Consider the following 56,497-nt stretch of genomic DNA (forward strand, 5'->3'; position numbering starts at 1 on the left):
GTCCGGCCATGCTGATGCGTGAGATGGTGGCCGCAGGCTACCTGGGCCGCAAGACTGGCCGGGGCGTGTACGTCTACAGCAAGTAATTCAGGCGGCACTTGTTGCGCTTGACTCGTCGCTCCGTGCCGGGGCGACGCTGGTCGTACTTGCTCAGGGGCCGCCTCGTGTGGCCCCTGTCATTTCCCGGGTTGGCGCCCCCTTCGCCGAATCCCGCTTACACGCCGTTATAAATCGAAACACTCCGCCGCATCCGGTAACAGGAATGCCGGGTACAGTGCACCCATTCCATTTACGACACAAAAGAAGCCCAATGCTGCCTCCGGTTCTTGTTGCCGCCTTGCTGGCGGGCGCGATGTCGCTGCTTGCCGCCCGTTCCGCCATGGCCCATGTCGATGTCGGCGTCCATATCGGCACGCCCGCGCCGGTCTATGTCGCCCCCGCCCCTGTCTACGTGGCACCGCCGCCGCCGGTCGTCTATGCGCCGCGCTATCACGGCTGGCATGGTGACCGCTACTGGGACGGCCGCCGCTGGTATGGGCGGCATGAGTGGCATGGGCACCGCCATCATCGCCATGGGCACGGCCATCGCCATGGGCACGGCCACGGCCACGGCCACGGGCACGGCCATCATGGCCATCGCCACTGAGCGGCCGCAGGGGTGAGGTGCCGCCGCTCAGCGCAGCAGCACCAGCCGCGGCACCGCGTCGGCGCCGCTCCAAACCACCGCGTTCTGGCCGTATTTCCCGCCCAGCAGGCGCGCATCGTCCAGCGACAGGCCCGGCACCAGGAAGCTCGGCTCGGCCGGCCAGCCGTTGGAAGGGTGCTCGCCGGCGGCAGCAATCGAACGCAATCCCATCTCCGCCACGTCCTGGGCCAGCTCCTGCTGGCGCGCAGCGTTGGCGTTGTCGCCGCAACGCTGGCTGAACGGATTGGCGGCGGTAATGAAAGCGCTGCACGTTACGCCAAGCGCCTGGTGCAGCGCCGCCAGCGGCGCGCTGGCCTGGTCGACCCGCAGGATCATCGGCGCATCGCCCAGCACGCGATAGTGCGTTTCGCGATAGGCCCGCAGCGTGGCCGCGTCGATGACGGTGGCCACCGCTACTCTCCGTACTGCCGCAATCCGTCGAGGTCCAGCACCTCGATCACGCCGTAGTCCACCCGCACCAGCTTCTGCTGCTCCAGCACCTTCAACGCCTGGTTGGCGCGCTGGCGCGAGATGCCGGCAAGCAGGCCGATTTCTTCCTGCGAGATCTCCAGCGTCTTGCCGATCCCCGGGTACAGGTGCTCATTGAACAGCGACGACACCGCGCGCGCCACGCGCGAATCGATGTCGAGCGAGCGTTCATATTCCACCGCCGCGATGAACTGCCCCAGGCGCTCGTTGAGCTGCGTCAGCAGGAAGCGCGTGAACGGCAGGCTGGTCTCCAGCAGCCACTGAAAAGTCTCGAGCGGCAGGAAAGCGATGGTCGAGCGGCGCAGCGCCATCACGTCGTACTTGCGGATCTCCGACTTGAGCACCGCGCCTTCGCCGAACCAGCCGCCGGTGGGCACGCCGGTAAAGGTCACCGACTTGCCCGAGGGCGAGACCGTGGTGATCTTGACGATGCCCTCCAGCACGCCCATCCAGTGTTCGGCCTTGTCGCCCTTGTGGCAGACGTAATCGCCCTGGCTGTATTCACGCACGCACATCGCGCGGCGCACGCGTTCACGTTGCGCGGGGCTCAGGTCTGCTGCCCACACGCAGCGGTCGACAAAATCGTTCAGCATGGCCTGAAAAAGCTCCCGTAGGGATTAACCCGGAATTGTCACCGGCGTGACAACCCCGGTGGTTGGCATGGGCTATCGTACGATCACAACGGAACCGCGGGTGCCAGAAAGGGCACGCCGGGAAGGCGGAAGACGCTTCCCCCGGCCCCTCCAGACAAGGCACAGACGGGCTTGATGCGATGCGGCAGATGCCGCCGGGCAAAGCAAGCCAAGTATAACGACCGGACCGGCGCTTGACACCGGGCGTGGACCCCCACGCCGGAGGGACAGGAGACAGCGATGCAGGAATCGTCGGCGACGACCTTCCCGCGATGGCTGCTGGCGCACGCCCAGCAGCGGCCGGATCATCCGGCCTATCGCGAAAAGGATCTCGGCATCTGGCAGACATACAGCTGGGCCCAGGCGGCACAGCAGGTGAGGGCGCTGGCATGTGGTCTGGCCGCGCTCGGTTTCAGGCGCGGCATGAACCTGGCGGTGGTGGGCGACAACCGCCCCCGCCTGTACTGGGCCATGACCGCGGCGCAGGCGCTGGGCGGCGTGCCGGTGCCGCTGTACCAGGACGCCATCGCCAACGAGATGGTCTACGTGCTCAACGATGCGGAGATCGACTTCGCCATCGTCGAGGACCAGGAGCAGGTCGACAAGCTGCTGGAAGTCGAAGCGCAGCTGGCCGAGTCCGGCCGCACCGTGCGCCATGTCATCTATGAAGACCCACGCGGCCTGCGCGACTACGAGCATCCCTCGCTGATGTCGTACGAGCGGCTGCAGGAACTGGGGCGCGAATACGACCAGGCGCATCCGGGCTTCTATGACGAAGCGATTGCCGCCGGCCAGCCCGGCGACACCGCGATCATCCTCTACACCTCCGGCACCACCGGCAAGCCCAAGGGCGTGTGCCATTCGCATGCGGGGCTGATCGGCTCGGCGCGCAATGGCTGCGCGTTCGACCGCCTGACCGAAAAGGACGACGTGCTGTCGTACCTGCCGATGGCATGGGTGGGCGACAACCTGTTCTCCTATGCGCAGGCGATGGTGGCGGGCTTCACGGTGAATTGCCCGGAATCGCGCGAGACCGTGACGACCGACCTGCGCGAGATCGGCCCCACCTATTACTTCGCACCGCCGCGCATCTATGAAGGCCTGCTGACGCAGGTGATGATCCGCATGGAAGATGCGGGCTGGATCAAGCGCAAGCTGTTCCACTGGGCGATGGACGTGGCGCGCCGCTGCGGCGCGGATATCCTCGACGGGCGCCCGGTGCCTGTCATGGAGCGCGCGCGCTATGCACTGGGCGAAGCGCTGGTCTATGGCCCGCTGCGCAACGTGCTCGGCATGAGCCGCATCCGCGTGGGCTATACCGCCGGCGAGGCGATCGGGCCGGACCTGTTCCGCTTCTACCGCTCCATCGGCGTGAACCTGAAGCAGTTCTACGGCCAGACCGAGACCTGCGCCTACGTGTGCCTGCAGCCTGACGGCCAGGTCAAGTTCGATTCCGTGGGACCGGCCGCGCCGGGCATGGAAATCCGCATCGCCGACAACGGCGAGGTGCTGGTGCGTGGGGTGGGCCTGCTCAAGTCCTACTACAAGCGCGACGACGCCACGCGCGAGGCCATCAACGACGAGGGCTACTTCATGACCGGCGATGCCGGCGTGATCGATGCCGACGGCCACCTGAAGATCATCGACCGCGCCAAGGACGTGGGCAAGCTCGCCGACGGCTCGATGTTCGCGCCCAAGTACATCGAGAACAAGCTCAAGTTCTTTCCGTACATCAAGGAAGCGGTGGCCTTCGGCAATGGCCGCGACCAGGTCTGCGCCTTCATCAACATCGACTTCGAGGCAGTGGGCAACTGGGCCGAACGCCGCCATCTGCCATATGCGGGCTATGTCGACCTGGCCGCGCAGCCCGACGTGATCGAGATGATCGGCGAATGCGTGAACCAGGTGAACGCGGATCTCGCCAACGATCCCATGCTGGCGGGCTCGCAGGTCGCGCGCTTCCTGATCCTGCACAAGGAACTGGACCCCGATGACGACGAGCTGACGCGCACGCGCAAGGTGCGCCGCGGCTATATCGCCGAAAAGTACGGCGTGCTGGTGGATGCGCTCTACGCGGGCAAGTCCGAGCAGTTCATCGAGACGCGCGTCAAGTTCGAAGACGGGCGAGAGGGCAGCGTGTCGGCCACGCTGAAGCTGGTCGACGCCAAGCGGCTGCCGGTGGCAGCGCGCGCGGCATAGCTGAACAAGGCGGAGGCAGCAACATGACGCAAGTGGCATGGCAAGGCGCCGGCAAGCGCGAATGGACCGGCACGGCGCGCACCGATGCAAGCGCGGCGGGCGGCAGTGGCGCCATTGCGCCGGCGGGTCCGCTGTCGCCGGCGGGGCTGGCGGACGGCAGCGGCGCGCAACCCGGCACGCACCACGCGCAGCGCGCGGGCGAGCAGGCCCGCACCGGCGGCGAGGTGATCCTGGACCTGCAGCATATCTCGCTGTCGTTCGGCGGCGTGAAGGCGCTGACCGATATCTCGTTCGACGTCTGCGAGCACGAGATCCGCGCCATCATCGGCCCCAACGGCGCGGGCAAGAGTTCGATGCTGAACGTGATCAACGGCGTGTACCACCCGCAGCAGGGACGCATCGTGTTCCGCGGCGAGGAGCGCAAGCAGATGCACCCGACCGCCGCCGCGCGGCAGGGCATCGCGCGCACGTTCCAGAACATCGCGCTGTTCAAGGGCATGACGGTGCTCGACAACATCATGACCGGGCGCAACACGCAGTTCCGCACCGGGCTGTTCGCGCATGCGCTGTGGTGGGGGCCGGCACGCAACGAAGAGATGCGCCACCGCCAGAAGGTGGAGGAAGTGATCGATTTCCTGGAAATCCAGTCGATCCGCAAGACGCCGGTGGGACGCCTGCCGTATGGCCTGCAGAAGCGCGTGGAGCTGGCGCGCGCGCTGGCCGCCGAGCCTTCGATGCTGCTGCTCGATGAACCGATGGCCGGCATGAACGTGGAAGAGAAGCAGGACATGTGCCGCTTCATCCTCGATGTGAACCGGCAGTTCGGTACCACCATCGTGCTGATCGAGCACGACATGGGCGTGGTGATGGATATCTCGGACCGCGTGGTGGTGCTGGACTACGGCAAGAAGATCGGGGATGGGACGCCCGAGGAGGTCAAGGGCAATCCGGACGTGATCAAGGCGTATTTGGGAACATCGCACTGATTGTTTGCTTCTCTCTCCCGCGCGCGGGAGAGGGGAGCGCCACCAGAGCGTGAGCAATGCTGTTAGGCAAGCAAGCAAAGGCAAACCATGACGTTCTTCATTGAAATCCTGCTCGGCGGCCTGCTGTCCGGCCTGATGTACTCGCTGGTGGCGCTGGGCTTCGTGCTGATCTACAAGGCCTCGGGCGTGTTCAACTTCGCCCAGGGCGCGATGGTCTACTTTGCCGCGCTGGCCGTGGTGGGGCTGATGGACAAGGGCATGCCGATGTGGGCGGCGGTGATCGGTGCCTTCGTGGTGATGATCCTGGTCGGCATGAGCACCGAGCGCTTCGTGCTGCGCAAGCTGGTCAACCAGCCGCCGATCACGCTGTTCATGGCAACCATCGGGCTGTCGTTCTTCCTGGAAGGGCTGGGGCCGCTGCTGTTCGGCAACGAGGTGCGCCCGATCAACCTGGGCATCGTCGACGAGCCGATCGAATCGATCCTGACCAATTTCAACATCGTCATCTCCAAGTTTGACCTTGCCGCCGCCGCCATCGCCGGCGCCCTGGTGGGATCGCTCGCGCTGTTCTTCCAGTACACCAAGGTCGGCCGCGCGCTGCGCGCGGTGGCGGATGACCATCAGGCCGCGCTGTCGCTGGGCATCCCGCTGCAGAACATCTGGGCGATCGTGTGGGGCGTGGCGGGCTTTGTCGCGCTGGTGGCCGGCATGCTGTGGGGCTCGCGCAATGGCGTGCAGTTCGCGCTGACGCTGACCGCGCTGAAGGCGCTGCCGGTGCTGATCCTGGGCGGCTTCACTTCGGTGCCTGGCGCCATCGTCGGCGGGCTGATCATCGGCGCGTCGGAGAAGCTGGCCGAGATCTACATCCCGCCGGTGTTCCAGTCGGTGTTCGGCGGCAATTTCGGCGGCATCGAAGGGTGGTTCCCGTACGTGTTTGCCCTGCTCTTCCTGCTGGTGCGGCCCGAGGGGCTGTTCGGCGAGAAACATATTGATCGCGTCTGACCGACTTCGCACAGGAGACTTGCCATGTTTTATCGTGAAGCCGGCCAGTTCAAGACCAGCTACGTTGCCGACAGCCAGATCTTCCCGATCCGCCAGGACCGCATCGGCTTTGCCGTGCTGATGGCCGTGGCGTTCGTGGCGATCCCGTTCGTCGGATCGGAGTACTGGTTCTCGGCCATCCTGATCCCGTTCCTGATCTTCTCGCTGGCGGCACTGGGCCTCAATATCCTGACCGGCTATGCCGGGCAGCTGTCGCTCGGCACCGCGGCCTTCATGGCGGTGGGGGCCTACGCGGCCTACAACTTCCAGTTGCGCATCGAAGGCATCCCGGTGCTGCTGTCGTTCCTGCTGGCCGGGCTGTCGGCGGCGCTGGTGGGCGTGGCGTTCGGCCTGCCGTCGCTGCGCATCAAGGGGTTCTACCTGGCGGTGGCCACGCTGGCGGCGCAGTTCTTCGTGGTGTGGGCGCTGACCAAGTTCCCCTGGTTCTCCAACAACAGCTCGTCAGGCGTGATCACGGCGCAGCGGCTGGACCTGTTCGGCATTGCCATCGATACGCCGGTGAAGAAGTACCTGTTCGTGCTGGCCATCGTCACGGTGCTCGCCCTGATCGCCAAGAACCTGGTGCGCTCGGCGACGGGCCGCGCCTGGATGTCGGTGCGCGACATGGACGTGGCGGCCGAGGTGATCGGCATCCCGCTGATGCGCACCAAGCTGATGGCGTTCGCGGTCAGCTCGTTCTACTGCGGCGTGGCCGGCGCGCTGTATGCGTTCTGCTACCTGGGCTCGGTGGAGCCGGACGGCTTCTCGCTGGACCTGTCGTTCCGCGTGCTGTTCATGATCATCATCGGCGGCGTGGGCAGCATCCTGGGCTCGTTCCTGGGCGCGGCGTTCATCCTGCTGCTGCCGATCTTCCTGGACAACGTGCTGCCGCCGCTGGCGTCGCTGCTGCACCTTCCCTTTACCAACGCCACTGTGTCGCACATCCAGCTGATGGTGTTCGGCGGGCTGATCATCTTCTTCCTGATCGTTGAGCCGCACGGGCTGGCCCGCCTGTGGCAGATCGCCAAGGAGAAGCTGAGGTTGTGGCCATTCCCGCACTGACGGAGCGGGATCCTATTGTCTGAACGCAGGTCCTGAGTGAAGTACTGAAGCCTACACATAACGAAACGCCCCACCGAGGGCGAAGGAGACTGTCATGACCAACCTGATCCGTAACGTGCAACGCGCCGCCCTGGTGGTCAGCGCCGCGGCTGCACTGCTGGCGCCGGCGGTGCCGGCACTGGCGCAAAGCAACGAGCAGTTCGTCGCGCTGCCGAGCTATCGCGTGGGGCCATATGGCGCCAACGGGCAGTCGTGGTATGGCGGCTTCATCGACTACCTCAACTACGTCAACCTGAAGGACGGCGGCGTCAACGGCGTCAAGCTGAGCTGGGAAGAGTGCGAGACCGAGTACAACAACGCCAAGGGCGTGGAGTGCTATGAGCGCCTGAAGTCCAAGAACGCCACCACCAAGGGCACGGCGTACCACGCCATGTCCACCGGCATTTCCTATGCGCTGGTCGACAAGACCGCCGCCGACAAGGTGCCGCTGGTGATGATGGGCTATGGCCGCACCGACGCGGTGGATGGTTCGGTGTTCCCGTATGCGTTCCCGCTGGTGACCACGTACCAGATGCAGGTCTCGGCCATCGTCAAATACCTGGCCAGCAAGAGCGGCGGCTCGCTGGCCGGCAAGAAGATCGTCTACCTGTACCACGATTCGGCCTATGGCAAGGAGCCGATCGTGGCGCTGCAGGCCGAGGCGCGGCTCGGCAAGTTTAACCTCGTCGAGATCCCGGTGGCGCACCCTGGCAACGAGCAGGGCGCGCAGTGGCTGAAGATCCGTCAGGAGAATCCCGACTACGTGATCTTCTGGGGCTGGGGCGTGATGAACCAGACCGCGCTGAAGGCCGCGCAGAAGGTGGGTTTCTCGCGCGAGAAGATGATCGGCTCCTGGTGGGCGGGCTCCGAGGAAGACACGGTGCCGGCCGGTGATGCCTCCAAGGGCTACATGAGCGCGACCTGGAACGTCGCGGGCAAGAGCGTGCCGCTGATCTCCGACATCGAGAAGGTCGTGTACGGCGCCGGCAAGGGCAACATGCAGGACAAGAACAAGATTGGCTCGGTGCTGTACAACCGCGGCGTTTCCGCGGCGGTGGTGACGGTGGAAGCCGTGCGCGTGGCGCAAGCCAAGTTCGGCAAGGGCAAGCCCATGACCGGCGAGCAGATGCGCTGGGCCTTCGAGAACCTGAACCTGACCAACGCGCGCCTGCAGCAGCTGGGTGCCACCGGCCTGCTGCCCGAGATCAAGACCAGCTGCGAGAACCACGAGGGCTCGGGCAAGGTGAAGATCCAGCAGTGGGACGGCAGCAAGTGGGTGGTGGTGTCGGACTGGATTGAAGGCAACAAGGGCCTGATCCACCCGCTGTTCAAGGCCACGGCGGCGCAGTATGCGAAGGAGAAGGGGATTACGCCGGGGTGCTCGAAGTCTTGATGGCCCGCACCCCCGCCCGGTGGGCCCCCCACTCCCGCTGGCGGGGGGGGGGGGGGGGGTGGGGCCGGGCGCTGGCAGCAGGACGAACGTCAGCACTTCGTCGACGCGCCCACCCTCACCCCAACTCTCTCCCAGAGGGAGAGGGAGAACCCAGTCGGGACAGTGAAAGCTCAACGCAATACCGTCACACCATACCCGCACCATGAGCCTCCTATCCATCAACAACATCGAAGTCATCTACGATCACGTGATCCTGGTGCTCAAGGGCGTTTCGCTCGAAGTGCCGGAGGGCAAGATCGTGGCGTTGCTGGGCGCCAACGGCGCGGGCAAGACCACCACGCTGAAGGCGATCTCCAACCTGCTGCACGCCGAGCGCGGCGACGTGACCAAGGGCACCATCGAGTATCGCGGCGATCGTGTCGACCAGCTCACGCCCAACGACCTCGTGCGCCGCGGCGTGATCCAGGTGATGGAAGGGCGCCACTGCTTCGCGCACCTGACCATCGAGGAAAACCTGCTCACCGGCGCCTATACGCGCGGGCTGTCGCGCTCGCAGACGCGCGATGAGCTGGAGAAGATCTACAACTACTTCCCGCGCCTGAAGACGCGCCGCAAGTCGCAGGCGGGATACACGTCGGGCGGCGAGCAGCAGATGTGCGCGATCGGCCGGGCCATGATGGCCAAGCCCGCAATGATCCTGCTCGACGAACCTTCGATGGGCCTGGCGCCGCAGATCGTCGAGGAAATCTTCGAGATCGTGCGCGACCTGAATTCGCGCGAGAAGGTCAGCTTCCTGCTGGCCGAGCAGAACACCATGGTGGCGCTGCGCTATGCCGACTACGGCTACATCCTGGAAAACGGCCGCGTGGTGATGGACGGCGACGCCGAGTCGCTGCGCACCAACGAGGATGTGAAGGAGTTCTACCTGGGCGTGGCCGCCAACGACGCGGATGGCGGCGCGCGCAAGTCCTTCCGCGACGTGAAAAGCTATCGCCGCCGCAAGCGCTGGCTGGCCTGAGAAGGGCGCATAGACCGGCTGCGCGGGCCGTATCGAGCCCTGCGATGCTCGCCGTACCGCGGGTCTGCGGTTGCGGCTGCGCTTCTCGGACACGTCCGACCATGAATGCAAACATTTGCCACTCACGGCAGCACTGATCATGCCTGAATACTTCGATTCGCTCGAAACCCGCGCGCCGGCAGTCCGCGAGCAGGCGCTTCTCGCCGCCCTGGCACGCCAGGTGGCCCACGCGCGCGACAACGCGCCGTACTTCACCGAGCTGTTGCGCGACGTGGATCCGCGCTCGCTGACGTCGCGCGAGGCGCTGGCGGCGTTGCCGGTGACGCGCAAGTCCGAGCTGACCGCACGCCAGCGCGCGCTGCCACCGCTGGGCGGCCTCAATGCGACGCCGCTGAGCAGGCTGCGCCATGTATTCCAGTCACCGGGCCCGATCCACGAGCCCGACGGCCACGACGCCAACTGGTGGCGCACGGCCCGCGCCATGCACGCCGCGGGCTTCCGTGCCGGCGACCTGGTCTACAACACCTTTTCGTACCACTTCACGCCGGCAGGCATGATGATGGAGACCGGCGCGCACAAGCTGGGCTGCTGCGTGTTCCCGGCGGGGGTCGGCCAGACCGAGTCGCAGGTGCAGGCGCTGGCCAGCCTGCAGCCGGCGGCCTACGCGGGCACGCCTTCGTTCCTGAAGCTGCTGCTGGAACGCGGCGACGAGATGGGCATGCCATGCACCAGCCTCACGAAGGCGCTGGTCTCTGGCGAGGCGCTGCCGCCGTCATTGCGTGCGTGGTTCCAGCAACGCGGTGTGCGCGTGCAGCAGATGTACGGCAGCGCGGATCTCGGCCTGATCGCCTACGAGACCGAGGGCGGCGACGGCTGGGTGGTGGACGAGGGCGTGCTGGTGGAGATCGTCGAGCCGGGCGGCACGCGGCCGATGCCCGAAGGCGAGACCGGCGAGGTGGTGGTGACGGTGCTGGGCAACGGCGACTATCCGCTGATCCGCTTCGGCACCGGCGACCTGTCGGCGGTGGTGGCGGAGTCCTCGCAGCGGCCGAGCCCGTGCGGGCGCACCAATATCCGGCTCAAGGGCTGGCTGGGACGCGCGGACCAGGCGACCAAGGTCAAAGGCATGTTCGTGCATCCGGGGCAGGTGGCGGACGTACTGCGCCGCCATCCGGAAATCCGCGCGGCGCGGCTGGTGGTGACCGGCGATCCCGGCGCGGACGTGATGACGCTGCGCTGCGAGGCAACGCGCGAGGATGCCGACTTGCAGCGCGCGGTGGCCGAGTCGCTGCGCGAGGTGATGCGATTGCGCGGGGAGGTGGCATTCGTGGCAGCGGGGTCGTTGCCGCAGGATGGGAAGGTGATCGAGGATGCGCGGCGGTATGAGTGAGTGAGCTGGGGCCGGGGGCAGGGCTTCGTGGATACGCCGGCCCTCACCCCCGGCCCCTCTCTCTCTCTCCCGCGCGCGGGAGAGGGGAGCAAACCGTCGGTGTATGAGGGCTTTCGAGCTAGCCATCGCCCGCGGCATTCGCTCCCCTCTCCCGCTTGCGGGAGAGGGGTGGGGGTGAGGGCCGGCGCATCAACGAAGTGCCGCGCGCAAATCCACCGCGCAGCCTTACCCCTCCGGCCCTTCCACCGGCCGCGTCGGCAACCGGACCATCCACACACTCATCCCCACCGCACAAGCCAGCAGCGCCGCCGAAGCAACCGGTCGCGCCCGCAGCAGCCAAGCCGTGGTGCCCATCGACAGCCACATCATCGACAGGGCCAGGCACTTGGCCCGGAACGGAATGCTCCGATACCGCTGCCAGTCGCTGACCAGCGGCCCGAAGCGCGGATGCCCCATCAGCCAGCCATGGAAGCGCCGGGAACCGCGCGCGAAGCACGCCGCGGCCAGCAGCACGAACGGCGTGGTCGGCAGCACCGGCAGGAAGATCCCGATCACGCCCAGCAGCAGGCAGAGCCCGCCCAGCGCCACCCAGACGGCGCGCAGCACGCGCTGGCGGTGGCTCAGCACGGACTCAGGATCGGGCGGAAGGTCGGGGTTGGAGGGCTGCAATGGTCGAACAAAGGGCCGCTAAGCGGCCCCGGCGATGGATCGGTCAGCGCGCAATCCCAAGCCGCGCCTTGGCCGCATCGTACTCCGCTTTCATGCGCGCGACGATCTCGCCGGCGCTCGGGATGTCGTGGATCTGGCCCACGCCCTGGCCGGCGCCCCAGATGTCCTTCCACGCCTTGGCCTTGGAGCTCCCGCTGGAGAAGTCCATCTTGGTCTTGTCGGCCACCGGCAGGTTGTCCGGGTCCAGGCCCGCGTTGCTGATGCTCTCGCGGATGTAGTTGCCGTGCACGCCGGTGAACAGGTTGGTGTAGACAATATCCGCGGCCGCCGAGCTGGTGATCGACTGCTTGTACGTTTCGGCAGCGTGCGCCTCCTGCGAGGCGATGAAGCGCGTGCCCACGTAGGCGAAGTCGGCGCCCATGGCCTGCGCCGCCAGCACCGCCTCGCCGGTGGCGATCGAGCCCGACAGCGCGATCGGGCCGTCGAAGACCTTGCGCACCTCGCCCACCAGCGCGAACGGCGACAGCATGCCGGCATGGCCGCCGGCGCCGGCCGCGACCAGGATCAGGCCGTCGACGCCGGCCTCGATCGCCTTTTCGGCATGGCGCAGGCTGATCACGTCGTGCAGCACGATGCCGCCGTAGCCGTGCACCGCGTCGATCAGCTCCTTGGGCGGCGCGCGCAGCGAGGTGATGAAGACCGGCACCTTGTGCTCGACGCAGACCTTGATGTCGTGCTCGAGCCGCGCGTTCGAGCCATGCACGATCTGGTTGACCGCGACCGGTCCCACCGGCGCGCCGGGGTTGGCAGCCTTGAACGCGGCCAGTTCGTCCTCGATTTGCGTCAGCCACTCGTTGAGCAACTCCGCCGGGCGCGCATTGAGCGCGGGGAACGAACCGACGATGCCGGCCTTGCACTGCGCCAGCACCAGTTCGGGATAGCTGACGATGAACATGGGCGAGGCAATCACGGGCAGGGCCAGGTTCTGCAGGACCTGGGGCAGGTGCTTGGCGGCGGGCATGGTGTCTCCTGAACCACGGGCGGGCACGTGGAACATGCCCTAAATGAACGGTCGTTCGATTATAGGGAGTTTCCGGGGTGCGTCGCTAGAAGCCCAAGTCTATGCCGATCCTGCGCGCCATGGCAGGCTGGTCAGTGCGCGGGCGGCGCCAGTTCGCGGTGTGGTGCAGGCACCACTGCATGGCAGTCAGATTTCAGTGCTAGAGCATGACTCTCCTTGGGGTTGCCGGTCGTGCCCTTCTGCCCAGGCAAACGCCGACGTGGTGCTTGCCTGGCTATTGCCGATATATTTCCCGTTCCTCAGGCTGCGGGGAACAGGCAGTGCCTGCCCCCCGCTCTTCAGGCGGCGATCAGTCCGGGGCGCGCTCGGGGACCGGTAGCTGTACCCATTCCTTATAGAAGGCCTCGATGTCCGGCTCGAAGTCGTGGATTACCGGGTACCAGGGGGTGGGCGCCTCGACATCGTGCATGGTGCCGCATGCCGGGCAGTAGTACTCGCGATATACCTGCCACTGGGTGTCAGGGGCCATGAGCCTTGGGTAGACCTCGGTCATTGCCTCTTCGGTGTCGCGCACATAGATCGAGGCATGCAGTTTCCAGTTCTCGCGATAGTCGCAGAACTCGTGGCCGCAATCGCACTTGACCATCCATTTCCCGGTGCCGGCCGATTGCACAATGTGCATGTGCGGGCCGAGCGGAAGCACGATACGGTCCGGGAAGCTCACCTTGGCCTGCAGTGCGGCCAGGTACTGCTCGAACCGGCTGTCATCCTTGGGCATCGAGAGCATGCGGAAGGTGGTTTCCCAGTCCAGGGACCCCTCGACGAGGTGGGCAACCTGTTCATTGGTGTAGGCAGACATTGTTCAGCTCCTTGATTCGATGATTACTCTTCGACCTGGACGACGGTGGTGACGTCGGGCAGCAGGGAGAGATCCATGCGGTGCTTGGCGCCGTAGGACGGCACGCCCAGTTCTTCCTCCAGCAGCTGCCACTCGGCGGGGAGGTTCCAGAATGCCTTGAACTCCCGCGTGAACTTCTCCGACAGGGCGAAGCTGGTGGCGAACATGTGCTGGACCTGGACGGACGCGTGCTTGTTGAGGATGCGTTCGCGTTCCTCCTTCATCCATTCGCGGGTTGGCAGGGACCGGGCCAGGCGTTCCTTGCGGATCTCGGCACGGCGGGCCTGGGTCTTGCCTGCATCCACCGTGAACACGCCCCTGGCGTCCTGGGTGAAGACCGCGCCATAGACTTTCTGCGCATATTCCGGCAGCAGGAATTTCTGGTTGAGGTCCTCCTCGATGGCTTTCGGATCCCGGTCGATCGGGTCACCAAAGCCCGGGCCGCCACGCAGGTAGTTGAGGTACAGGTCGTGGTTGGCGTAGCAGTCCTCGGTAGTGATGCACTGCTTGTCACGCTTGACCACGGCGGTGGCGTCGATGTGGCGCTCGTAGTCCGGCTTGCCCGGATCGATGTCGCCGCCCAGAGGCAAGGAATCGCCGATGGCGATGCGCTTGTCCAGCCCCGTCTTGTGCGCCTCAAAGCGATAGCCGGTGGCTGAGGGATAGCCGCCCATCATGCCCCAGTCGCTGTTCATGAACCCGTTGCCCATGAAGAACATGGTCCAGTCCTGGGCGTTCCACACCATCCGCAGCGTCTCGAAGCCGCAGCCGCCACGGTACTTGCCATACCCGCCGGAGTTGGCCTTGACGTTACGGCCAAGGTAGAGCAGCGGCTCGGCCATCTCCCAGATCTCGATGTCGCCCATATCGCCTTCCGGGTTCCAGATGGCGGCGGCATGGTTGAGACCGTCCTTGACGGCGCAGGCGCCCGTGCCGCAGGAACTGGCCTCGAAGCTGTTGACCGCGTGGATCTCGCCATCCTGGTTGATGCCGCCGCCTTGCAGCCAGTTGGAGGTGTTGGCGTTACCGGCGTTCACCTCTTCCAGATAGCCGCGGCTGAAATAAGACTGGGAAAGACCGCGCCACAGGGCGGCCCAGCCGGAGACCAGGAAGTGCCAGGCATAGGCATGGCCGGTGCGGCGGTCATCCGGATTGCACCAGGTACCCTTTGGCAGGCGGAACTCGGTGGCGAAGTAGGCCCCGTCGTTGATGCGCTGTGTGGGCACCAGGGTCTGGCACATCATCACCCAGATTCCGGAAGTAAATGCCACCTGATGGGCGTTGAAGGTGTGCCAGCCCCAGCGGCTCGCGCCCTCGAAGTCCAGGCGCCACTTGCCGTCCGGCCTGATGGTCATCTCCACCGGCGAGTGCATGATGGAGTCGAGCTTGGCGAAGGCGTTGGAGACCTGCACGTCGTCGTGCTTGTAAGGCACGTCGACAAAGGAGACCTTGCGGTATTTGCCCGGCAGGGTCATGGCCTTGATACGGCTCTGCAGTCCGCGGCGGCCTTCTTCAATGACCTCGAAGGCAAACTTCTCATAGGCTTCGATGCCGTCGGCGCGGATCACTTCCTCGACCAGGTCGCGGATCATGTGGCAGCCGGCGATACGGGTCTTTTCGTCGAGAATCCAGTACTTCGGCGTGCGCACCGAGCGCTGGGACTCGTGCAGCCAGTCGCGCAGCGGCTCGTCGTTCACCCCGGTCTTGCGGCAGGTGATCATGTAGCCGTCGCCGAAGCGCTGGGTCTGGCCGGTGGACATCGAGCCCGGCGTCACCGAGCCGGTGTCGATGACGTGGGTGACGCCGCCGACCCAGCCTATCAGCCGGCCTTCCCAGAAGATCGGGACGATGGTGGCGATGTCGCAGGGGTGGACGTTGCCGATCGCGCAATCGTTGGTCGTGAACATGTCGCCGGGGTTGATGCCGGGGTTGGCCTCCCAGTTGTTCTCGATCATGTACTTGATCGCCGCGCCCATGGTGCCGACGTGGATGATGATCCCGGTCGAGGTCAGGACGCAGTCGCCGGCGGCGTTGTAGAGGGTGAAGCAGAGCTCGCCTTCCTGCTCGACGATGGGGCTGGCAGCGATCTTCTTGGCGGTTTCGCGGGCATGCACCAGGCCCCCGCGCAGCTTGGAGAACAGCTTCTCATAGCCGATCGGGTCGCTGTCACGGAATTCCAGCTTCTTGAGGCCGTTGTAGTGGCCGGTGGCCTGGGTGCGCTCGATGATGCGGTCGCGGTACTGCTTGAGCGTCTGGCCGTTCTGCAGCAGGTCGGCGAAGCCGACTTCCTTATGGCTCATCATATTCATGGCGGGTCTCCTTACTTCACTTCCTTGAGATGGAACAGGCGGTGCTTGTCGATCGTGGTTTCGAAGCCGTCGGGCACGACGAAGGTCGTAGCGTCGGATTCGATGATGGCGGGACCCACGATGTGGTTGCCGGCCTTGAGGGCTTCCATCTTCCAGAGCGCGGCATCCACCCACTTCTTGTGGCGGTAGAAGGGACGGGTGCCAAGATAGGCGTCCTTGGGCGGCGTCGGGCCGGCATCCGGGTCTTCCGGCAGCACCGGCTTCTGGGTCACGACGGTGCCGCGCAGGATGGCGCCCGTGATCGAAAAGCCCAGTTCCGGCGAACGCGCAGAGCTGGCGTAGACGCGGCCGTAGGTGTTCTCGAAGGCCTCGACGATCTGGTCCCAGTCGGCCGCGGTAGCGGCGCTGGTCACCGGCGAGACGATCTCGAGGTCATTCAACTGGCCCATGTACTGCATCTTGTAGCCGGGGATCAGCAGCACGTCCTCGGGCTTGTAGCCGTTGAGGACGAATTCTTCGATGACCTTGACTGCCAGTTCAGACCAGGCTTCCTGCAGGCTCTTGCAGGCGGTTTCCTTGTCGGTGTCGGAGGCGTGCTGGGCGACACCAAGGTCCACCGACTTGTCATAGCGGTACTCGAAGTCGGCGCAGGCGCAGCCGAAGGCCGAGAAGCCGGCGGCCCAGGCCGGCACGACGACGTCCTTGAAGCCGACGCCCTCGGTGTAGCCGTAGGTGTGCACCGGGCCCGCGCCGCCGTAGGAGAAGCAGGTGAAGTCCGCCGGGTTGTAGCCCTTGGCGCTGATGTTGGCGCGCAGGTACTCGGAGAGGGTGAGGTCGAGCAGCTCGATGACGCCGGCGGCGGCATCCTCGACCGACAGGCCGAGCGGGTCGGCGATCTGCGCCTTGATGTGGTCGCGGGCGCGCTGCACGTCGAGCTTGATGGCGCCACCCAGGAAGTTCTCCGGGTTCAGGTAGCCGAGCACGACGTGGCAGTCGGAAACGGACACCGTGTCGAGGCCGCTTTCCGGCCAGCAGGTGCCGACGCGGTAGCCGGCGCTGTCGGGGCCCAGCTTGATCGACTTGCTGTAGGGGTCGAGGCGCACGAAGCTGCCGGCGCCGGCGCCGACCGAGTCCATCGCCACCAGGGGCAGGGAGAGGACCAGCCGCGCCATGTCGGGGTCGGACTTGATGGCGAAATTGCCCTTGGTGATCAAGGCCACGTCGAAGCTGGTTCCGCCAATATCGGAGCAGGCGATGTTTTCGTCGCCCAGGTACTCGCCCAGCAGCCTGGAGCCGATGACGCCGCCAATGGGGCCGGAGACGATCGTGCGAGCAAGCTCCTTTGCCTTCCAACTGATGGTGCCGCCATGCGTGGCCATCACCCGCAGGTCGAACCTGGCGCCGTGCTTCTTGAACCGGTCACTCACCTTTTTCAAGGTCTGGCGCGAAGGCTCTGCGCCGTAAGCCTCGAGGATGGTGGTATTCATCCTGTGGCTTTCCTTGCGCGACGGGTAGTAGTCCACCGAGGCAAAGACCGGAATATCCGTCTTCAGCTTCTTCAGCTCCTCGCGCACGATGTCACGGGCGCGCTGCTCGCTCGATTCGTTCTTGTGGGATTGCAGCAGGCAAATGACGATGGCTTGCGAGCCGGCCTCCACCAGTTCCCGGGTCGCCTGACGGACTTCAGCTTCACGCAGAGGGATGACCACCTTTCCCTGCACGTCGGTGCGCTCGGTGACGCCGCGCGTGCGCGAGACGGGCACCAGGGGCTCGTCGTAGCGGTGTGTGTTCAGGTGAATGCGGTCCTCCAGGGCATAGCCCAGGTAGCTCTGCAGCGCACGGCCCATCGAGTGAATCTGCTCGAAACCGCGGTTGCAGATGAGGCCAACGGCGAGGCCCTTGCGCATCAGGATGCGGTTGAGCATGGCCGTACCGGAATAGACACAAGTCACCAGCTCCGGATAGACGTCGTCCACTGTCCGGTCCCAGTGGGCGAGGGCGTCTTCGGAAGAGTTGTAGATGGCAAGCGATTCGTCGCCGGGATTGCTCTGCGCCTTGCCGACCACGAAGCGGCCATCGGAGCGCACGAAGAATGTGTCGGTCATCGTGCCACCAGCATCGATGCCCATCACCTGTACGGTGGACTGCGATTGCATACTGCCTCCTGTCATTGGTGTAGTCATGGTGGGATCTCCCACGACTCATTCATGGCAAAGCTTGTGCCAGGCCTGGCCGGCAGCAGGGAGCAGCCCCGCAAGGCGATTGAATTCAACGAGTTGCCGGCATTGCCTGGCCACTCCGCTGGCGGCAGCAGGCCTGTCGTCAGTGTCCGGATTCACGACGTCCTGCGCAGCGGTGTCCGGGAATCGGACGCTTTCTGACCCGGCCGATGCGATTGGCCTCAGGCAAGCGCCCGCGGCATCTGGTAGTTGGAGCGCTGACGGCAGGCCAGCGCGGATTGCGCCAGGCGTGGCGGCATGAAGGTCTGCCGGTCGCTGCCGTCACGGACAGGAACCTCGACATTCCTGGGCGCCGCCATGCAGATTGCTCGTGGCTGGCACGCGCTATGCACTGGCTTCACGCGAATGGCAGCGAAATATGGTGAAGCCCATGAAGAATTCAATGAGGTCAAGACGCCTGAATGTCGAAGCGGTTGCCGACATGGACCTGGCGATCGGAACCCATCTCGTCACCAATCGACTTTGGTACACGCATCATGGCGTCTATGCCGGGGCCGGCAAGGTCGTGCACTACGCAGGTCTGTCGCGGTCACTGCGTCGCGGGCCGGTGCACGAGGTCACGCTCGCGGAATTCGCGCATGGGCATCCGGTCTGGGTCCGGCAAAGCCCCGGCGCCAGGTTTGCTGGTGCGGAAGCCGTCCAACGCGCCTACTCCCGCATCGGCGAGGATCGCTATCGCCTGATTTCCAATAACTGTGAGCACTTCTGTACGTGGTGCCTATATGGCGAGAGCCGCAGCGAGCAGATCGATGTATGGAGGTTCCGGGCAAGCGATGTGGTTGCTGCCGGGATCAGGGTTGTCAGGCTGTTCACGGTCGCAACCTCGCTAAGTGTGTCCGCGCTGCGAGCAGTTTCGCGATTCGGATTCGAGGGCCAGATATTCGCGAACTCAACGCAATCCACTTCCTGAACCCGCGCGCTGGCGCATCGGGCTAGGCCGATGGCCAGTCGGCACGGATGGCCTCTCAACATCGGCCACCGTGCTCGGCCGTTCGTGGCGGCTACTGCTGCCGCGCATGTCGCGCGGGCGCTGGTTGAGGCTGTCCGGTTTCCGGACACCTGAAGCCGGGATGACTGGAAACCGGACACCGGACACCTTCCGGAGGGCTGTTGCAAAGCACAAATTATTGATTTGGAAAGAGATTCATTGACTTGGTGGTGGCACGCGGATACGGTTACTTCAGTCAATTGAGAGCGACCGTCCCATGCCGTTTTCTCGTTGCGGCACCCTGATTCCCCGCATCGGCGATGAGCCCGTCGTGGCTTCCGCGTGGGAGCATTTTGTGCAGGACCAGCCCCTGGAAGGGGCAGGTGTGCGCAGCGTCGTCCTGGCGTCGTGGCAGCGGTGTCGTTCCGAGGCCGTTGACCCTGCCAGGCATGCCGCACCGGCGGCTGCAGCCGAACGTGTCCGCCAGTTGCAGCGGCAGAACCGGGAGCTCTGCGAAGCCGCGCGTCCGGCACTCGAGAGCCTGCGCGACATCCTGCGGGAATGCGGCACGCTCATCATGCTCTGCGACCCGGGCGGAACCGTTCTCCACCTCAATGGCGAGACCAGGGCCCGCAGCATTGGCGAGGGGATCAACCTGGCCACCGGTGGCTGCTGGAATGAGGATGTCATCGGCACCAATGCCATCGGTACCGCGATCGCCACCGCTGCTCCGGTTCAGATCCATGCCGACGAGCATTTCTGCCTGGACGTCAAGCGCTGGACCTGCGCCGCCGCTCCCATTCTTGACCCCTTTAGTCGCACCCTGCTGGGGGTCGTGGATGTTTCCGGCGTCAAGGAAACCTTCCATGGCCACACCTTGGGTCTGGTGGTGGCTGCTGCCAGGCAGATCGAAGGCGAACTGGCCCGCCGCGACGTTGGTCTGCACGAGCGGCTGCTGACCCGGGCCATTGATCATTTCATCCGTTACGCCAGCGACTACGTTGTGCTTGTCGACAGCCGCGGACGCATTGTTCGTACGAACGGAAATGCGCAGGCGGCGCGGGAGAGCCATGAAGTCCGGCTGCCCTCGGAAGTTGGCAGCCAGGTACCAGGACTCAATCTCGCATTGCCCGAAATTGATCGGTCCTGCCAACGCCCGGAATGGCTGCGTCCCGAATGGCTGCACCCGGTGAAGGACCATGAGGGCATGCTCGGTACGGTGCTGGTGATCCCGCTCGGGACGCGCCAGAATCGAACCACTGTATCGCTGCCCACGGCCACGGCCACGGCCACGGCCAGGGCGACAACGGCGGGCGATGCGTTCGGTGAAATCATAGGGGAGAGCGCGGTGCTGGAGGCGATCAAGGCGCGCGCGCGCCGTATCGCCCCTCTCGATCTGCCGGTGTTGCTCCTTGGCGAGACTGGCGCAGGGAAGGAGCTCTTTGCCAGAGCCCTGCATCGGGCAGGCAACCGCCCCGAGGGGCCGTTCGTTGCCGTCAATTGCGGCGCTTTCACCCGTGAGCTTCTGGCCAGCGAACTCTTTGGCTATTCCGATGGAGCCTTTACGGGCGCTCGCCGTGGTGGTCTTCCGGGGAAGTTCGAGCAAGCCGACGGTGGCACGCTCTTCCTCGACGAAGTCGGCGAGCTGCCGCTTGACATGCAGCCCCACCTGTTGCGCGTGCTGCAGGATGGCATCGTGGTCCGCCTGGGCGATACCCGCGAGCGGCGCGTTTCGGTGCGCGTCGTCGCAGCCACGAACCGTGATCTGCAGAAGGAGATCTCCGCCGGGCGCTTCCGCGAAGACCTGTACCACCGCCTCTGCGTGGTCAGCCTGCCACTACCGCCGCTGCGTGATCGGCCTGGCGATATCGAGGCAATCATTGCGCATCTCAACAGCAAACTCGCACGCAAGTATGGCTGTACGCCCAAGCAGCTTGAACCCGCCCTGCACCAGACGCTTCTGAGCTATCGCTGGCCGGGCAACATACGTGAGCTGCAGAACGTCTTCGAGGTGATGTTCGCTCTCAGCGAAGGCGACGTTATCGATGCTTCGTTACTACCCCCGAGCATCGCGCAGTCGGTAAAGGACTCATTTCCCTCAACCTCGACGCGGATACCTGCCTCATTCGGGCGGCTTGAGGAACTGGAGAGACAAGCGATACTTGATGCGATCGCGAATTCCCACGGAAATATTTCTATGGCCGCCCGGACTCTGGGTATTTCGAGGAGTACGTTGTACGTGAAGTTGGCTACGATTCGGGCTGAGCCGGTCTTGGCTCCGCCAGATCATCCGTAGGCAGTCCAAAGCGGAGCGCAGCAGCAACAGTATTCGCGAGTTCCCGCCTTTCCCGGAATTCCTCGGTAAACTAAAAAAAACGCCCCGCAATACTGCGGGGCCATCAATTACCACGAAGACTGATACAGCCGGCAGGGCACCTGCCAATGCCACAACCGCATGCGAAGCATAGAAAACCAATGTGACGCCCACATGGCAACAAGGTGAACACCCAATGACAGCCAAAGATCAAAGCCCATAGCGCTTGATCTTGTCATACAGCGTAGCCTTGCCAACCTGCAGCAGATCAGCCGCCTGACTGACGGCGCCCCCCGTCCGCGCCAGCGCATCGGCAATCACCGCCCGCTCATAGCGCTCCATCCGTTCCCGCAGCGGGGCGGTCTCGTCTGATGCCGCAGCCTGCGCACCAGCCTGACCTCCCTCCGGCACTCCCAACACCAGCCGGTCCGCCGCATTCCGCAACTCCCGCACATTCCCCGGCCAAGGCCGCTGCTGCAGCGCCTGCCGCTGCGTCTCCGACAGGATCGGCGCCGGCCGCTGATAGCGCACCGCCGCCACCAGCATGAAATGCTCGAACAGCGCCACGATATCCTCGCGCCGCTCCCGCAAGGGCGGCAGCGCAATCGTGACCACGTTCAGCCGGTAATACAGGTCTTCGCGAAACATGCCCTGCGCCACCAGCGCATCCATATCCCCCTTGGCCGCCGCCACGATCCGCACATCGATCTTCACCGACGCATTCGACCCCAGCCGCTCGAGCGTCCCTTCCTGCAGCACCCGCAACAGCTTGACCTGCAGCGCCAGCGGCATGCTTTCGATCTCATCGAGAAAGAGCGTCCCGCCCGAAGCGTGCTCCAGCTTGCCGATGCGTCGCTTGCCCGCTCCGGTGAAAGCGCCGGCCTCATGCCCGAACATCTCGCTCTCGAAGATAGCCTCGGGCACCGCCCCGCAGTTCAGCGCAATGAACGGACCCTCGGCGCGACCGGACAACGCATGCAGGCTGCGCGCCACCAGTTCCTTGCCAGTGCCGGTCTCGCCATTGATCATCACCGGCACGTCAGTCGGCGCCACGTTGGCCACCAGCGCCCGCACCTGCTCGATCGCCGGCGAACGCCCGATGATCCGCGTACCCGCGGCGGGACCGGCCAGCTCACGCCGCAACGCCTGGTTCTCCAGTTCGAGCGCCCGCCGCTCCAGCGCCCGGCGCACGGTGTCCGTCAGCCGGTCGGCCCCGAAAGGCTTCTCGATAAAGTCATACGCGCCTTCACGCATTGCCTGCACGGCCATCGTGATATCGCCGTGCCCCGTCACCAGCACCACCGGCACACCCGGCGCCGCGTTGCGGCAATGCTGCAGCAGATCCAGCCCGCTGGCGCCGGGCAATCGCACGTCGGACACCAGCACGCCGGGAAAGCCCGCATGCAGATGCGGAATGGCGGCTTCGGCCGATGGCAGCGCCAGCACGGTAAAGCCCGCCAGCTCCAGGCTTTGCGCGGTGGCCTGCCGCACCAGCGGCTCGTCTTCGACAAACAGGACACGCAGACCGTCTTGCATGGCAATGCTCATTGGGGAGTGGAAACCGGCAGCGCCGCGTTCGCGCTGGGGCTGGCCGGCGCGCGCGCCAGCACCAGCGTGAACTGGGCGCCGCCGCCGGGCACGTTGGCCACGCTGAGCTGGCCGCCGAACTCGCGCACGATCGATGATGAGATCGCCAGCCCCAGCCCCAGGCCCTGCCCGGTTTCCTTGGTGGTGAAGAAAGGTTCGAACAGGCGCGGCAGCGCTTCCGGCGCGATGCCGGTGCCGTTGTCGCGCACGGCGAGGGTCACGGTGCCGCTGTTGGTGCCGGTATCGGCCTGCACCTCGATGTCGATGCGGCCTTGCGATGGTGCCGCCGAGGCGATGGCATCGAGCGCATTGCCGATCAGGTTCAGCAGCACCTGTTCAAGCTTGAGTTCGTCGGCGCGCACGGACAGGCCGGGCTGTTCGTCGAGGCCGGCCACGCTGACCGTCACCGCGCCCAGCCGCGGCGCCAGCAGCGCCAGCACGTGATCGAGCGCGGTGCGCACCACCACTGGCCGCCGCACCGGGCGCGCCTTGCCGGCGAACAGCTTGAGCTGGCCGGTGATCTTGCCCATGCGCTCGGTCAGGTCGGCGATGGCTGTCAGGTTGCCTTCGGCGGCAGCAAGCTGGCCGCGTTCAAGCAGCACGCGCGTGTTGTCGGAGAATGTGCGCAGCGCCGCCAGCGGCTGGTTCAGCTCATGCGTGATGCCGGCCGCCATCTGCCCCAGCGCGGCCAGCTTGCTGGCCTGCACCAGTTCGTCCTGCGCCGCGCGCAGCTCGCTTTCGGCGCGGGTGCGCTCGGCAACCTGTTCCTCGAGCTTTTCGTTGATCGCCATCAGGTCGGCGGTACGCGCTTCCACGCGCCGTTCCAGCTCGTCATACGCCGCTTCCAGCAGCCGCCGGCTGTATTGCATGTCGCGCGCGCGTTGGCGGCGCTGGCGCCAGTTGACCAGCAGCAGGCAGATGCAGGCATAGGCCAGCGCCGCCGCCACGGTGGCGTTGCGCGCATTGGCCAGCACCGGCTCCAGCGGTGCCATTACCTGCATGGTCCAGTCGGCCGGGCCGACGGTTCGGCCCAGTTCCAGGTAGCGGTCGGCGCGCTGGGTGGCGTCGGAGGTAAAGGTGGTGCGGGCCGCGGGCGACTCGTCGCGCACGCGTACCAGGCGCGCGTTGGCGCCCAGCGTGGTCTGCGCGAGCCAGCGCGTGACAGGCGAATCCAGTGGCTCCAGCGGCAGCGGGGTGACCGCGCGGCCGTGGTACTGGCGCGTGCTCTGCATTTCGGCCTGCAGCGCCGGCGGCAGCGGTTGCAGCGTGCGGTACTGCCACGCCGGCACCGACGACAGGAAGATCACGCCATGGTCGTCGCTGACCATCAGCGGCTCGGCGCCGCTGCCGGCGCGCTGGAACCACTCCAGGTTGAGCTTGACCACGGTGACGCCGATGACCTTGCCGCCGGATTCCACCGGCTGCGCGATGTAGTAGCCGGGTTCGTCGCTGGTGATGCCGATGGCGTAGAAGCGGCCCATCCTGCCGCCCGCGGCGATCTGGAAGTAGGGGCGGAAGCGGTAGTCGGTGCCGACGAAGCTGCCGGGCTGGCCATGGTTGCTGGCGGCCAGCGCAATGCCGTTGGCGGCGATCACATAGGTGGCCGACGCATGCGCGCGCCGGTTGACCTCGGCCAGGTAGTGGTTGGCGGCGGCGACGCGCGCCGGGTCGTGGGGAGATTCGAGCAGCCCGCGCACGAAGGGGTGCAGCGACACCAGCGCGGGCAGGAATTCGTAGCGGTCGAGGGTGCTTTCGAGCGTGGCGGCGTAGCGGTCGGCACGCGTGGCGGTGCTCTGCTGCAGCGCGGCCAGGCCGCGCTGGAACGACACCAGCCAGGTCAGCCCGCATAGCAGCAGCAGGCCCGCCAACAGTGCGACGGCGAAACCCCACCACCGGCTGCTGCCGGTGTCCGGCGCATGCACCGCGCGGGTGGCGGCGGGATCATGCACGGCGAGGAAATCGTCGGAGTGTGGCATCGGCGCGCGCGAGGGCTGTCGCGCCGATGATACCCGCTGGCGGGCGGCCGGGGCAGCTGCCCATGCGGCCAACCCGCCGCGGTGCACTTTTAGCGGGCGCCCTGGCCGGCCTGTGCAAGGTCGTCGGCATTGCTGCCGCCGCCCTGCAGCACCTGCGCCAGGCGCTTGCGGTCAAGCTCGCGTTCCCAGGCAGACACCACCACCGTGGCCACGCCGTTGCCGATGATGTTGGTCAGCGCGCGGCACTCGCTCATGAAGCGGTCGATGCCCAGGATCAGCACCATGCCCGCCACCGGGATTGTCGGCACCACCGCCAGCGTCGCGGCCAGCGTGATGAAGCCGGAGCCGGTCACGCCGCTCGCGCCCTTGGAGGTGATCATTGCCACCGCCAGGATGGTCAGCTGCTGCATCCACGTCAGTTCGATGCCGGTGGCCTGTGCGATGAAGATCACCGCCATCGTCATGTAGATGTTGGTGCCGTCCAGGTTGAACGAATAGCCGGTAGGCACCACCAGGCCCACTACCGACTTGGAGCAGCCCAGCTTCTCCAGCTTCTCCATCATGTGCGGCAGTGCGGCCTCGGACGAGCTGGTGCCCAGCACGATCAGCAGCTCTTCCTTGATGTACGAGATAAAGCGCACGATGCTGAAGCCGGTCATGCGCGCGATCGTGCCCAGCACCACCAGCACGAAGATGATGGCCGTGAAGTAGAAGGTGCCGATCAGCTTCAGCAGCGGCACCAGCGAGCCCAGGCCGTACTTGCCGATGGTGAACGCGATCGCGCCGAAGGCGCCGATCGGGGCCACCTTGGTGATCACGTGCACGATATGGAAGAACACCTTGGAGACCTGCTCGATCATCTGCACCACGAAGCGGGCGCGTTCGCCGAGCGTGGCCAGCGCGGCGCCGAAGAACAGCGACACCAGCAGGATCTGCAGGATGTCGCCATTGGCGAAGGCGCTGAAGACCGTCTCCGGGATGATGTGCATGAAGAATTCGACCGTGCTCTGGCCGTGCGCCTTCGACACGTATTGGGCGATCGCCTTGGTGTCCAGCGTCGACGGATCGATGTTGAAGCCCACGCCCGGCTTGAGCAGGTGCGCGGCGCCCAGGCCGATCAGCAGCGCGAAGGTCGACACCACTTCAAAGTAAAGCAGCGCCTTGCCGCCGACGCGGCCGACCTTCTTCATGTCGCTCATGCCGGCCATGCCGGTCACCACGGTACAGAAGATGATCGGGCCGATAATCATCTTGATCAGCTTGATGAAGCCATCGCCCAGCGGCTTCATGGCCACGCCCGTGTCGGGCCAGTAATGCCCCAGCAGGATGCCGACCAGGATGGCGAACAGCACCTGCACATACAGGATCTTGTAGAAGGGTTTCTTCATGGTGTCGTCCTCGGTGTTGACCGTACCCGGGGCGATGGCGCCGCGGGCGCGCGCCGTCACGGTTGCGGCGCGTTCAGGGAAGGGAATTTGCAACCGGCGTGCCAGTCCAACCGGTATCGCTAACTGATTGATTCACAAGGAAACGCTGCCGTTGCCGGGGCGAAGGGCCTCCGGGATTCCGGAAATCCGGAATCCGCGCTTCCGGGGATTCGGAATGCCGAAGGCGGCAAAGGTGGCCGAGGCGCCACCTGGGCGGTGGGCGTGCGGCGGCTAATGGCGTTGCGCGGGTGCCGGAAGGCGCGGGCGGGCCGCCATGACGCCGTATAATTCCGAGCTTCCGTTCAATGTCCTGCGGCCATGCCGCCGCGCGGGCCCGCCCTCCTTGTCACCGCATCGCATGAGCAGCTACTACCAGCACCACGTCTTCTTCTGCCTGAACCAGCGCGAGGCTGGCGAGAACTGCTGCGCCAACCACAACGCCAAGGCCATGCAGGAATACGCCAAGAAGCGCTGCAAGGAACTCGGCATTGCCGGCGGCGAAGGCCGCGTGCGCATCAACAAGGCGGGCTGCCTGAACCGGTGTGAACTCGGGCCGGTGCTGGTGGTCTACCCCGAGGCAATTTGGTACACCTTTGTGGACGAGCACGACATCGATGAAATCATCGACAGCCACCTGCTCAACGGCAAGCCGGTCGAGCGGCTGATGGTGGACCGCTGAACGAGAACGGAATCCGCGGCGCTGCCGATGACGCAGCGCCGATGCCAGACCCCGCCGCCCGCACGCCGGACGGTTTTTTCATTTCTTGCCCCGGGATTTCCCGCCTGAGCCAGCCGGCCTCCTGATTGCCCCAGACCGCCCTATGAACGCGCATACCCAGGTACTTTCCATCGCCGGCCCCGTCGGCGCGATCGACGTTTCGGTGGATCTGCCGCAAGGCGAGCCGCGAGGACTGGCGCTGGTCGCTCACCCGCACCCGCTGTTCGGCGGCACCAAGGACAACAAGGTCGCGCAGACGCTGGCGCGCGCCTTCGTGCAGCTGGGCTATGCCACCGTGCGCCCCAATTTCCGCGGTGTCGGCGCGACCGGCGGTGAGCATGACAACGGCATCGGCGAGCAGGACGACCTGCTGGCAGTCATCGCCTGGATGCGCGAGCAGACCGCGTGGTCGGCACAGGCCGCGACGCTGCCGCTGGCGCTGGGCGGCTTCTCCTTCGGCAGCTTCGTCAGCACGCACGTGGCCCGGCGCCTCGCCGAGGCCGGCACGCCGGCGCAGCGCCTGGTGCTGGTCGGCACCGCCGCCAGCCGCTGGCAGGTGGCCGAGGTCCCCGCCGACACCATCGTCATACACGGCGAGCAGGATGACACCGTGCCGCTCGCCAGCGTGTTCGACTGGGCCCGCCCGCAGGAGCTGCCGGTGATCGTGATCCCCGGCGCCGACCATTTCTTTCACCGCAAGCTGCACCTGATCAAGCAGCTCGTCGTCAACGCGTGGGACCGGTGACGGCGCAGCGCCAGCGCACCGTACCGTCCCGCACGATCCCTTTCATGTCGGAAACAGAAACAATGCTGAATAGAGCCACGACACGCCTTTCCTCCGTCTTTGCACCAGCCGCCATCGTTGCCGCCGTCGCCACGGCCACGCTGGCCGCCGCGCCCGCCGCAGTCCTTGCGCAGGGCGTGCCGATGCCGCAGGTCGCCGCCAAGTCGTGGATGCTGTATGACGTGACCAGCGGCCAGGCACTGGCCTCGCAGAATGCCGACCAGCGCATCGAGCCGGCCTCGCTGACCAAGCTGATGACCGCCTACCTGGCGTTCGAGGCACTCAAGGAAAAGCGCCTGACGCTGGAACAGACCGTGGTGCCGACCAACCTGGTGCTCAAGGTCAAAAGCGACGAGTCGCGCATGTTCATCGAGCCCAACAAGCCGGTCAGCGTGCAGGACCTGCTGCTGGGCCTGATCGTGCAGTCGGGCAACGACGCCGCGCTGGCGCTGGCCGAGGCCGTGGGCGGCTCGGAAGAGGGCTTCGTCGCGATGATGAACCGCGAGGCCCAGCGCATGGGCATGAAGAGCACCCACTTCACCAATACCGACGGCATTCCCGACCCGAACCACTACACCACCGCGGTGGACCTGGCGACGCTGACCACGCACCTGATCAAGGACTTTCCCGAGTACTACGCCATGTACTCGCAGAAGGAGTTCACCTATAACAAGATCAGGCAGCCCAACCGCAACCGCCTGCTGTACATCGACCCGACCGTGGACGGCGTCAAGACCGGCCACACCAAGTCCGCCGGCTATTGCCTGATCTCGTCGGCCCAGCGCCCGTTGGCCAATGTGCCCAACGGCCAGCGCCGCCTGATCTCGATCGTGATCGGCACCACCACCGAACAGGTGCGCACGCAGGAAAGCCTGAAGATCCTCAACTACGGCTTCCAGTTCTTCGACACGCTGCGCCTGTACGACAAGGGCCAGGTGCTGGCCACGCCCGAGATCTACAAGGGCAAGGCCGGCACGGTCAAGATCGGCGTGCAGCACGAGACCTTCGTCACCGTGCCCAAGGGCACCGGCGGTCGCCTGAAGCCGGTGCTGGAGCGCCAGGAACTGATGATCGCCCCGATCGCGGCGGGCCAGCAGGTGGGCATGGTCAAGCTGATGGACGGCACCAACAAGGTCGCCGAATTCCCCGTGGTGGCGCTGGAAGAAGTGCCCGAGGCCGGTTTCTTCGGCCGCCTGTGGGACACCATCCGCCTGTGGTTCAAGCGCAAGTGATTGGCATGCGCGGCTTGGGCATGCGCCGGGCCGCGCTGGAGAAAACGACATGACAGCCGACAACCAGGGCAGCGGCAACAAGCCCGGCGATATCCCGCCGGAACAGTCGCTGATCGAATACCCGAGCCATTTCCCGATCAAGGTGATGGGCGCGATGCAGGACGGCTTTGCCGAGGCCATCGTCACGCTGGTGCAGGATTTCGATCCGGGCTTCCACGCGGGCAAGATGGAGATGCGGCCTTCGAGCAAAGGCAACTACCTGGGCCTGACCGTGACGGTGTGGGTGACCAGCCGCGAGCAGCTGGATGACCTGTACCGGGCGCTGACTTCGCATCCGATGGTGAAGGTGGTGCTGTAAGCCAGTCATCTTGTAAGACTAACGCTCCCGCTCTGTTTGCTCCCTCTCCCGCCTGCGGGAGAGGGGCCGGGGGTGAGGGCAGGCGCTGGCATACCGACGCCCGTCACTTCGTTCGACACTCCCGCCCTCACCCCCAACCCCTCTCCCGCTCGCGGGAGAGGGGAGCCACTCCCACAGCGTGTGAAGCGCGTCGGGCGCGGCATAGCCTCTTCCCCATACCAACATGAACACCATCACCCTGAAACCCGGCAAGGAAAAATCCCTGCTGCGCCGCCACCCGTGGATCTACGCGACCGGCATCGCCACCACCGAAGGCCGCTGCGAGCCGGGCTCGACCGTGACCGTGCGCGCCGCCGATGGCCGCTTCCTGGCCAAGGCTGCCTACAGCCCCGAATCGCAGATCCGCGCGCGCGTGTGGACCTTCGACGAGAACGAGCCGGTCGACCACGCGCTGTTCAAGCGCCGCGTGGCCGCGGCCATCGCGTACCGGCGCCAGTGGGTGAAGGACAGCGACGCCGTACGCCTGGTCTTCGGCGAATCGGACCGGCTGCCGGGGCTGATCGTCGACTACTACGGCAATGGAGAAACAGGCCAGCTGGTGTGCCAGTTCAATTCGGCCGGCGTGGAGCACTGGAAGACCGCGATCGTGCAGGCACTGGTCAAGGAGACCGGCTGTCCCAACGTCTACGAGCGTTCCGACGCCGCCGTCCGGCAGCGCGAAGGGCTGGACCTGGTGACCGGCGTGCTGGCCGGCGCCGAGCCCGATCCGGCGCTGTCCGTGACCGAGCATGGCGTGCGTTATTACGTCGACGTGCGCAACGGCCACAAGACCGGCTTCTACGTCGACCAGCGCGACAACCGCAAGCTGGTGGGCGACCTGGCCTCAGGGCGCGAGGTGCTGAACTGCTTCTGCTATACCGGCGGCTTCTCGCTGGCCGCGCTGCGCGGCGGGGCTAAATCGGTGACGTCGATCGATTCGTCGGGCGAGGCGCTGAAGATCGCCGCGGGCAACGTGACGCTGAACGGGTTTGATCCGGAGCGCGCGACCTGGCTCGACGCGGACGTGTTCAAGACGCTGCGCGAATTCCGCGCGCAAGGGCGGCAGTTCGACCTGATCGTGCTGGACCCGCCCAAGTTCGCGCCGTCGGCGCAGCATATCGACCGTGCCGCGCGCGCGTACAAGGAGATCAACCTGGTCGGCACGCAGCTGCTGCGGCCGGGCGGTCTGCTGTTCACGTACTCGTGCTCGGGCGCGATCAGCATGGAACTGTTCCAGAAGATCGTGGCGGGCGCGGTGACCGATGCGCGGACGGATGCGCGCATCCTGCGCAGGCTGTCGGCTGGCACCGATCACCCGATGCTGGCGGCGTTTCCGGAAGGGGAGTATCTGAAGGGGTTGCTGCTGGAGCGGGTGGGGTAAGGCTGGATCAATGAGCGGCTGTGGCGTTGGCCGGCCGCTTGTTTGCTCCCCTCTCCCACTGCGCGGGAGAGGGGAGCAAACCGGCAGACTTCTTCTGCGCGAGCCTCACCGCCACATATTGCGCATCCGGCTGGCCAGGTCCACCGGCGCCAGCGCTGGCTTCACCTTCCCTTCGCCAGGCATCGGCGGCGGCGGCCATGCGCGGCTGTGGAAGTTTGGCATGACGCGATTCGGAATAAAACGCGTACGCGACGCATACACATGCCGGTCGCCAAACCCCACCTGCTGGTGCACGTAGAACCGCTGCGGGACGATGACGTCCAGATAGTCCTTGGCCCGCGTCATCGCCACATACAGCAGCCGCCGTTCTTCCTCGATCTCTTCCGTCGTGCCGGTGGCCAAATCGCTCGGCATGCAGCCATCGACGGCATTGAGCACATACACGGCCTTCCACTCCTGCCCCTTGGCCGAGTGGATGGTCGACAGGATCAGGTAGTCCTCGTCGCGCGAGGGCACGCCGGATTCATCGCTCGACGCACTGGGCGGATCCAGCGTCAGCTCGGTGAGGAAGCGCTCGCGCGCGCCGTAGGTGGCGGCGATGCGTTCCAGCTGCTGCAGGTCGGCCTGGCGCGCAGCGGCGTCGTCGTGCAGGCGCTCGAGGTGCGGCGCGTACCAGGCCAGTACTTGTTCGAATTCCGACGGCCACGGCGAGGCCGGCGCCATCAGCGCGCGCGCCAGCGTCAGCAGGTCGGCCCACGCGGGCGCGGCGGCCGGTGGCGGTTCGAATTCCTGCAGCGAGAACAGCGGCTCGGTGGCCAGCGCCAGCGCATCGAGCACGCGCGCCGCGGTCTTGGGGCCGATGCCCGGCAGCAGCTGCAGCGTGCGGAAGCCCGCCATGCGGTCACGCGGGTTCTCCATCCAGCGCACCACGGCCAGCACGTCCTTCACATGTGTCGATTCCAGGAACTTGAGCCCGCCGAACTTCACGAACGGGATATTGCGGCGCGCCAGTTCGATCTCGACCTGCGCGCTGTGGTCGGCGGCACGGAACAGCACCGCCTGCGCCATCAGCGCCAGGCCGGCCTCGCGCCGCGCCAGCACCTGCTCGACCACGTAGCGCGCCTGGTCGGCCTCGTCGTTGACGACAATGATGCCGGGCTTCTCGGCTGACAGCCGCTCGGACCAGAGATCCTTGGTATAGCGTTCGGCCGCAAGTCCGATCACGGCGTTGGCGGCCTGCAGGATCGGCTGCGTCGAACGGTAGTTCTGCGACAGCGTCACCTGCTGCGCGGGTGGCGTGAACTGCCGCGGAAAATCGAGGATGTTGCGCACGGTCGCGCCGCGGAACGCGTAAATCGACTGCGCATCGTCGCCGACCACAGTCAGGCCGCGGCCATCGGGCCGCATGGCCAGCAGGATCGATGCCTGCAGCGCGTTGGTGTCCTGGTATTCGTCGACCAGGACATGGTCGAAGCGCGCCCCCATGTCCTGCGCGATGGCCGGCTCGGCCATGGCCTGCGCCCAGTACAGCAGCAGGTCGTCGTAGTCGAGCACGTGCTGCTTCTGCTTGGCCTCGACATAGCCGGCAAACAGCGTGCGCAGCGCATCGGCCCACATCGCGTAGCGCGGGAACTGCTGCTTGAGCACGTCCTCCAGCGGCGCCTGCGTGTTGACCACGCGCGAGTAAATCGACAGGCAGGTTTCCTTCCTGGGGAAGCGGCTGGCGGTCTCGGACAGGCCCAGGTCGTGGCGCACCACGTGCATCAGGTCGGCCGCATCGCCGCGGTCGCTGATGGTGAAGGCGGGCGACAGGCCCAGCGTCTCGGCGTACTCGCGCAGCAGGCGCGCCCCGATGGCGTGGAAGGTACCCGACCATTGCAGCGCCGCTCGGCCCGCGCCGGTCTGCGTGCCCAGCGCCTGGTCGACGATGCGCTCGACGCGCCGGCCCATTTCGGCGGCGGCGCGGCGCGAGAATGTCAGCAGCAGGATGCGGCGCGGATCTGCGCCGCCCAGCACCAGGTGCGCGACGCGGTGCGCCAGCGTGTTGGTCTTGCCCGACCCCGCGCCGGCGATGATCAGCAGCGGCGCCTCGCAGCCATGCACGACCGCGGCGCGCTGCTCCGGGTTGAGTTTGGACAGGTAGGCGGGGCCTGTGTCGGCCGCATCTGGGGCGAGGGCGGATTCAGGATCCGCGGCAGGGGCAAGGTCCGGTGACACAGGCAGGAAGAGAAATGGGCGGGCAAAAAAACTGGCGCTAACTGTATATCCATACAGGCCCGCAGCGCAAGCCGCTTCGCGCGGGATCGCGCGCGAACCAACAAAAAAGGTGCTCGATGAGCACCTTTTGCGGGATGTTGCCGGCGACAGCGTTACGCGGACTTTGCCAGCGCCTCATCCAGCAGCTTGTGCAGCGCATCCCACTCCGGCTCGCCCACATAGCGCTTGAGGATGCGGCCGTCCTTGTCGACCACGAACGTGGTCGGCGTCAGCTGCACATTGCCGAAGGCCCTGGCGGCGGAGCCGTCCGAATCCATCGCCACCTTGAACGGCAGCCCGCGCGTCTTGGTGTAGTTCATCACATACATCGGTGGGTCATAGTTCATCGCCACGGCGACGAATTCCAACCCCTTGCCCCTGAACTGGTCGTAGGTCTTGACCATGTCGGGCATTTCCTTGATGCAGGTGGCGCAGCTGGTGGCCCAGAAATTGACCAGGTAGACCTTGCCCTTCAGGTCGGCGGTGCTGAGCTTCTCTCCCGACAGCAGCGTAAACGTGGCGGCTGGCGCGGCGTTGGAGGGCGCCAGCGCCCGGTAGCCGAACCAGCCCAGCAGCGCCAGCACAACGATGGCGGCGACGATGGGCCAGGGCTTGCGGGAGGACTTGGCGGGAGCGGAAGTGGTCATGGAAGGCGGGGGAAGCGAATTCTCTTCGGGCGACGACACATTCTAATGCCGCTGGCGCCCCAGCGTTGCGTGGAGTTTGGATGCGGCAATCTGTCGCAATTGCCGGCGCCGCCGCGCGGTTCAACGCCGGGTGGCGATGGCGGCGCGTGCCTGGTCCAGCGCCTGCTCCAGATAGGCGCCGTAGAAATCGGGCTGCATGCCGCGCAACGGACTGGCGGCGGCGCGGCCCTGGCGATCGAGGAACAGCACCGTCGGCGCCACGCGCACCTGGTGCGCCCGCGCCCAGTCACGCGCGGTGGTCACGCTGCCGTCGGCATCGCGCAGCGGCGTGGCGGCGGTCAGGTCCAGCTCGCGCACCGCGATCTCGCCGGCGGCGGCCTGCGGGCCGAGGTAGTTGCGGCGCACCGCGTCGCAATAGCCGCATCCCGGCATCGACACCAGCACGACCAGCGGCTCGCCGCGCCGCGCGGCTTCGGCGCTGTGCGCGGCCAGGTCGGTAGCGGCAGGCAGATGCGCAGTGCCCGCGGCCAGCGTCGTGCCGGCGGCCGATGCCAGCAGCGCGCAGGCGGCCAGACGGAACAGTGCGGTCCGGGCTGGTACTGTGAGGCGGGGCAGGGCGGGAGCAGGCATGCGGTCGGGAAGAACTGTCAGGCGGCGCACCATGCACCGGGGCGCAGCTTCCGCGATAATACCGGTTTCCGCCCGAAGGCGACGGCGGCCGCCAGAGCCGCTCCATGGCCTGCGCGCGCTGCCCGCCACACGCTTCCCCATGCGTCCTCTTTCGCCCCCGCCGAGCCCTGCCGCTACCGTTCGCAGCCTGAGCAGCCTGGCCCGCAGTCCCATGTTGCGCCGCGCCGCCATATGCGCCGCGCTGGCCCTCTGCGCCTGCTCGCCGCGCTACGACTGGCGCACGATCCAGTCCGGCGAGGGCGCCTATGCCGCGCTCTATCCCGGCAAGCCCAGCAGCGCCGCTCGCGATGTCACCATCGCCGGCCGCAAGCTGCCGATGACGATGGAGGCGGCGCGCGTCGACGACACCCTGTTCGCCGTAGGCGTGGTCACGCTGCCCGCCGATGACGAAGCGCTGCGGCGCGAGGCGCTGGCGGCGATGCAGGCGGGCCTGCTGGCCAATCTCGGCACGGCGTCGGGCGAGCCGGCGCGCACGCGGCCGGTCACGATCACGACCGCCGACAAGCCGGGGCGGCCGCTTGCCGGCGTGGAAGTGCAGGCCAGCGGCGTGTCGCCGCAGGACCAGTCGCCACGGCGGCTGACCGCGCGGCTGGTGGCGGTGGGTGCGCGTGCCTACCAGGCGGTGGTGCTGGAGTCAGGCGACGCCGCGCGCGACCAGCGCCAGGCCGAGCAGGTGGAGCAGTTCCTCGGCGGCTTCCATCCGTTCTGACGCCCCGAAGGGCGCCGCAGGAAAACAGGATTTGGGCCGTGGCCGCGTCGGTGCGGCGGCGGCAGTCGTCGTCAAAGGAGAATCGAAATGCGTTGGGAAGTGTGGCTGGCTTATTTCGCGGCGTGCTGGGTGATCGCGGTGTCGCCGGGATCGGGGGCGGTGCTGTCGATGAGCCACGGCCTGTCGTATGGCTTGCGCCGGACCAGCACCACCATCTTCGGGCTGCAGACTGGCCTGGTGATCGTGCTGCTGATTGCCGGCGGCGGCCTGGGTGCGCTGCTGCTGGCCTCGGAGCAGGCCTTCATGGTGGTCAAGACCGTTGGCGCGCTGTACCTGATCTACCTGGGCGTGCAGCAGTGGCGCACGAGGGTCGAAAGCGGCGGCGACGGCGCCGCGGGCGCCGGTCCTGTGCGCGTCTCGGTGATGAGCGCGCGCCGCCGCTTCGCCACCGGGTTGCTGACCAACGTGACCAATCCCAAGGGCATCATCTTCATGGTCGCGGTGCTGCCGCAGTTCATCGACCCCAACCACCCGCTCGCGCCGCAACTGGCAATCCTGGCATTGACCATGTGCTGCGTCGACCTGATAGTGATGCATGGCTACGCGCTGCTGGCCTCGCGCATGCAGGGCCTGTTCCGCAACGCCCGCGCGGTGCGCTGGCAGAACCGCGTCTTCGGCAGCGTGCTGATGGCGGTTGGCGCGGCGCTGTTTTTCGTGCGCCGGCAGCACGCCTGAGCCGCAGCACTGGCGCGTGCGCGCCGGGTTTGCTTCAATGAGGGGGTGCCCCCGGCCACGGAGATCCCCGTATGCCCGATTTGCCGACCCCCCGCGCCGGCGCGCGCATGATGCCGCGCCATACCGTGCCCCCGGTGGAAGAACCGTCGCCGCCCGGCGTGCCACCCGACTTGCCGCTGCCGCCGGAAGAAGATCCGATCCCGCCCCCGGTCGAACCGCCCGTCGCCGCGCCTTACAGCTGAAACAGCTGCTTCGGTCCGCGGAAGCCTTTCAGGCAGGACCCGTCGGTCAGCTCGACCGGCTGGTTGCCATGGCTGTTGCCGGTGCGCAAGCTATGCAGCAGCGGCTCGTCCGCGGCGACATCCGGGCGCGCAGCCATTTCCTGGCCGGCGATGACGGCGCGTGGCACCGGCTTGCCGATCCGTTCGTGGCAGCCGGGCCAGCCTGACGATTTCCTTCCCCTCCCGCAATTGCCGCGCCACGGGCTCCCGCGGCGGCGCTCGAAGTCCATGCACGCTTGTCACACTCGGCGCAAAGTATGAGTGGTGGAAGCGCACCTCGCCATACGGCACGGTCGCGTTGTTCGCCGGTGATGTGGGGAGGACTGCCATGAAAGGGAATATCCTGACGCCTGCCGGCTGGGTCTTCGGCGAGATCCACGCCGGCCCGGACGGGCGCATCGAGCGCATCGACTGCGTGCCTGCCACGCCAGACGGCAACGATGCACCGTACGTGCTGCCGGGGTTTGTCGACCTGCTCAACCACGGTGGCGGCGGCAAAGATTTCATGGATGGCGAGGCGGCGGTGCCGGCGATCCTGCGTGCGCATGTGCGCTACGGCACCACCAGCCTGCTGGGCAGCACCATGACCGCGCCGCCGGAGGTGCTGCTGGCGGCACTGCAGGGACTGGAGCGCGCCAGCCGCGCGCGGCCGCCCGGCGCGGCCCGCATGCTCGGGGTGCACCTGGAGGGACCGTATATCAATCCCGGCAAGCTTGGCGCGCAGCCCGACGCGTCGGCAATCGCCACGCCGGGCCAGCTGGAGCAGTACCTGGACTCGGCGCCGATCCGCGTGGTGACGCTGGCGCCTGAACTGCCTGGCCACCTCGACATCATCCGCATGCTGGCTAAGCGCGGCGTGCGCGCGCAGCTGGGCCATACGCTGGGCACGTATGAAGACGCAGTCGCCGCGCTCGAGGCCGGCGCGTCTGGCTTTACCCACCTGTTCAACGCCATGACGCCGCTGCAGCACCGCGCGCCGGGCATGGTCGCGGCGGCGTTGGCGCATGCCGAATTCGCCGAATTGATCCCAGACCTGGTGCATGTGCATCCCGGCGCCATCCGCGCCGCTTTGCGAGCGATCCCGCGGCTGTATGCGGTGACCGATGCCACCGCCGCGGCGGGCATGCCGGACGGCGTCTATCACCTCGGCAGCCAGACCGTGTACAAGTCGGACGGCAGCGTGCGGCTGGCTGACGGCACGCTGGCCGGCAGCGTGCTGACGATGGACCAGGCGCTGCGCAATTTCGTGGCGATCGGGCTCGACCTGGAGGATGCCGCGCGGCGCGTGTCGCTGTATCCGGCGCAGTACCTGGGCTTGACCGACCGCGGCGCGCTTGCTCCCGGCTGCTGGGCCGACGTGGTTGTGCTCGACCGCGCGCTGTCGGTGCGCAGCGTGTATGCCGAAGGAGAATGCTGTGTCGACAATGCTCAATACCTGCGCAAACTGACCGGGACGCGCTGAACCCTTTCCCATTCCGCCAATGCCGCCGGCATGCAAGGAGCCCGCCATGCAATCCACCCGTTCCGCATCTTCCTTCGGCAGCGCCGATCCGCGGCCGCTGGACCTCGTCATTTTCGGCGGCGCCGGCGACCTGTCGGCGCGCAAGCTGCTGCCTTCGCTGTACATGTGCCATCGTGACGGCAACCTGCCCGACGGCACCCGCATCATCGGCGTGGGCCGCCATCCCGGGGATGCCGAGGCTTTTGCCCGTTTCGCCGACGAGAGTGCGCAGGGCTTTGTCGATGCGCGCTATCTGGATCCGGCCAAGTGGCAGGCCTTCCTGCAGCGGCTCGACTACGTGCGGCTGGATGCGTCGCAGCCTGGCGACTATCCCGCGCTGGCGGCGCAGTTGCGCAACGACGCGCTGCGCATTTTCTACATGGCGATGCCGCCTGGGCTGTTCGCCGCGACCTGCGACAACCTCGCCGGCCATGGTCTGATCGCCGGCGACACGCGCCTGGTGCTGGAGAAACCGCTGGGCGTCGACCTGGCCTCGGCGATTTCCATCGGCGAAGTGGTCCGCCGCCATTTCAGCGAAGACCGCACCTACCGCATCGACCATTACCTCGGCAAGGAAACGGTGCAGAACCTGATGGCGCTGCGCTTCGGCAACTCGATCTTCGAGCCGCTGTGGCGCACGCCATTCGTGCGCAGCGTGCAGATCACCGTGGCCGAGACCGTGGGCGTGGGTACGCGCGGCGGCTTCTACGACGAAGCTGGCGCGATGCGCGACATGGTGCAGAACCACCTGCTGCAGCTGGTCAGCATCCTGGCGATGGAGCCGCCCGCGTCGCTGAACTCGGACGCGGTGCGCGACGAGAAGCTGAAGGTGCTGCGCTCGCTGCGGCCGATGTCGGTCGAGGACGTGCGCCGCAATACCGTGCGCGGCCAGTACACAGCGGGCGCGATCGCCGGCGAGCTGGTGCGCGGCTACCTGCAGGAAGACGGCATTCCGCCCGACAGCCACACCGAGACCTTTGTCGCGATGCGCGCCGAGCTGGGGACCTGGCGCTGGAACAAGGTGCCGTTCTACCTGCGCACCGGCAAGCGCATGCAGGAGCGCGTGTCCGAGGTGGTGATCCACTTCGCCGAGGTGCCGCATTCGATTTTCGACAGCGGCAGCACGCTGCAGCCCAACCGCATGGTGATCCGCCTGCAGCCGGAGGAATCGGTGCGGCTCACGCTGATGGTCAAGCAGCCAGGCGAGGGCATGAAGCTCAAGCCGCTGAGCCTGGCGCTGAACCTCGACTCGGCTTTCACCACGCGGCGCGCCGAGGCCTATGAACGGCTGCTGCTCGACGTGATCCGCGGCCGGCTGGCGTTGTTCGTGAGGCATGACGAGCTGCAGGCCGCATGGACCTGGGTCGACCCGATCCTGGAGGCGTGGCGGCAGCAGGACGAAGGGCCGCGGCCCTATACCGCGGGCACGTGGGGGCCGGCGGCGTCGTCGGCATTCATGGCGCGGGAGGGCGTGCAGTGGTCGGAGGAAGCATGAGGGGGCGCGCCTAGCCCGGCGCCATCCGCAGCGCCCGCCGATACTGGATCGCCTCGGCAACGTGCGCGGCTGTCAGCACCGCCGCGTTTTCCAGATCGGCAATCGTGCGCGCCACCTTCAGCACGCGGAAGTATGAGCGCGCCGACCACGACAGCCGCACCATCGCCCCGCGCAGCAGCGCCTGTGCCTGCGGTTCCAGCTGGCAGTGCTGCTCGATCTCGCGTCCGCCCAGCTCGCTGTTGGGCTTGCCCTGCCGCGCCAGTTGCAGCATGCGCGCCGCCAGCGCGCGCTCGCGCACCGCGGCGCTGGGTTCGCCTGGCGGGCCGTCGAGCATCTCGCCCTGGTCCTGGGCGGGCACTTCCACCTGCAAATCGATCCGGTCGAGCATCGGCCCGGAAATGCGCGACTGGTAGCGCCGCACCTGGTCGGGCGTGCAGCGGCAGGGGCGGTCGGGATGGCCCAGGTAGCCGCACGGGCACGGGTTCATCGCCGCCACAAACTGGAAGCTGGCAGGGAAGTCGGCATGTCCGTTGGCGCGCGCGATGGTGATGCGGCCCGACTCCAGCGGCTCTCGCAGGACTTCCAGGACCCGGCGGTCGAACTCCGGCAGTTCATCGAGGAACAGGACACCGTGATGCGCCAGCGAGATCTCGCCGGGGCGCGGGTTGCCGCCGCCGCCGACCATGGCCGGGCCCGACGCGGTGTGGTGCGGCGCGCGACAGGGGCGCTGGCCCCACAGCGCGGTACGGAAGCCGCCCGGCGTCAGGCTCATGACCGCGGCGGATTCCAGTGCCTCCTGCAGCGACATCGGCGGCAGCAGGCCCGGCAGGCGCTGCGCCAGCATCGACTTGCCAGTGCCAGGCGGGCCGACCAGCAAGACCGAGTGCTGGCCTGCCGCGGCCACTTCCATGGCCCGGCGCGCCTGCGCCTGGCCGCGCACGTCGCGCATGTCGGGGCCGCTGGCGACCGACCTGGGCAGCGCGGCGGGGGCGGCGCGCGGCAGGCGGGCGTCCGGCCGGCCACCGAGGTGCTCGCACACCTCGCGCAGCGTGACGGCGGCGTGGACTGGCAGGTCTTCGATCAATGCCGCTTCGGGACCGTTGTCGCGCGCCACCAGGAAAGCGCATGGGGCGGCGCCGGCAGCGTGGCGCACGGCGTTGTCCTGCGCCAGCCCCATCGCCATGGCCAACGCGCCGCGCACCGGCCGCAGCTCGCCGGACAGCGACAGCTCGGCGGCGAATTCATGATGGTCGAGCGCATCGGCCGGGATCTGGCCGCTGGCGGCCAGGATGCCGAGCGCGATCGCCAGGTCGAAGCGGCCGGATTCCTTGGGCAGGTCGGCCGGCGCCAGGTTGACAGTGATGCGCCGGTTGGGGAACTCGTAGCCGCTGTTGAGGATGGCGGCGCGCACGCGCTCTCGGCTCTCTCGCACGCCGGTGTCCGCCAGGCCGACGATGGTGAATACCGGCAGGCCGTTGGCCAGATGGGTTTCGACACGCACCGGCGGCGCCGCGATGCCGGTCAGAGCCCGGCTGCCCAGGACGGCGAGGCTCATGCCGGGCCTCCCAAGGGATCGGACTGTCGCCGATTTGTTAACGAAAAAGGCCGCCAGCATTGGCGGCCTTCAGACAGGCTGGTGGAGCGAAGCCTGACCGACGGCTTCATGCGCCCCCGGTCGAGTCCACCGCGCCGGCGCCCGGCGGGATGCCTGCGCGGCGCTCCAGCTCGGCCACGCGGGCTTCCAGCTCTTCGAGCCGGGAGCGGGTACGGGCCAGCACCTGCGACTGGACGTCGAATTCCTCGCGGGTGACCAGGTCGAGCCGGGCGAAGCCCTGCGTCATCATGCTGCGCACGTTCTTCTCGATGTCCCTTGCAGGCGAATTGCGCAGCGCCTCGCTGACCTTGTTCTGCAGGTCGTTGAAGAGATCGGTCGGTTTCATGGTTTCTCCTTTGCGCACCTAACTGGTGCCAATCCCGGTGGGCATCTGGCGTATAGCGCGCTTTCGCACAGGTTTAGGGCGCCCCCAATACGGGCGGAGCCTCGCGGCCGGGCCGCGCGCAGCCACCGTCAGAATTCGATTATCGCCCCTACTGCACGTGGACGAAAGCTCCGGCGTGTCCGTCTTTACACCTTTTAACGTGATTTGCCTTGGCTGCAAGGCAGATTCAAGAGAGGTGTGGGTCGCTGCCGGCTCACTGCGACGGGCGAGGCCTGCCCGCGCCGTGCGCTTTCCGATCGGCTGGCACGGCAGTTGCAGTAGTGATGCCGCCTGCCTCACCGAAATACAAACAAACGAAATCCGAGCCATCAAGGAAAAGGAGAAAAAATCCATGAAGAAGTTGGCCCTTGCAGTCAGCGCGGTCGTCCTGTCCAGCGCCGCCGTCACGGCCGTTGCGCAGAGCACCGACGCGGCTCCGGCGCCCGCTGCCGCCGCTGCCGAGCCGGCATCGCCGCACACCTTCACGGCCAACGTGTCGCTGGTCTCTGACTACCGCTATCGCGGCATCAGCCAGACCAACCTGCGTCCGGCCATCCAGGGGGGCTTCGACTACGCGCATGAGAGCGGCTTCTACGTGGGCAACTGGAACTCGAGCATCAGCTGGCTCGAGGACGCCAACCCGGCAGTTTCAGCGCCGGTCGAGATGGACTTCTACGGCGGCTTCAAGAACACCTTCAAGGTGTCGGGCGTGGAACTGAACTACGACCTGGGCGTGCTCGAGTACTACTACCCGGGCGGCTACAACAACCCGCGCCCGTACACCACCGAGCTGTATGCCGGCATCGGCTGGGGACCGGTGTTCCTGAAGTACTCGCATTCGGTCACAAACCTGTTCGGCTGGGCCGACAGCAAGAACAGCTACTACGTCGACCTGACGGCCAACGTGCCGCTGAACTTCTGGGACCTGACGCTGAACGCGCACGTCGGTTACCAGGGCGTCAAGCACAACAGCGACGCGTCCTACACCGACTGGAAGATCGGCCTGACCAAGGACCTGGGCAAGGGCTTCGCGCTGGCGGTGGCCTACGTCGACACCAATGCCAAGGAAGTGGCGTACACCAGCGCCAACCGCGGCCGCTACCTCGGCAAGGCGACGGCCTGGGCCTCGATCACCAAGACTTTCTAATCACCGCTGCAGGCCGGGCTGGCCGGAGCAGAGCCTGCCCCAAGGAGAATCCGGATGAAACTCATCATCGCAGTCATCAAGCCGTTCAAGCTCGACGAGGTGCGCGAAGCGCTGTCGGACGTGGGCGTGTCCGGCATCACCGTGACCGAAGTGAAAGGCTTCGGCCGCCAGAAGGGCCATACCGAGCTGTACCGCGGCGCCGAGTACATCGTCGACTTCCTGCCCAAGGTGAAGATCGAGGTGGCCGTGCCCGACGACGTGGTCGAGCGCGCCATCGAGGCGGTCGAGAAGTCGGCCCGCACCGGCAAGATCGGCGACGGCAAGATCTTCGTGGCACCGATCGAGCAAGTCATCCGCATCCGCACCGGCGAGACCGGCGGCGATGCCCTGTGACCCAAGACAGCATAGAGACAGAGGTTAATCACATGAAAACCTGGATCAAGCGATTCCTGACGGCGGGCGCGATGGCGCTGGCCATCGGCACGGCCGGTGTGGGCATGTCCGCGCCGGCCGCCGCACAGGACAAGCCGGCGGCGGAGGCTTCGGCCCCGGCCGTCTCGGCGGCCCCCGCTCCCGCCGCCGCTGCGGCGGCACCAGCGGCCGCGCCGGCTGCCGCCCCAGCGGCGGCGGCTCCGGCCGCTCCTGCTGAAGCCGCCGCCGCACCGGCCGCGCCGCAGCCCAACAAGGGCGACGTGGCCTGGTTGCTGGTGGCCACCGCCTTCGTCATCCTGATGACGCTGCCGGGCCTGGCGCTGTTCTACGGCGGCCTGGTGCGTTCCAAGAACATGCTGTCGGTGCTGATGCAGTGCCTGGTGATCTTCTCGCTGGTGGCGCTGCTGTGGGCGATCTACGGCTACAGCTTCGCCTTCACCGAGGGCAACGCCTTCTTCGGCGGCACCGACCGGCTCTTCATGAAGGGGCTGACGGTGGAAGCCATGGCGGCCACCTTCAGCAAGGGCGTGGTGATCCCGGAACTGGGCTTCTTCGCCTTCCAGTGCGCCTTCGCCTGCATCACCTGCGGCCTGATCATCGGCGCCTTCGCCGAGCGCGCCAAGTTCTCGGCCGTGCTGGTGTTCGTGGTGCTGTGGTTCACCTTCGCCTACATCCCGATGGCGCACATGGTCTGGTTCTGGCCGGGTCCTGACGCCTACACCGACGCTGCCGCCGGCGCTGCCGCGACCGCCAAGTCGGGCTGGCTGTTCCAGAAGGGCGCGCTCGACTACGCGGGCGGCACCGTGGTGCACATCAACGCCGCCGTGGCGGGCCTGGTGGGCGCGTACCTGTTCGGCAAGCGCATCGGCTTCGGCCGCGAGGCGATCCGTCCGCACAGCCTGACCTTCACCATGGTCGGTGCCTCGCTGCTGTGGTTCGGCTGGTTCGGCTTCAACGCCGGCTCGGGCCTGGAAGCCAGCGCCGGTGCCGCCCTGGCCTTCGTCAACACGCTGCTGGCGACCTGCGCCGCGGTGCTGGCGTGGACCTTCGGCGAGTGGATCGGCAAGGGCAAGCCGTCGATGCTGGGCGGTGCCTCGGGCGCGGTGGCCGGCCTGGTGGCGATCACCCCGGCAGCTGGTTTTGTCGGCCCGATGGGCTCGATCGCGATGGGCCTGGTGGCTGGCCTGCTGTGCCTGTGGGGCGTGACCGGCCTGAAGCGCATGCTGGGCATGGACGACTCGCTCGACGTGTTCGGCGTGCACGGCGTGGGCGGCATCGTGGGCGCGCTGCTGACCGGCGTGTTCGCGGCGCCGAGCCTGGGCGGCACCGGCATCTACGACTACGTGGCCAACAAGGTGGCCGAAGACTATTCGATTGCCGGCCAGCTGTGGATCCAGTTCGAGGGTGTGCTGACCACGGTGGTGTGGTCGGGCATCGTGTCCTTCGTGGCCTACAAGCTAGTGGACATGCTCATCGGCCTGCGGGTGCCGGAAGATGAAGAGCGCGAGGGCCTGGATATCACCTCGCACGGCGAGACCGCATATGAAGCCTGAAGCCAAAGGTGTTGTGCTGGAGAGCTGATTGGGAATCGTCTCTCAGGAGTTTCGCCCGGCCGCGTGCCGGGCTTTTTTCGTCTTGTAAAGCGGACATTATGGCCGGCCGCCACGCAACCCCGGACTGCGGGGCGGCCGCGCGGAGAATACTCGCAAAAGCCGCCAGCCCAATGGCGGCGCGGGTTGGCAGCCGATTCCCCCGGCACGCGCGCGGGTTTTTCGCAAAGTGCTTAACTCCGATCTTAAAAAGCTTCAATTGTCTTTAATGTCCGGGGCACATACATTGCCAGTGAGGCAGTTTCCTCCACCTGCAGAAACGCTCCCCGTATCTGTCAGGCCATTTAAAAGCGCGGCCATGCCGCGCTTTTTTTTGCCCGCTGCCATTGGCCTTTCCCCGGCCCTTTATTTCCCGCGCGGCGTCCCCATATCGTTATCCCTTATGCCATGGCCTGCATATCCTTATCAGGAGTGTGCCAGCGCCTGTTTGGCCGTTCCTCTACAATCGGGGCGAACGATAAAGACGATCTATAGGATGGATATGGTCCCGCATCTCATCACCGCGCTGAACGGTCCTCTGCTCGAACTGGAGAAGAAGATCCTGGACGCCACCCCGTCGATCGAGCGCTGGTTCAGGCTGGAATGGCAGGAGCATACGCCCCCGTTCTATTGTTCGGTGGACCTGCGCAACGCCGGCTTCAAGCTGGCGCCGGTCGACACTAACCTGTTCCCGGGCGGCTTCAACAACCTGGCCCCGGAAATGCTCCCGCTCGCCGTGCAGGCTGCGATGGCGGCGATTGAAAAGATCTGCCCGGATGCCAAGAACCTGCTGCTGATTCCCGAGCGTCACACGCGCAACATGTTCTACCTGCAGAACGTGGCGCGGCTGTCGCTGATCATGCGCCAGGCGGGGCTGAATGTGCGCCTTGGTTCGCTGTCCGAGGAAATCACCGAGCCGACACCGATCGAGTTGCCCGACGGCCAGACGCTGGTGGTCGAGCCGCTGGCGCGCCTGGGCACCAAGGGCCGCCGGCTGGGGCTGAAGGACTTCGATCCCTGTTCGATCCTGCTGAACAACGACCTGTCGGCCGGGATCCCGCCGATCCTTGAGAACATCAACGAGCAGTACCTGCTGCCGCCGCTGCATGCCGGCTGGTCGACCCGCCGCAAGAGCAGCCACTTTGCCGCCTACGACGAGGTGGCGAAGAAGTTCGCCAAGCTGATCGATATCGACCAATGGATGGTCAACCCGTACTTTGCCCGCACCAGCGGCGTGAACTTCCATGAGCGCGTGGGCGAGGAAGAGCTGGCTGACGCGGTCGAAGGTGTGCTGAAGAAGATCGCCAAGAAGTACCGCGAGTACGGCATCAAGGAAACGCCGTACGTGGTGGTCAAGGCCGATGCCGGCACCTACGGCATGGGCATCATGACCGTGCGCGACCCGTCCGAGGTCAAGGGCCTGAACCGCAAAGAGCGCAACAAGATGAGCGTGGTCAAGGAAGGCCTGGAGGTCAGCGACGTCATCATCCAGGAGGGCGTGCACACCTTCGAGAAGATCAACGAGGCGGTGGCCGAGCCGGTGGTCTACATGATCGACCGCTACGTGGTGGGCGGCTTCTACCGCGTGCATACCGGCCGCGGCAACGACGAGAACCTGAACGCACCGGGCATGCATTTCGTGCCGCTGGCGTTCGCGCCCAACGGTATTCCCGACACCCACGCCAAGCCGGGCGCGGCGGTGCCGAACCGCTTCTACATGTACGGCGTGGTGGCGCGGCTGGCGCTGCTGGCGGCGTCGATCGAACTCGAAAAGACTGACCCGAACCCGATCCTGTGACGACCTCCTGACGAGCCCTGACTGATGCGCATCCTCTTCATCACCGATCCGCTGGAGACCTTCAAGACCTACAAGGACTCCACCTACGCCATGATGACCGAGGCCGCCGCGCGCGGCCACGAGCTGTACTGGTGCCTGCAGCCGCAGCTGTGCCTGTCGGGCAGCACCGTCGAGACGCTGGCCACGCGCCTGCACCTGACGGGGGACGACCAGGCCTGGTACCGTGAAGGCAACAGCGCGCTGGAGCCGCTGTCCGCCTTCGACGCGGTGCTGATGCGCAAGGACCCGCCGTTCGACATGGAGTACGTCACCAGCACCTGGCTGCTGGAACTGGCCGAGCAGCAGGGCGCGCGCGTGTTCAACAAGCCGCGCGCAATCCGCGATCATTCCGAGAAGCTGGCGATCGCCCAGCATCCGGAATTCATCACGCCGACGCTGGTCACGCGCGACCTGGCGCGTATCCGCGACTTCCATGCCGAGCACCGCGACATCATCGTCAAGCCGCTCGACGGCATGGGCGGCATGGGCGTGTTCCGGGTGGGCAAGGACGGCATGAACCTGGCCGCCATCGTCGAGACGCTGGGCCAGGACGGCGCCCGCACCCTGATGGTGCAGCGCTATATCCCGGCGATCAAGGACGGCGACAAGCGCATCCTGCTGATCGGCGGGGTGCCGGTGCCGTATTCGCTGGCGCGCGTACCGATGGCCGGCGAGGTGCGCGGCAACCTGGCCGCCGGCGGCAGCGGCCGCGCGCAGGAGCTGAGCCAGCGCGACCGCGAGATCGCCGAGTCGCTGGCGCCGGGGCTGTGGGAACAGGGCCTGCTGCTGGTGGGCCTGGACGTGATCGGCGACTACCTGACTGAAGTCAATGTGACGAGTCCGACCTGCTTCCAGGAAATCACCCAGCAAACCGGGTTCCACGTCGCGGCGATGTTCATCGACGCGCTGGAACACGCCGTGGGCGCCGCCGGCAGCTGAGCGGAACCATCCCGGCTGGCAGCGGGAGCGCGGGGGGCCGCCTGCTACAATCTGGGCAATCCAACGGATTCACCATCATGGCAGGCATCCTGATCATCGCGCACACCCCGCTGGCTTCGGCCCTGCGCGATTGCGCCGCCCACGTCTACTGCGGCCAGCCGCAGCGGCTGGAAGCCATCGACGTCCTTCCCGACGCGGACCCCGCCGCGGTGCTGGCCGAGGCCAGGCGCCGCCTGGCCGCCGTCTGCGAAGACAACGGCGCGCTGGTCCTGACCGATATCTTCGGCGCCACCCCGGCCAATATCGCCGCGCGCCTGGCCGAGCCGGGCCGCGTGCGCGTGCTCGCCGGCGTCAACCTCCCCATGCTCGTGCGCGCCATCTGCTACCGCTCCGAGAAGCTCGACCAGCTCGTCAACAAGGCGCTGGCCGGCGGCTCGCAGGGCGTGCTGCAGATCGGCACCACCACCGTACAGAACCAAACCGCCAACCATCCCGACAAATATGCTGCAGAGGGACACCACCATCATCAATAAGCTCGGACTGCATGCACGCGCGTCCGCCAAGCTGACCCAGCTCGCAGGCAGCTTCGTCAGCCAGGTCAAGATGTCCCGCAATGGTCGCCAGGTCGATGCCAAGAGCATCATGGGCGTGATGATGCTGGCGGCCGGCATCGGCTCCACGGTGACCCTCGAGACCGACGGGCCCGACGAGCAGGAGGCCATGGACGCGTTGCTGGCGCTGATCGCCAACCGTTTTGGTGAGGGAGAGTGAGGCCGGTGGCCCCGGTCCCGCAACTTCGAATTCTTAAACGTTCCTGACGGAGCGGTACATGCCTTTCGCCCTGCACGGCATCCCGGTCTCGCGCGGCGTCGCCATCGGTCGCGCGCACCTGCTCGCGCCCGCGGCGCTGGACGTGTCGCACTACCTGGTCGATGAAGACCAGCTCGACGCCGAGGTCGAGCGGCTGCGCGCCGCCCGCGCCGCGGTGCGCGCGGAACTGGCGGCGCTCAAGCGCGACCTGCCGCGCGAGGCGCCCGAGGAAATGGGCGCCTTCCTCGACGTGCATGCGATGATCCTCGACGACGAGGCGCTGGCACGCGAGCCCGAGGCGCTGATCCGGGGCCGCCGCTACAACGCAGAGTGGGCACTCACCACGCGGCTCGAAGAACTGATGCGCCAGTTCGACGAGATCGAGGACGAATACCTGCGCGAGCGCAAGGCCGATATCCAGCAGGTGGTCGAGCGCATCCTGAAGGCGCTGGCCGGCGCCCCCGTGCTGGTACCGGCGCCGGTGCCGGCACTGGCGGCCGACGGCGAACCGGCGCCGGGCGTGATCGTGGTGGCCCACGACATCGCCCCGGCCGACATGCTGCAGTTCCGGCACACTGTTTTCCACGGCTTTGTCACCGACCTGGGCGGGCGCACCTCGCACACCGCCATCGTCGCGCGCAGCCTGGATATCCCGGCCGCTGTGGGGGTGCAGAGTGCGAGCGAGCTGATCCGCCAGGACGACTGGATCATCATCGACGGCGATGCCGGGCTGGTGATCGTCGACCCAAGCGCCATCATCCTCGAGGAATACCGCCACCGGCAGAGCGAGCGCGCGCTGGAGAAGAAGCGCCTGCAGCGGCTGCGCCATACCCCTGCGGTGACGCTGGACGGGCTTGAGATCGAGCTGCTCGCCAATATCGAGATGGCCGAGGACGCCGGCGCCGCGCTGTCTGCGGGCGCGGTGGGCGTCGGCCTGTTCCGCTCCGAGTTCCTGTTCATGAACCGGCGCGGCGATCTGCCGGACGAGGAAGAGCAGTTCCAGGCCTATCGCGCCGCGGTGGATGCCATGCACGGGCTGCCGGTGACCATCCGCACCATCGATATCGGCGCCGACAAGCCGCTCGACGGCCGCGACGGACGCGATGGCCGGGGCGACGGGCGGGGCGATGACTTCGAGACGGCGCTGAACCCGGCGCTGGGGCTGCGCGCGATTCGCTGGTCGCTGTCGGAACCGACCATGTTCCTGACCCAGTTGCGGGCGCTGCTGCGCGCCTCGGCCTTTGGTCCGGTGCGGCTGCTGGTGCCGATGCTGGCGCACGCCAGCGAGATCGACCAGACCCTGGCGCTGATCGCCAAGGCCAAGCGCCAGCTGGACGAGCGCGGCGAGCCGTACGACCCCGGCATGAAGGTCGGCGCCATGATCGAGATCCCGGCGGCGGTGCTGCTGCTGCCGCTGTTCCTGCGCAAGATGGATTTCCTGTCCATCGGCACCAACGACCTGATCCAGTACACGCTGGCGATCGACCGCGCCGACAACGCCGTGGCGCACCTGTTCGATCCGCTGCACCCGGCCGTGCTGCAACTGGTGGCGCGCACCATCCGCGAGGCCAACCGCGCCGGTGTTCCGGTGGCAGTGTGCGGCGAGATGGCGGGCGACCCTTCCATGACGCGGCTGCTGCTGGGCATGGGCCTGCGCGAGTTCTCGATGCACCCCGCGCAGCTGCTGCGGGTCAAGCAGGAAATCCTGCACGCCAATTGCGAGCACCTGGGGCCGCTGGTCGACCAGGTGCTCAATGCCTATGATCCCGAGGATCTTGCGGCCGCGCTGAGCCAGATCGCCAGACCCTGACAACATCATGGTTTTCTGAGGGCGCGAGGCGACAGGCAAGGCACTTGAGCGGCTCGATGAGTGCTGCTTCCGCCGCCTTCTTTTCACGCTTTATGCAGTTTCCTCACCCGATGTGCAGAAAGGTTCCCATGTCGCTAATGGGAATTGTTATCATTTTCGATCTCTGATATTCTGACGTTCATTCGCAGTGGCATGCCGGTGCCACGCGCCCCAATGGAGCGACTTGTGTACGTCTGCATCTGCAACCAGATCACCGATCGTGAGATCCACGGTGCCGCTCACCTGGGCGTCGAGACCCTTGACGAACTCGCCGAGACGCTTGGCGTCGGCACGTGCTGCGGACGCTGCCGCGACTGCGCGCAGCAAGTGTTGCAGGAGGGCGTCGCAGCGGTGCGCAATGTCACCAAGGCCACTCTCGCCAGCATCCAGGTTGTGGAGATTTCTACCTGTTCCGCGTCTGGCCCATGTACCATAATGGACACTCGGGACCCGGCAGTCGCGAACGACCGGCGCAAGGCGCTGGTAGCATGAACGCGCCCATGTGAGCTGAAAGTCAGTTCACGGCGCGTTTTGCGCTTTTCTATTCTCACCGACTGCACGCGGCGCCAACGGCGCCGCTTCGTGTTTTTGCGCGGGCCCGATGCAACAGGAGCCGCGAATGAAAGGTGACAAGAAGGTCCTCCAGCATCTGAACGCCCAGCTCAAGAATGAGCTGACCGCGATCAACCAGTATTTTCTCCACGCTCGCATGTACCGCCACTGGGGCCTGAAAAAGCTCGGTGACGTCGAGTACAAGGAGTCGATCGGCGAAATGAAGCACGCCGACCGCCTGATCGAACGCATCCTGATGCTGGATGGCCTGCCCAACCTGCAGGACCTGCACAAGCTGCTGCTGGGCGAAGACACGCCCGAAATGCTCAAGTGCGACCTGAAGCTGGAGCAGACCGCGCACCAGACCGTCAAGGAAGGCATCGCCTACTGCGAATCGGTCGGCGACTACGTCAGCCGCGAAATCCTGGTCGATATCCTCACCGACACCGAGGAACACATCGAATACCTGGAAACGCAGCTGGACCTGATCGACAAGGTCGGCCTGCAGAACTACCTGCAGTCGCAGATGGAGCCGGGCGAGCAGTAAGCCGCCCGTCCCAGGCGCGGCCGCCGCTGCAGTATGCTGCAAAGGCGGCCAGCCCCACCGCGCGGCGCCACCCGGCGCTGCCACGTTGTCCGGCTGTAGGCAGTAACCCTTCTCATTCCAATTCCTTTCTTCATCCAGGCGTGCCTGGCCGGGTGGTGGCTCCTCCCCGGCCGGCACGCTGCGACAGAGCCAGCCATGACCACAGGTCCCATCCGTCTCACGCAGTACAGCCACGGCGCTGGCTGCGGCTGCAAGATTTCGCCGAAAGTGCTCGATGTGATCCTCGCCGGCAGCGGTGCGCAGCATCTGGATCCGCGGCTGTGGGTGGGCAATGCCTCGCGCGACGATGCGGCGGTGTATGCGCTCGATGGCACGGATAGCGGCAGGGGAGTGGTGTCGACGACGGACTTCTTCATGCCCATCGTCGACGACCCGTTCGACTTCGGGCGCATCGCCGCCACCAATGCGATCAGCGATATCTATGCAATGGGCGGCGACCCGCTGATGGCCATCGCCATCCTCGGCTGGCCGGTCAACGTGCTGCCGCCCGAGGTGGCGCGCGAGGTGGTGGCGGGCGGGCGCCGCGCTTGCGACGACGCCGGCATTGCGCTTGCCGGCGGGCATTCGATCGATGCGCCGGAGCCGATCTTCGGGCTGGCCGTTACCGGCATCGTCGAGCGCGCCCACATGAAGCGCAACGATACCGCCACGCCAGGCTGCCGGCTGTACCTGACCAAGCCGCTGGGCATCGGCGTGCTGACCACCGCTGAGAAGAAGGGCCTGCTGCGGGCCGACAACCGCGATCTTGCGCGCGACTGGATGTGCGTGCTGAACCGTCCCGGCAGCGCCTTCGGGCGCCTGCCTGGCGTACGCGCGATGACCGATGTGACCGGCTTCGGGCTGCTCGGCCACCTGGTCGAGATGGCCGACGGCAGCGGACTGACGGCGCGGCTGGATTATGCCGCGGTGCCGGTGCTCGACGACGTGGTCGACTACATCGGCCAGGGCTGTGTGCCGGGTGGCACGCAGCGCAATTTCGACAGCTACGGTCACCGCATCACGCCGCTCACGGAGGTGCAGCGCGCAGTCCTGTGCGATCCGCAGACCAGCGGCGGGCTGCTGGTGGCGGTCGAGCTGGCCGGCGAAGCGGAATTTGCGGCCGAATGCCAGCGCCTCGGCCTGTCGCTGACGCCCATCGGAGAAATGGTGGCACGCGCCGCGCTGGCCGTCGAGGTCGCATGAGGCCGGCCAACATGCGCGCCGATACCTCAGACTTCCGCGGCCTGTTCCTCAGCGGCGTGCCGATGCTGGATGTGCGCGCGCCGCTGGAATTCACGCGCGGCGCTTTTCCCGGCGCGGTCAACCTGCCGCTGATGGATGATGCCGAGCGGCACGCCGTCGGCCTGTGCTACGCCGAGAAAGGGCAGCCGGCCGCGATCGAGCTTGGACACCAGCTGGTGTCCGGCGAGCGCAAGGCGGCCCGCATCGCCGCGTGGTCGGACTTTGCCCGTGCGCATCCGGATGGCTACCTGTATTGTTTCCGCGGCGGGCTGCGCTCGCAGCTGGTGCAGCAATGGCTGCACGATGCGGGAGTCGATTATCCGCGCGTGACGGGTGGCTACAAGGCGATGCGCGCCTTCCTGATTTCCACCCTCGATGCGGCTGCCGCCGAGCAGCAGTGGCTGGTGCTCGGCGGCATGACCGGCAGCGGCAAGACCGACGTGCTGGCCGACGTGCCGGCCGCGCTCGACCTCGAGGGCCATGCGCGGCACCGCGGCTCGGCCTTCGGCAGGCGCGCGCTGGCGCAGCCGCAGCAGGTGGACTTCGAGAACGCGCTGGCAATCGATGTGCTGCGCCATATCGACGCCCGTTTCCGCGCGCTGGTGGTGGAAGACGAGGGCCGTTTTATCGGCAGCCGCGATGTGCCGCAGGCGCTGGCGCAGCGCATGCAGGGCAGTCCGCTGGTGTGGTTGGAAGCGTCTTTCGAGGAACGCGTGGAGCGCGTGCTGCGCGACTACGTGCAGGGGCTGGCGGCGGAATTCATCGCCGGGCAGGGCGAGGGCACGGGTTTCGACGCTTATTCCTCTCGGCTGCGCGACGCCATGGCGGCGATCTCGCCGCGGCTCGGCGGGGCGCGCTATGGCAAGTTGTCGGCGTTGCTGGAGCAGGCGCTGGCGCGGCAGGCCGAGTCGGGCGACGTGGCGCTGCACCGCGGCTGGATCGAGGTCCTCCTGCGCGACTACTACGATCCCATGTATGCCTACCAGCGCGCGCAGCGCGAGCCGCGCATCGTGTTCCGCGGCGACCGCGCCGCGGTCACCGACTGGCTGCTCGCGCACTCGGCGCCGCAGGACTGAACGGCAGCCCCATTCGAGCGTTCAGTGCCCGGCGCACACCGGGCAGTCCAGCGTGCGGGCCAGCCGCATCGTGGTCCATTCCATCGTCAGCGCATTGACCATCAGCAGCCGTCCCGCCAGGCTATCGCCCACGCCGGCCAGCAGCTTGAGCGCCTCGGCCGCCTGCACCGTGCCGACCATGCCGACCAGCGGCGCAAACACGCCCATGGTGGCGCAGGCCACTTCCGGCGCGGGCTCTGCCGGCGGGAACAGGCAGGCGTAGCAGGGCGCTTCGGGCTGGCGCCGGTCGAACACGCTGATCTGGCCGTCGAAGCGCAGCGCGGCCCCCGACACCAGCGGCACCTTGTGGTGCACGCACGCGCGGTTGACCGCCTGGCGCGTGGCGAAGTTGTCGCAGCAGTCCAGCACCACGCTGGCCGAGGCGACCAGCTGCTCGAGCTCGGCATCGCCCACGCGCGCCGTCACCGTGACGATGTCCAGGCCCGGGTTGATGCGCAGCATGCCTTCGCGCGCCGAGTCGACCTTGGGCCGGCCCACGTTGGCGGTGGTGTGGATGATCTGGCGCTGCAGGTTGGTCAGGTCTACCTCGTCGTTGTCGACGATGGTGATGCGGCCCACGCCTGCCGAGGCCAGGAACGGCAGCGCGGCGGCGCCCAGGCCGCCGGCGCCGATCACCAGCGCGTGTCCGGCCAGCAAGCGGCGCTGCCCTTCGATGCCGAGCTCGTCCAGCAGGATGTGCCGCGAGTAGCGCAGCAGTTGTTCGTCGTTGAGGCCGTCGTCGCTCATGGTGAATCCGGCGGTCTGGATCGGCGCTTCAGGGCGCCTTGCCCGTAGGCGTTCCCAGCGGCTCGCCGATCGGCGCGCTCGCCGGCGGCTGCTTGCCCGGGGCCGGAGCGGCCGGTTTGGCGGCCGGCTTGGCGCCACCCTTCGGCTTCGCCGCCTTGCCATTGTCGGCCGGCGGGTTGGTCTCCAGCTTCGACTTGGAGCGCTTGACCGGCTGGCCGTTAAGCTGCGCGATTGCCTGCTGCAACATGAAGTCGTCGGCCGAGCCGAATTCCACCGGCTTCTTGCGGCGCTCCTTCTCGCGCTCTTCCGGCGTCTTCTTCGCGTTCTCTTCTTCCAGGCGGCGCAGCTCCTCGACGCGGCGCTGCTCGCGCTCGGTCATCTCCGGCTGTTCCGATTCCTGCTTGTTGTGCAGGTGGCGCTCGGTGTCGATCTCGCGCGTGATCAGCGCGTCGTCCGGATCGCCCTCGGGGTTCTGGTCGACCGGGATATCCGGGCGGATGCCCTTGGCCTGGATCGACTTGCCGCTCGGCGTGTAGTAGTACGCGATGGTCAGCTTGATGCCGGTGTCGTTGGTCAGCGGCCGCACAGTCTGCACCGAGCCCTTGCCGAACGTGGTCTTGCCCATGATCTGGGCGCGGTGGTGGTCCTGCAGCGCGCCCGCGACGATCTCGGAAGCCGAGGCCGAGTAGGCGTTGGTCAGCACCACCATCGGGATCTTCTTGTACAGCGTGGGCAGGCTCTTGAGCGGATCGTCTTCCAGCGACGACAGGCGGTAGTTGTTGTATGACGCCTTGTAGACGCGCTTGGCATCGGGCACCTGGCCGTTGGTCGAGACCACGGTGGCGTCGTCCGGCAGGAACGCCGCGGCCACGCCGACCGCGCCCTGCAGCACGCCGCCGCCGTTGTTGCGCAGGTCCAGCACCAGGCCCTTCATGTTGGGATTCTTCTGCGCCAGTTCGGCCAGCTTGCGCGACAGGTCGGCGACGGTGCGTTCCTGGAAACTGGTCAGGCGCACCCAGCCGATATTGTTGTCGAGCATCTTGGCCTTGACCGACTGCACGCGGATCTCGGCGCGCGTGATCGAGACCGGGAAGGTGCGTTCCTCGCTCTTGCGGTAGATGGTCAGCGTGACCTTGGTGCCCGGCTCGCCGCGCATGCGCTTGACCGCCTGCTCCAGCGGCAGGCCGCGCACGGGCTTGTCGTCGATGCGGGTGATCAGGTCGCCCGGCTGGATGCCGGCGCGGAACGCGGGCGTGTCCTCGATCGGGTTAATCACCTTGACCAGGCCTTCTTCCTGCGAGATCTCGATGCCCAGGCCGGCAAAGCGGCCGCGGGTGCCCTCCTGCAGTTCCTTGAAATCCTTCTCGTCCAGGTAGGACGAATGCGGGTCGAGGCTGGCGACCATGCCCTTGATGGCCTCGGTCAGCAGCTTCTTGTCATCGACAGGCTCGACGTATTCGCGCTTGATCTGCCCGAAGATATCGGCCATCAGCCGCAACTGGTCCAGCGGCAGGGGGCCCGATGAGTTCTGTGCGGTCGCCGAGATCTGCAGCGTGGCGAGCACGCCGGCGACGAGGCCGACAGAAACTAGACTGATGTTCTTGAGCGTCTTGCGCATGAGGGCTGCCTGAACGTGTACGGATCGTACGTATGGGGATTATGCCGGCTGCGGGCGCCCGGCGCCGGGAAGGCCGGAATAGCGGGATCGCGGGGCGCTTGTGTCCGACAGTATAAGGGCGTGCGGAGAAACGGACCTGCCACGTCCCGGTTCAGGGTGGGCAGCCGCACACCGGCACGCCGGCGCGGCTGCCCGGGTGGGCGTCAGCGCGCCTTGCCCTGGTTGGCCACGGCCGCCAGCGAAGCGGCGATGGCCTCCTGGTCGCCCAGGTAGTAGTGGCGGATCGGGCGCAGGTCGGCGTCCAGCTCATACACGAGCGGGGTGCCGTTGGGAATATTGAGTCCGACGATATCGTCATCCGAAATCTGGTCCAGGTACTTCACCAGCGCGCGGATGCTGTTGCCGTGCGCGGCAATGACCACACGCTTGCCGGATTTGATGTCGGGAGCGATCGATTCGTTCCACAACGGCATCACGCGGGCGACCGTGTCCTTAAGGCATTCGGTCAGCGGGATCTCGTTGCGCGGCACATTGGCATAGCGCGGATCCTCGTACGAGGCGCGCGGATCGGTCGGCTCCAGCGCCGGGGGCGGGGTGTCATAGCTGCGGCGCCACACCAGGACCTGCTCGTCGCCGAACTTGGCGGCGGTCTCGGCCTTGTTCAGCCCGGCCAGTGCGCCGTAGTGGCGTTCGTTCAGGCGCCATTCGTTGCGTACCGGGATCCACATCAGGTCCATCTCGTCCTGCACGTGCCACAGGGTGCGGATGGCGCGCTTGAGCACCGAGGTGTAGGCGATGTCGAAGCCGAAGCCGGCTTCCTTGAGCAGCTTGCCGGACTGGCGGGCCTGCGCAGCGCCGGTATCGGTCAGGTCGACGTCGACCCAGCCGGTGAAGCGGTTTTCAAGGTTCCAGGTGGATTCGCCGTG

Annotated in this window: 52 protein-coding genes (1 of these 52 cut by a window edge); 32 read left to right on the plus strand and 20 right to left on the minus strand. The window is 66.6% G+C overall.

The annotated features are described in order from the left end of the window. Positions 1–310 precede the first annotated feature (310 nt). The gene (locus J8I34_RS14380) at positions 311–646 is read left to right on the plus strand and encodes a hypothetical protein (protein ID WP_209776616.1); all 336 of its coding nucleotides are present in this window, start codon (positions 311–313) and stop codon (positions 644–646) included. Between the two features lie 27 nt (positions 647–673). On the opposite strand, the gene J8I34_RS14385 is transcribed toward J8I34_RS14380, so the two are convergent. Then, positions 674–1,096, minus strand: a complete 423-nt coding sequence (locus tag J8I34_RS14385) for a DUF3293 domain-containing protein (protein ID WP_209776618.1) — start codon at positions 1,094–1,096, stop codon at positions 674–676. A 2-nt stretch (positions 1,097–1,098) separates the two neighbouring features. Next, complete coding sequence (locus J8I34_RS14390; protein WP_209776621.1) at positions 1,099–1,767, minus strand: Crp/Fnr family transcriptional regulator; 669 nt, start codon at positions 1,765–1,767, stop codon at positions 1,099–1,101. Between the two features lie 279 nt (positions 1,768–2,046). Here J8I34_RS14390 and J8I34_RS14395 point away from each other — a divergent pair, with 279 nt between their 5' ends. The 7 genes from J8I34_RS14395 to J8I34_RS14425 all read left to right on the plus strand — a co-directional run bounded on the left by J8I34_RS14395 (position 2,047) and on the right by J8I34_RS14425 (position 10,934). Further along, positions 2,047–4,005 carry an AMP-dependent synthetase/ligase gene (locus J8I34_RS14395; protein WP_029046685.1) on the plus strand — a complete coding sequence of 653 codons (1,959 nt, stop codon included), beginning with the start codon at positions 2,047–2,049 and terminating at the stop codon, positions 4,003–4,005. A gap of 23 nt (positions 4,006–4,028) precedes the next feature. Beyond that, the gene (locus tag J8I34_RS14400) at positions 4,029–4,991 is read left to right on the plus strand and encodes an ABC transporter ATP-binding protein (RefSeq protein ID WP_029046686.1); all 963 of its coding nucleotides are present in this window, start codon (positions 4,029–4,031) and stop codon (positions 4,989–4,991) included. 87 nt (positions 4,992–5,078) lie between these two features. Then, entirely contained in the window at positions 5,079–5,993 is a 915-nt protein-coding gene (locus J8I34_RS14405; protein ID WP_209806319.1) for a branched-chain amino acid ABC transporter permease, read from the plus strand. Between the two features lie 24 nt (positions 5,994–6,017). After that, complete coding sequence (locus J8I34_RS14410; protein ID WP_209776624.1) at positions 6,018–7,094, plus strand: branched-chain amino acid ABC transporter permease; 1,077 nt, start codon at positions 6,018–6,020, stop codon at positions 7,092–7,094. A 94-nt stretch (positions 7,095–7,188) separates the two neighbouring features. Beyond that, complete coding sequence (locus J8I34_RS14415) at positions 7,189–8,526, plus strand: ABC transporter substrate-binding protein (RefSeq protein WP_029046689.1); 1,338 nt, start codon at positions 7,189–7,191, stop codon at positions 8,524–8,526. 202 nt (positions 8,527–8,728) lie between these two features. Further along, positions 8,729–9,544, plus strand: a complete 816-nt coding sequence (locus J8I34_RS14420; RefSeq protein ID WP_029046690.1) for an ABC transporter ATP-binding protein — start codon at positions 8,729–8,731, stop codon at positions 9,542–9,544. A gap of 139 nt (positions 9,545–9,683) precedes the next feature. Continuing rightward, positions 9,684–10,934, plus strand: coding sequence for a phenylacetate--CoA ligase family protein (locus tag J8I34_RS14425; RefSeq protein WP_209806320.1), 1,251 nt, complete (start codon positions 9,684–9,686; stop codon positions 10,932–10,934). Between the two features lie 225 nt (positions 10,935–11,159). On the opposite strand, the gene J8I34_RS14430 is transcribed toward J8I34_RS14425, so the two are convergent. The 6 genes from J8I34_RS14430 to J8I34_RS14455 form a co-directional block, all read right to left on the minus strand. Beyond that, positions 11,160–11,561, minus strand: a complete 402-nt coding sequence (locus J8I34_RS14430) for a YbaN family protein (protein WP_371748076.1) — start codon at positions 11,559–11,561, stop codon at positions 11,160–11,162. A gap of 85 nt (positions 11,562–11,646) precedes the next feature. Beyond that, positions 11,647–12,624 carry an NAD(P)H-dependent flavin oxidoreductase gene (locus J8I34_RS14435; RefSeq protein ID WP_209806322.1) on the minus strand — a complete coding sequence of 326 codons (978 nt, stop codon included), beginning with the start codon at positions 12,622–12,624 and terminating at the stop codon, positions 11,647–11,649. Positions 12,625–12,973: 349 nt separating this feature from the next. After that, complete coding sequence (locus J8I34_RS14440; protein ID WP_029046694.1) at positions 12,974–13,483, minus strand: acetone carboxylase subunit gamma; 510 nt, start codon at positions 13,481–13,483, stop codon at positions 12,974–12,976. A 23-nt stretch (positions 13,484–13,506) separates the two neighbouring features. Continuing rightward, positions 13,507–15,831: a hydantoinase B/oxoprolinase family protein gene (locus tag J8I34_RS14445; RefSeq protein ID WP_029046695.1), complete on the minus strand. Its 2,325-nt coding sequence runs from the start codon at positions 15,829–15,831 to the stop codon at positions 13,507–13,509. Positions 15,832–15,842: 11 nt separating this feature from the next. Then, on the minus strand, positions 15,843–17,987 hold the full coding sequence (locus tag J8I34_RS14450; RefSeq protein ID WP_209806323.1) for a hydantoinase/oxoprolinase family protein: 2,145 nt from the start codon (positions 17,985–17,987) through the stop codon (positions 15,843–15,845). Between the two features lie 245 nt (positions 17,988–18,232). Then, positions 18,233–18,370, minus strand: a complete 138-nt coding sequence (locus tag J8I34_RS14455) for a hypothetical protein (protein ID WP_156914350.1) — start codon at positions 18,368–18,370, stop codon at positions 18,233–18,235. Positions 18,371–18,441: 71 nt separating this feature from the next. Between J8I34_RS14455 and J8I34_RS14460 the strand changes: the two genes are divergently transcribed. Together J8I34_RS14460 and J8I34_RS14465 are read left to right on the plus strand one after the other, a co-directional pair. Then, positions 18,442–18,981: a lecithin retinol acyltransferase family protein gene (locus J8I34_RS14460; RefSeq protein ID WP_084402411.1), complete on the plus strand. Its 540-nt coding sequence runs from the start codon at positions 18,442–18,444 to the stop codon at positions 18,979–18,981. Positions 18,982–19,276: 295 nt separating this feature from the next. Then, positions 19,277–21,295, plus strand: coding sequence for a sigma-54-dependent Fis family transcriptional regulator (locus J8I34_RS14465; RefSeq protein ID WP_209806324.1), 2,019 nt, complete (start codon positions 19,277–19,279; stop codon positions 21,293–21,295). Between the two features lie 228 nt (positions 21,296–21,523). On the opposite strand, the gene J8I34_RS14470 is transcribed toward J8I34_RS14465, so the two are convergent. From J8I34_RS14470 to J8I34_RS14480, 3 genes are all read right to left on the minus strand, one after another. After that, the gene (locus tag J8I34_RS14470) at positions 21,524–22,849 is read right to left on the minus strand and encodes a sigma-54-dependent transcriptional regulator (RefSeq protein WP_029046697.1); all 1,326 of its coding nucleotides are present in this window, start codon (positions 22,847–22,849) and stop codon (positions 21,524–21,526) included. Positions 22,850–22,857: 8 nt separating this feature from the next. Next, positions 22,858–24,876 carry a sensor histidine kinase gene (locus J8I34_RS14475; RefSeq protein ID WP_209806325.1) on the minus strand — a complete coding sequence of 673 codons (2,019 nt, stop codon included), beginning with the start codon at positions 24,874–24,876 and terminating at the stop codon, positions 22,858–22,860. 89 nt (positions 24,877–24,965) lie between these two features. Continuing rightward, complete coding sequence (locus J8I34_RS14480; RefSeq protein WP_029046699.1) at positions 24,966–26,264, minus strand: dicarboxylate/amino acid:cation symporter; 1,299 nt, start codon at positions 26,262–26,264, stop codon at positions 24,966–24,968. Between the two features lie 397 nt (positions 26,265–26,661). Here J8I34_RS14480 and J8I34_RS14485 point away from each other — a divergent pair, with 397 nt between their 5' ends. The 5 genes from J8I34_RS14485 to J8I34_RS14505 all read left to right on the plus strand — a co-directional run bounded on the left by J8I34_RS14485 (position 26,662) and on the right by J8I34_RS14505 (position 30,815). After that, positions 26,662–26,982 (plus strand): (2Fe-2S) ferredoxin domain-containing protein, encoded by a 321-nt coding sequence (locus tag J8I34_RS14485; protein ID WP_029046700.1) that lies wholly within the window; start codon positions 26,662–26,664, stop codon positions 26,980–26,982. Between the two features lie 142 nt (positions 26,983–27,124). Continuing rightward, the gene (locus tag J8I34_RS14490) at positions 27,125–27,766 is read left to right on the plus strand and encodes an alpha/beta hydrolase (protein ID WP_209776637.1); all 642 of its coding nucleotides are present in this window, start codon (positions 27,125–27,127) and stop codon (positions 27,764–27,766) included. 62 nt (positions 27,767–27,828) lie between these two features. After that, positions 27,829–29,037, plus strand: a complete 1,209-nt coding sequence (locus J8I34_RS14495) for a D-alanyl-D-alanine carboxypeptidase family protein (RefSeq protein ID WP_029046702.1) — start codon at positions 27,829–27,831, stop codon at positions 29,035–29,037. A 49-nt stretch (positions 29,038–29,086) separates the two neighbouring features. Beyond that, positions 29,087–29,395, plus strand: coding sequence for a YbeD family protein (locus J8I34_RS14500; RefSeq protein ID WP_029046703.1), 309 nt, complete (start codon positions 29,087–29,089; stop codon positions 29,393–29,395). Between the two features lie 223 nt (positions 29,396–29,618). Beyond that, a complete protein-coding gene (locus J8I34_RS14505; RefSeq protein WP_029046704.1) occupies positions 29,619–30,815 on the plus strand; it encodes a class I SAM-dependent rRNA methyltransferase in 1,197 nt (398 codons plus the stop codon). Between the two features lie 105 nt (positions 30,816–30,920). Here J8I34_RS14505 and J8I34_RS14510 read toward each other — a convergent pair whose 3' ends face one another. The 3 genes from J8I34_RS14510 to J8I34_RS14520 form a co-directional block, all read right to left on the minus strand. Next, positions 30,921–33,032 (minus strand): ATP-dependent helicase, encoded by a 2,112-nt coding sequence (locus tag J8I34_RS14510; protein ID WP_209806326.1) that lies wholly within the window; start codon positions 33,030–33,032, stop codon positions 30,921–30,923. A 152-nt stretch (positions 33,033–33,184) separates the two neighbouring features. Beyond that, positions 33,185–33,718 (minus strand): TlpA family protein disulfide reductase, encoded by a 534-nt coding sequence (locus J8I34_RS14515; RefSeq protein WP_209806327.1) that lies wholly within the window; start codon positions 33,716–33,718, stop codon positions 33,185–33,187. Positions 33,719–33,838: 120 nt separating this feature from the next. Beyond that, positions 33,839–34,348, minus strand: a complete 510-nt coding sequence (locus J8I34_RS14520) for a SoxW family protein (RefSeq protein WP_029046707.1) — start codon at positions 34,346–34,348, stop codon at positions 33,839–33,841. Positions 34,349–34,487: 139 nt separating this feature from the next. On the opposite strand from J8I34_RS14520, the gene J8I34_RS14525 reads away from it, so the two are divergent. The 3 genes from J8I34_RS14525 (at position 34,488) to J8I34_RS14535 (ending at position 36,094) form a co-directional block, all read left to right on the plus strand. After that, complete coding sequence (locus J8I34_RS14525) at positions 34,488–35,117, plus strand: hypothetical protein (RefSeq protein ID WP_209806328.1); 630 nt, start codon at positions 34,488–34,490, stop codon at positions 35,115–35,117. 87 nt (positions 35,118–35,204) lie between these two features. Further along, on the plus strand, positions 35,205–35,852 hold the full coding sequence (locus tag J8I34_RS14530; RefSeq protein ID WP_209776648.1) for a LysE family transporter: 648 nt from the start codon (positions 35,205–35,207) through the stop codon (positions 35,850–35,852). A gap of 71 nt (positions 35,853–35,923) precedes the next feature. After that, positions 35,924–36,094: a hypothetical protein gene (locus J8I34_RS14535; protein ID WP_209806329.1), complete on the plus strand. Its 171-nt coding sequence runs from the start codon at positions 35,924–35,926 to the stop codon at positions 36,092–36,094. Here the strand turns inward: J8I34_RS14535 and J8I34_RS14540 are convergent. After that, on the minus strand, positions 36,085–36,363 hold the full coding sequence (locus J8I34_RS14540; protein WP_209806330.1) for a hypothetical protein: 279 nt from the start codon (positions 36,361–36,363) through the stop codon (positions 36,085–36,087). The two genes, J8I34_RS14535 and J8I34_RS14540, sit on opposite strands and share 10 nt — an antisense overlap. A 98-nt stretch (positions 36,364–36,461) precedes the next feature. On the opposite strand from J8I34_RS14540, the gene nagA reads away from it, so the two are divergent. Then, positions 36,462–37,595, plus strand: a complete 1,134-nt coding sequence (nagA, locus tag J8I34_RS14545) for an N-acetylglucosamine-6-phosphate deacetylase (protein ID WP_209806331.1) — start codon at positions 36,462–36,464, stop codon at positions 37,593–37,595. A 46-nt stretch (positions 37,596–37,641) separates the two neighbouring features. Next, positions 37,642–39,129 carry a glucose-6-phosphate dehydrogenase gene (gene zwf, locus J8I34_RS14550; RefSeq protein ID WP_029046711.1) on the plus strand — a complete coding sequence of 496 codons (1,488 nt, stop codon included), beginning with the start codon at positions 37,642–37,644 and terminating at the stop codon, positions 39,127–39,129. Between the two features lie 10 nt (positions 39,130–39,139). On the opposite strand, the gene J8I34_RS14555 is transcribed toward zwf, so the two are convergent. Both J8I34_RS14555 and J8I34_RS14560 read right to left on the minus strand, forming a co-directional pair. Beyond that, positions 39,140–40,684 carry a YifB family Mg chelatase-like AAA ATPase gene (locus J8I34_RS14555; protein ID WP_209776659.1) on the minus strand — a complete coding sequence of 515 codons (1,545 nt, stop codon included), beginning with the start codon at positions 40,682–40,684 and terminating at the stop codon, positions 39,140–39,142. 106 nt (positions 40,685–40,790) lie between these two features. Further along, entirely contained in the window at positions 40,791–41,069 is a 279-nt protein-coding gene (locus J8I34_RS14560; protein WP_029046713.1) for an accessory factor UbiK family protein, read from the minus strand. Positions 41,070–41,460: 391 nt separating this feature from the next. Between J8I34_RS14560 and J8I34_RS14565 the strand changes: the two genes are divergently transcribed. The 12 genes from J8I34_RS14565 (at position 41,461) to mnmH (ending at position 53,167) form a co-directional block, all read left to right on the plus strand. Further along, positions 41,461–42,255, plus strand: a complete 795-nt coding sequence (locus J8I34_RS14565; RefSeq protein ID WP_029046714.1) for a TorF family putative porin — start codon at positions 41,461–41,463, stop codon at positions 42,253–42,255. Positions 42,256–42,309: 54 nt separating this feature from the next. Continuing rightward, a complete protein-coding gene (locus J8I34_RS14570) occupies positions 42,310–42,648 on the plus strand; it encodes a P-II family nitrogen regulator (RefSeq protein WP_010814843.1) in 339 nt (112 codons plus the stop codon). A gap of 32 nt (positions 42,649–42,680) precedes the next feature. Then, positions 42,681–44,240 (plus strand): ammonium transporter, encoded by a 1,560-nt coding sequence (locus J8I34_RS14575; RefSeq protein ID WP_209806332.1) that lies wholly within the window; start codon positions 42,681–42,683, stop codon positions 44,238–44,240. A gap of 538 nt (positions 44,241–44,778) precedes the next feature. After that, complete coding sequence (gene gshA, locus J8I34_RS14580) at positions 44,779–46,074, plus strand: glutamate--cysteine ligase (protein ID WP_209776665.1); 1,296 nt, start codon at positions 44,779–44,781, stop codon at positions 46,072–46,074. 24 nt (positions 46,075–46,098) lie between these two features. Next, positions 46,099–47,052, plus strand: coding sequence for a glutathione synthase (gshB, locus tag J8I34_RS14585; RefSeq protein ID WP_209806333.1), 954 nt, complete (start codon positions 46,099–46,101; stop codon positions 47,050–47,052). Positions 47,053–47,129: 77 nt separating this feature from the next. Beyond that, positions 47,130–47,585, plus strand: coding sequence for a PTS sugar transporter subunit IIA (locus tag J8I34_RS14590; protein WP_029046718.1), 456 nt, complete (start codon positions 47,130–47,132; stop codon positions 47,583–47,585). Then, the gene (locus J8I34_RS14595) at positions 47,554–47,823 is read left to right on the plus strand and encodes an HPr family phosphocarrier protein (protein ID WP_029046719.1); all 270 of its coding nucleotides are present in this window, start codon (positions 47,554–47,556) and stop codon (positions 47,821–47,823) included. Before J8I34_RS14590 ends, J8I34_RS14595 begins: the two co-directional genes overlap by 32 nt. A 58-nt stretch (positions 47,824–47,881) precedes the next feature. Further along, entirely contained in the window at positions 47,882–49,672 is a 1,791-nt protein-coding gene (gene ptsP / locus J8I34_RS14600; protein ID WP_029046720.1) for a phosphoenolpyruvate--protein phosphotransferase, read from the plus strand. Between the two features lie 225 nt (positions 49,673–49,897). After that, complete coding sequence (locus tag J8I34_RS14605; RefSeq protein ID WP_029046721.1) at positions 49,898–50,203, plus strand: (2Fe-2S)-binding protein; 306 nt, start codon at positions 49,898–49,900, stop codon at positions 50,201–50,203. A 127-nt stretch (positions 50,204–50,330) separates the two neighbouring features. Continuing rightward, on the plus strand, positions 50,331–50,810 hold the full coding sequence (bfr, locus tag J8I34_RS14610) for a bacterioferritin (RefSeq protein ID WP_029046722.1): 480 nt from the start codon (positions 50,331–50,333) through the stop codon (positions 50,808–50,810). Between the two features lie 195 nt (positions 50,811–51,005). Continuing rightward, positions 51,006–52,052 carry a selenide, water dikinase SelD gene (gene selD / locus J8I34_RS14615; protein WP_029046723.1) on the plus strand — a complete coding sequence of 349 codons (1,047 nt, stop codon included), beginning with the start codon at positions 51,006–51,008 and terminating at the stop codon, positions 52,050–52,052. Positions 52,053–52,063: 11 nt separating this feature from the next. After that, complete coding sequence (gene mnmH, locus J8I34_RS14620; RefSeq protein WP_209806346.1) at positions 52,064–53,167, plus strand: tRNA 2-selenouridine(34) synthase MnmH; 1,104 nt, start codon at positions 52,064–52,066, stop codon at positions 53,165–53,167. A gap of 21 nt (positions 53,168–53,188) precedes the next feature. On the opposite strand, the gene J8I34_RS14625 is transcribed toward mnmH, so the two are convergent. The 3 genes from J8I34_RS14625 to gpmA form a co-directional block, all read right to left on the minus strand. Beyond that, entirely contained in the window at positions 53,189–53,953 is a 765-nt protein-coding gene (locus tag J8I34_RS14625; protein ID WP_209806334.1) for a HesA/MoeB/ThiF family protein, read from the minus strand. 28 nt (positions 53,954–53,981) lie between these two features. Continuing rightward, positions 53,982–55,571, minus strand: coding sequence for a S41 family peptidase (locus J8I34_RS14630; RefSeq protein ID WP_209806335.1), 1,590 nt, complete (start codon positions 55,569–55,571; stop codon positions 53,982–53,984). A 203-nt stretch (positions 55,572–55,774) separates the two neighbouring features. Beyond that, positions 55,775–56,497, minus strand: the 3' portion of a protein-coding gene (gene gpmA, locus J8I34_RS14635; protein WP_029046727.1) for a 2,3-diphosphoglycerate-dependent phosphoglycerate mutase. It continues 24 nt past the right edge of the window; the window shows 723 of its 747 coding nt (coding positions 25–747); the start codon falls outside the window, past its right edge — the gene reads right to left on this strand; its stop codon occupies positions 55,775–55,777.

This window comes from Cupriavidus phytohabitans (assembly GCF_017815025.1).
Lineage (GTDB): Bacteria > Pseudomonadota > Gammaproteobacteria > Burkholderiales > Burkholderiaceae > Cupriavidus.

Coding starts and splice junctions, on each gene's coding strand:
- J8I34_RS14380 (WP_209776616.1), top strand. CDS start 311: ATGCTGCCTCCGGTTCTTGTTGCCGCCTTGCTGGCGGGCGCGATGTCG.
- J8I34_RS14390 (WP_209776621.1), bottom strand. CDS start 1,767: ATGCTGAACGATTTTGTCGACCGCTGCGTGTGGGCAGCAGACCTGAGC.
- J8I34_RS14395 (WP_029046685.1), top strand. CDS start 2,047: ATGCAGGAATCGTCGGCGACGACCTTCCCGCGATGGCTGCTGGCGCAC.
- J8I34_RS14400 (WP_029046686.1), top strand. CDS start 4,029: ATGACGCAAGTGGCATGGCAAGGCGCCGGCAAGCGCGAATGGACCGGC.
- J8I34_RS14405 (WP_209806319.1), top strand. CDS start 5,079: ATGACGTTCTTCATTGAAATCCTGCTCGGCGGCCTGCTGTCCGGCCTG.
- J8I34_RS14410 (WP_209776624.1), top strand. CDS start 6,018: ATGTTTTATCGTGAAGCCGGCCAGTTCAAGACCAGCTACGTTGCCGAC.
- J8I34_RS14415 (WP_029046689.1), top strand. CDS start 7,189: ATGACCAACCTGATCCGTAACGTGCAACGCGCCGCCCTGGTGGTCAGC.
- J8I34_RS14420 (WP_029046690.1), top strand. CDS start 8,729: ATGAGCCTCCTATCCATCAACAACATCGAAGTCATCTACGATCACGTG.
- J8I34_RS14425 (WP_209806320.1), top strand. CDS start 9,684: ATGCCTGAATACTTCGATTCGCTCGAAACCCGCGCGCCGGCAGTCCGC.
- J8I34_RS14435 (WP_209806322.1), bottom strand. CDS start 12,624: ATGCCCGCCGCCAAGCACCTGCCCCAGGTCCTGCAGAACCTGGCCCTG.
- J8I34_RS14440 (WP_029046694.1), bottom strand. CDS start 13,483: ATGTCTGCCTACACCAATGAACAGGTTGCCCACCTCGTCGAGGGGTCC.
- J8I34_RS14445 (WP_029046695.1), bottom strand. CDS start 15,831: ATGAATATGATGAGCCATAAGGAAGTCGGCTTCGCCGACCTGCTGCAG.
- J8I34_RS14450 (WP_209806323.1), bottom strand. CDS start 17,987: ATGCAATCGCAGTCCACCGTACAGGTGATGGGCATCGATGCTGGTGGC.
- J8I34_RS14455 (WP_156914350.1), bottom strand. CDS start 18,370: ATGGCGGCGCCCAGGAATGTCGAGGTTCCTGTCCGTGACGGCAGCGAC.
- J8I34_RS14460 (WP_084402411.1), top strand. CDS start 18,442: ATGAAGAATTCAATGAGGTCAAGACGCCTGAATGTCGAAGCGGTTGCC.
- J8I34_RS14465 (WP_209806324.1), top strand. CDS start 19,277: ATGCCGTTTTCTCGTTGCGGCACCCTGATTCCCCGCATCGGCGATGAG.
- J8I34_RS14470 (WP_029046697.1), bottom strand. CDS start 22,849: ATGCAAGACGGTCTGCGTGTCCTGTTTGTCGAAGACGAGCCGCTGGTG.
- J8I34_RS14475 (WP_209806325.1), bottom strand. CDS start 24,876: ATGCCACACTCCGACGATTTCCTCGCCGTGCATGATCCCGCCGCCACC.
- J8I34_RS14480 (WP_029046699.1), bottom strand. CDS start 26,264: ATGAAGAAACCCTTCTACAAGATCCTGTATGTGCAGGTGCTGTTCGCC.
- J8I34_RS14485 (WP_029046700.1), top strand. CDS start 26,662: ATGAGCAGCTACTACCAGCACCACGTCTTCTTCTGCCTGAACCAGCGC.
- J8I34_RS14490 (WP_209776637.1), top strand. CDS start 27,125: ATGAACGCGCATACCCAGGTACTTTCCATCGCCGGCCCCGTCGGCGCG.
- J8I34_RS14495 (WP_029046702.1), top strand. CDS start 27,829: ATGCTGAATAGAGCCACGACACGCCTTTCCTCCGTCTTTGCACCAGCC.
- J8I34_RS14500 (WP_029046703.1), top strand. CDS start 29,087: ATGACAGCCGACAACCAGGGCAGCGGCAACAAGCCCGGCGATATCCCG.
- J8I34_RS14505 (WP_029046704.1), top strand. CDS start 29,619: ATGAACACCATCACCCTGAAACCCGGCAAGGAAAAATCCCTGCTGCGC.
- J8I34_RS14515 (WP_209806327.1), bottom strand. CDS start 33,718: ATGACCACTTCCGCTCCCGCCAAGTCCTCCCGCAAGCCCTGGCCCATC.
- J8I34_RS14520 (WP_029046707.1), bottom strand. CDS start 34,348: ATGCCTGCTCCCGCCCTGCCCCGCCTCACAGTACCAGCCCGGACCGCA.
- J8I34_RS14525 (WP_209806328.1), top strand. CDS start 34,488: ATGCGTCCTCTTTCGCCCCCGCCGAGCCCTGCCGCTACCGTTCGCAGC.
- J8I34_RS14530 (WP_209776648.1), top strand. CDS start 35,205: ATGCGTTGGGAAGTGTGGCTGGCTTATTTCGCGGCGTGCTGGGTGATC.
- J8I34_RS14535 (WP_209806329.1), top strand. CDS start 35,924: ATGCCCGATTTGCCGACCCCCCGCGCCGGCGCGCGCATGATGCCGCGC.
- J8I34_RS14540 (WP_209806330.1), bottom strand. CDS start 36,363: ATGGACTTCGAGCGCCGCCGCGGGAGCCCGTGGCGCGGCAATTGCGGG.
- nagA (WP_209806331.1), top strand. CDS start 36,462: ATGAAAGGGAATATCCTGACGCCTGCCGGCTGGGTCTTCGGCGAGATC.
- zwf (WP_029046711.1), top strand. CDS start 37,642: ATGCAATCCACCCGTTCCGCATCTTCCTTCGGCAGCGCCGATCCGCGG.
- J8I34_RS14555 (WP_209776659.1), bottom strand. CDS start 40,684: ATGAGCCTCGCCGTCCTGGGCAGCCGGGCTCTGACCGGCATCGCGGCG.
- J8I34_RS14560 (WP_029046713.1), bottom strand. CDS start 41,069: ATGAAACCGACCGATCTCTTCAACGACCTGCAGAACAAGGTCAGCGAG.
- J8I34_RS14565 (WP_029046714.1), top strand. CDS start 41,461: ATGAAGAAGTTGGCCCTTGCAGTCAGCGCGGTCGTCCTGTCCAGCGCC.
- J8I34_RS14570 (WP_010814843.1), top strand. CDS start 42,310: ATGAAACTCATCATCGCAGTCATCAAGCCGTTCAAGCTCGACGAGGTG.
- J8I34_RS14575 (WP_209806332.1), top strand. CDS start 42,681: ATGAAAACCTGGATCAAGCGATTCCTGACGGCGGGCGCGATGGCGCTG.
- gshA (WP_209776665.1), top strand. CDS start 44,779: ATGGTCCCGCATCTCATCACCGCGCTGAACGGTCCTCTGCTCGAACTG.
- gshB (WP_209806333.1), top strand. CDS start 46,099: ATGCGCATCCTCTTCATCACCGATCCGCTGGAGACCTTCAAGACCTAC.
- J8I34_RS14590 (WP_029046718.1), top strand. CDS start 47,130: ATGGCAGGCATCCTGATCATCGCGCACACCCCGCTGGCTTCGGCCCTG.
- J8I34_RS14595 (WP_029046719.1), top strand. CDS start 47,554: ATGCTGCAGAGGGACACCACCATCATCAATAAGCTCGGACTGCATGCA.
- ptsP (WP_029046720.1), top strand. CDS start 47,882: ATGCCTTTCGCCCTGCACGGCATCCCGGTCTCGCGCGGCGTCGCCATC.
- bfr (WP_029046722.1), top strand. CDS start 50,331: ATGAAAGGTGACAAGAAGGTCCTCCAGCATCTGAACGCCCAGCTCAAG.
- selD (WP_029046723.1), top strand. CDS start 51,006: ATGACCACAGGTCCCATCCGTCTCACGCAGTACAGCCACGGCGCTGGC.
- mnmH (WP_209806346.1), top strand. CDS start 52,064: ATGCGCGCCGATACCTCAGACTTCCGCGGCCTGTTCCTCAGCGGCGTG.
- J8I34_RS14625 (WP_209806334.1), bottom strand. CDS start 53,953: ATGAGCGACGACGGCCTCAACGACGAACAACTGCTGCGCTACTCGCGG.
- J8I34_RS14630 (WP_209806335.1), bottom strand. CDS start 55,571: ATGCGCAAGACGCTCAAGAACATCAGTCTAGTTTCTGTCGGCCTCGTC.